The 54,480-nt window shown below is 70.2% G+C and carries 54 protein-coding genes and 1 tRNA gene (1 of these 55 only partly in view); 31 read left to right on the forward strand and 24 right to left on the reverse strand.

All coding sequences use genetic code 11. From position 1 onward, the window contains the following. Positions 1-2,899: response regulator (locus A9977_RS22430; RefSeq protein WP_183027065.1), on the forward strand; the 2,899-nt coding region annotated here is incomplete at its 5' end. Here A9977_RS22430 and A9977_RS22435 read toward each other — a convergent pair. Then, positions 2,900-4,396, reverse strand: coding sequence for a deoxyribodipyrimidine photo-lyase (locus A9977_RS22435; RefSeq protein WP_183027066.1), 1,497 nt, complete (start codon positions 4,394-4,396; stop codon positions 2,900-2,902). Between A9977_RS22435 and A9977_RS22440 the strand changes: the two genes are divergently transcribed. The 7 genes from A9977_RS22440 to A9977_RS22470 are packed head-to-tail and all read left to right on the forward strand — an operon-like array spanning position 4,397 to position 9,928. Then, positions 4,397-4,996 (forward strand): YqgE/AlgH family protein, encoded by a 600-nt coding sequence (locus A9977_RS22440; RefSeq protein ID WP_183027067.1) that lies wholly within the window; start codon positions 4,397-4,399, stop codon positions 4,994-4,996. Next, complete coding sequence (gene ruvX / locus A9977_RS22445; RefSeq protein WP_183027068.1) at positions 4,993-5,439, forward strand: Holliday junction resolvase RuvX; 447 nt, start codon at positions 4,993-4,995, stop codon at positions 5,437-5,439. The genes A9977_RS22440 and ruvX overlap by 4 nt, the downstream gene beginning before the upstream one ends. Continuing rightward, on the forward strand, positions 5,436-5,939 hold the full coding sequence (pyrR, locus tag A9977_RS22450; RefSeq protein ID WP_183027069.1) for a bifunctional pyr operon transcriptional regulator/uracil phosphoribosyltransferase PyrR: 504 nt from the start codon (positions 5,436-5,438) through the stop codon (positions 5,937-5,939). Before ruvX ends, pyrR begins: the two co-directional genes overlap by 4 nt. Position 5,940: 1 nt before the next feature. Then, a complete protein-coding gene (locus tag A9977_RS22455) occupies positions 5,941-6,903 on the forward strand; it encodes an aspartate carbamoyltransferase catalytic subunit (protein WP_183027070.1) in 963 nt (320 codons plus the stop codon). Beyond that, positions 6,900-8,174 carry a dihydroorotase gene (locus A9977_RS22460; protein WP_183027071.1) on the forward strand — a complete coding sequence of 425 codons (1,275 nt, stop codon included), beginning with the start codon at positions 6,900-6,902 and terminating at the stop codon, positions 8,172-8,174. Before A9977_RS22455 ends, A9977_RS22460 begins: the two co-directional genes overlap by 4 nt. A 7-nt stretch (positions 8,175-8,181) precedes the next feature. Further along, the gene (locus tag A9977_RS22465; protein ID WP_183027072.1) at positions 8,182-8,934 is read left to right on the forward strand and encodes a 1-acyl-sn-glycerol-3-phosphate acyltransferase; all 753 of its coding nucleotides are present in this window, start codon (positions 8,182-8,184) and stop codon (positions 8,932-8,934) included. Positions 8,935-8,974: 40 nt separating this feature from the next. After that, the gene (locus A9977_RS22470) at positions 8,975-9,928 is read left to right on the forward strand and encodes an ornithine cyclodeaminase family protein (protein ID WP_183027073.1); all 954 of its coding nucleotides are present in this window, start codon (positions 8,975-8,977) and stop codon (positions 9,926-9,928) included. A gap of 489 nt (positions 9,929-10,417) precedes the next feature. On the opposite strand, the gene A9977_RS22475 is transcribed toward A9977_RS22470, so the two are convergent. Together A9977_RS22475 and A9977_RS22480 are read right to left on the reverse strand one after the other, a co-directional pair. Next, positions 10,418-10,753 (reverse strand): hypothetical protein, encoded by a 336-nt coding sequence (locus A9977_RS22475; protein ID WP_183027074.1) that lies wholly within the window; start codon positions 10,751-10,753, stop codon positions 10,418-10,420. A gap of 49 nt (positions 10,754-10,802) precedes the next feature. Then, the gene (locus A9977_RS22480; protein ID WP_183027075.1) at positions 10,803-11,024 is read right to left on the reverse strand and encodes a hypothetical protein; all 222 of its coding nucleotides are present in this window, start codon (positions 11,022-11,024) and stop codon (positions 10,803-10,805) included. A gap of 412 nt (positions 11,025-11,436) precedes the next feature. On the opposite strand from A9977_RS22480, the gene A9977_RS22485 reads away from it, so the two are divergent. Further along, a complete protein-coding gene (locus A9977_RS22485) occupies positions 11,437-11,610 on the forward strand; it encodes a DUF1508 domain-containing protein (protein WP_183027076.1) in 174 nt (57 codons plus the stop codon). Positions 11,611-11,656: 46 nt separating this feature from the next. Here the strand turns inward: A9977_RS22485 and A9977_RS34415 are convergent, their stop codons facing one another. Then, the gene (locus A9977_RS34415) at positions 11,657-11,782 is read right to left on the reverse strand and encodes a hypothetical protein (RefSeq protein WP_259652100.1); all 126 of its coding nucleotides are present in this window, start codon (positions 11,780-11,782) and stop codon (positions 11,657-11,659) included. A 220-nt stretch (positions 11,783-12,002) separates the two neighbouring features. Between A9977_RS34415 and queE the strand changes: the two genes are divergently transcribed. From queE to A9977_RS22515, 6 genes are all read left to right on the forward strand, one after another. Beyond that, entirely contained in the window at positions 12,003-12,644 is a 642-nt protein-coding gene (gene queE, locus A9977_RS22490; protein ID WP_183027077.1) for a 7-carboxy-7-deazaguanine synthase, read from the forward strand. Further along, the gene (locus A9977_RS22495) at positions 12,641-13,045 is read left to right on the forward strand and encodes a 6-carboxytetrahydropterin synthase (protein ID WP_183027078.1); all 405 of its coding nucleotides are present in this window, start codon (positions 12,641-12,643) and stop codon (positions 13,043-13,045) included. The genes queE and A9977_RS22495 overlap by 4 nt, the downstream gene beginning before the upstream one ends. A 174-nt stretch (positions 13,046-13,219) precedes the next feature. Next, positions 13,220-13,489: a hemin uptake protein HemP gene (hemP, locus tag A9977_RS22500; protein WP_183027079.1), complete on the forward strand. Its 270-nt coding sequence runs from the start codon at positions 13,220-13,222 to the stop codon at positions 13,487-13,489. A 375-nt stretch (positions 13,490-13,864) separates the two neighbouring features. Next, positions 13,865-15,868, forward strand: coding sequence for an adhesin (locus A9977_RS22505; RefSeq protein WP_183027080.1), 2,004 nt, complete (start codon positions 13,865-13,867; stop codon positions 15,866-15,868). A gap of 302 nt (positions 15,869-16,170) precedes the next feature. After that, the gene (locus A9977_RS22510) at positions 16,171-17,916 is read left to right on the forward strand and encodes an EAL domain-containing protein (protein ID WP_183027081.1); all 1,746 of its coding nucleotides are present in this window, start codon (positions 16,171-16,173) and stop codon (positions 17,914-17,916) included. 6 nt (positions 17,917-17,922) lie between these two features. Next, positions 17,923-18,141 carry a hypothetical protein gene (locus tag A9977_RS22515; RefSeq protein WP_183027082.1) on the forward strand — a complete coding sequence of 73 codons (219 nt, stop codon included), beginning with the start codon at positions 17,923-17,925 and terminating at the stop codon, positions 18,139-18,141. 30 nt (positions 18,142-18,171) lie between these two features. Here A9977_RS22515 and A9977_RS22520 read toward each other — a convergent pair whose 3' ends face one another. The 11 genes from A9977_RS22520 to A9977_RS22570 form a co-directional block, all read right to left on the reverse strand. Next, positions 18,172-18,417: a hypothetical protein gene (locus tag A9977_RS22520; protein ID WP_183027083.1), complete on the reverse strand. Its 246-nt coding sequence runs from the start codon at positions 18,415-18,417 to the stop codon at positions 18,172-18,174. A gap of 40 nt (positions 18,418-18,457) precedes the next feature. Further along, positions 18,458-18,682 carry a hypothetical protein gene (locus A9977_RS22525; RefSeq protein WP_183027084.1) on the reverse strand — a complete coding sequence of 75 codons (225 nt, stop codon included), beginning with the start codon at positions 18,680-18,682 and terminating at the stop codon, positions 18,458-18,460. Positions 18,683-18,783: 101 nt separating this feature from the next. Further along, the gene (locus A9977_RS22530) at positions 18,784-19,536 is read right to left on the reverse strand and encodes a Crp/Fnr family transcriptional regulator (RefSeq protein ID WP_183027085.1); all 753 of its coding nucleotides are present in this window, start codon (positions 19,534-19,536) and stop codon (positions 18,784-18,786) included. 82 nt (positions 19,537-19,618) lie between these two features. After that, on the reverse strand, positions 19,619-21,046 hold the full coding sequence (locus tag A9977_RS22535; RefSeq protein WP_183027086.1) for an EAL domain-containing protein: 1,428 nt from the start codon (positions 21,044-21,046) through the stop codon (positions 19,619-19,621). Positions 21,047-21,523: 477 nt separating this feature from the next. Next, positions 21,524-21,598, reverse strand: a tRNA-Arg gene (locus A9977_RS22540). A gap of 31 nt (positions 21,599-21,629) precedes the next feature. After that, positions 21,630-25,709, reverse strand: a complete 4,080-nt coding sequence (locus A9977_RS22545; RefSeq protein WP_183027087.1) for a translocation/assembly module TamB domain-containing protein — start codon at positions 25,707-25,709, stop codon at positions 21,630-21,632. Positions 25,710-25,711: 2 nt separating this feature from the next. Continuing rightward, the gene (locus tag A9977_RS22550; RefSeq protein ID WP_183027088.1) at positions 25,712-27,622 is read right to left on the reverse strand and encodes an autotransporter assembly complex family protein; all 1,911 of its coding nucleotides are present in this window, start codon (positions 27,620-27,622) and stop codon (positions 25,712-25,714) included. Between the two features lie 74 nt (positions 27,623-27,696). Next, positions 27,697-28,884 (reverse strand): VWA domain-containing protein, encoded by a 1,188-nt coding sequence (locus tag A9977_RS22555; RefSeq protein ID WP_183027089.1) that lies wholly within the window; start codon positions 28,882-28,884, stop codon positions 27,697-27,699. A 6-nt stretch (positions 28,885-28,890) separates the two neighbouring features. Beyond that, complete coding sequence (locus tag A9977_RS22560) at positions 28,891-29,508, reverse strand: GNAT family N-acetyltransferase (protein ID WP_183027090.1); 618 nt, start codon at positions 29,506-29,508, stop codon at positions 28,891-28,893. A gap of 15 nt (positions 29,509-29,523) precedes the next feature. Beyond that, the gene (locus A9977_RS22565; protein WP_183027091.1) at positions 29,524-29,772 is read right to left on the reverse strand and encodes a hypothetical protein; all 249 of its coding nucleotides are present in this window, start codon (positions 29,770-29,772) and stop codon (positions 29,524-29,526) included. A gap of 10 nt (positions 29,773-29,782) precedes the next feature. Then, on the reverse strand, positions 29,783-30,637 hold the full coding sequence (locus A9977_RS22570; RefSeq protein WP_183027260.1) for a MoxR family ATPase: 855 nt from the start codon (positions 30,635-30,637) through the stop codon (positions 29,783-29,785). A 152-nt stretch (positions 30,638-30,789) separates the two neighbouring features. On the opposite strand from A9977_RS22570, the gene A9977_RS22575 reads away from it, so the two are divergent. The 3 genes from A9977_RS22575 to A9977_RS22585 all read left to right on the forward strand — a co-directional run bounded on the left by A9977_RS22575 (position 30,790) and on the right by A9977_RS22585 (position 33,498). Further along, entirely contained in the window at positions 30,790-31,476 is a 687-nt protein-coding gene (locus A9977_RS22575; protein WP_183027092.1) for a cytochrome c, read from the forward strand. Between the two features lie 229 nt (positions 31,477-31,705). After that, positions 31,706-32,629 (forward strand): shikimate dehydrogenase, encoded by a 924-nt coding sequence (locus A9977_RS22580; RefSeq protein WP_183027093.1) that lies wholly within the window; start codon positions 31,706-31,708, stop codon positions 32,627-32,629. A 35-nt stretch (positions 32,630-32,664) separates the two neighbouring features. After that, positions 32,665-33,498 (forward strand): shikimate dehydrogenase, encoded by an 834-nt coding sequence (locus A9977_RS22585; protein WP_183027094.1) that lies wholly within the window; start codon positions 32,665-32,667, stop codon positions 33,496-33,498. A 13-nt stretch (positions 33,499-33,511) separates the two neighbouring features. On the opposite strand, the gene A9977_RS22590 is transcribed toward A9977_RS22585, so the two are convergent. Next, positions 33,512-34,294, reverse strand: a complete 783-nt coding sequence (locus tag A9977_RS22590; RefSeq protein ID WP_183027095.1) for an IclR family transcriptional regulator C-terminal domain-containing protein — start codon at positions 34,292-34,294, stop codon at positions 33,512-33,514. Between the two features lie 184 nt (positions 34,295-34,478). On the opposite strand from A9977_RS22590, the gene A9977_RS22595 reads away from it, so the two are divergent. After that, positions 34,479-36,392, forward strand: a complete 1,914-nt coding sequence (locus A9977_RS22595) for a bifunctional sugar phosphate isomerase/epimerase/4-hydroxyphenylpyruvate dioxygenase family protein (RefSeq protein ID WP_183027096.1) — start codon at positions 34,479-34,481, stop codon at positions 36,390-36,392. Beyond that, positions 36,389-37,801 (forward strand): MFS transporter, encoded by a 1,413-nt coding sequence (locus A9977_RS22600; protein ID WP_183027097.1) that lies wholly within the window; start codon positions 36,389-36,391, stop codon positions 37,799-37,801. The genes A9977_RS22595 and A9977_RS22600 overlap by 4 nt, the downstream gene beginning before the upstream one ends. A gap of 73 nt (positions 37,802-37,874) precedes the next feature. On the opposite strand, the gene pcaG is transcribed toward A9977_RS22600, so the two are convergent. After that, positions 37,875-38,480, reverse strand: a complete 606-nt coding sequence (gene pcaG, locus A9977_RS22605) for a protocatechuate 3,4-dioxygenase subunit alpha (protein ID WP_259652101.1) — start codon at positions 38,478-38,480, stop codon at positions 37,875-37,877. Between the two features lie 17 nt (positions 38,481-38,497). Next, positions 38,498-39,217: a protocatechuate 3,4-dioxygenase subunit beta gene (gene pcaH, locus A9977_RS22610; RefSeq protein ID WP_183027098.1), complete on the reverse strand. Its 720-nt coding sequence runs from the start codon at positions 39,215-39,217 to the stop codon at positions 38,498-38,500. A 99-nt stretch (positions 39,218-39,316) separates the two neighbouring features. Here pcaH and A9977_RS22615 point away from each other — a divergent pair, with 99 nt between their 5' ends. Continuing rightward, a complete protein-coding gene (locus A9977_RS22615) occupies positions 39,317-40,291 on the forward strand; it encodes a LysR substrate-binding domain-containing protein (RefSeq protein ID WP_183027099.1) in 975 nt (324 codons plus the stop codon). Here A9977_RS22615 and A9977_RS22620 read toward each other — a convergent pair. Together A9977_RS22620 and A9977_RS22625 are read right to left on the reverse strand one after the other, a co-directional pair. After that, positions 40,278-40,712, reverse strand: a complete 435-nt coding sequence (locus tag A9977_RS22620) for a DUF1841 family protein (protein WP_183027100.1) — start codon at positions 40,710-40,712, stop codon at positions 40,278-40,280. The two genes, A9977_RS22615 and A9977_RS22620, sit on opposite strands and share 14 nt — an antisense overlap. Before the next feature lie 35 nt (positions 40,713-40,747). Continuing rightward, on the reverse strand, positions 40,748-41,533 hold the full coding sequence (locus A9977_RS22625; RefSeq protein ID WP_183027101.1) for an IclR family transcriptional regulator C-terminal domain-containing protein: 786 nt from the start codon (positions 41,531-41,533) through the stop codon (positions 40,748-40,750). A gap of 117 nt (positions 41,534-41,650) precedes the next feature. On the opposite strand from A9977_RS22625, the gene A9977_RS22630 reads away from it, so the two are divergent. From A9977_RS22630 to A9977_RS22650, 5 genes are all read left to right on the forward strand, one after another. Next, complete coding sequence (locus tag A9977_RS22630) at positions 41,651-42,352, forward strand: 3-oxoacid CoA-transferase subunit A (protein WP_183027102.1); 702 nt, start codon at positions 41,651-41,653, stop codon at positions 42,350-42,352. Then, the gene (locus A9977_RS22635; RefSeq protein ID WP_183027103.1) at positions 42,349-43,005 is read left to right on the forward strand and encodes a 3-oxoacid CoA-transferase subunit B; all 657 of its coding nucleotides are present in this window, start codon (positions 42,349-42,351) and stop codon (positions 43,003-43,005) included. The genes A9977_RS22630 and A9977_RS22635 overlap by 4 nt, the downstream gene beginning before the upstream one ends. Positions 43,006-43,039: 34 nt before the next feature. Beyond that, a complete protein-coding gene (gene pcaF / locus A9977_RS22640; RefSeq protein WP_183027104.1) occupies positions 43,040-44,248 on the forward strand; it encodes a 3-oxoadipyl-CoA thiolase in 1,209 nt (402 codons plus the stop codon). A gap of 61 nt (positions 44,249-44,309) precedes the next feature. Further along, positions 44,310-45,038 (forward strand): SDR family NAD(P)-dependent oxidoreductase, encoded by a 729-nt coding sequence (locus tag A9977_RS22645; protein ID WP_183027105.1) that lies wholly within the window; start codon positions 44,310-44,312, stop codon positions 45,036-45,038. Positions 45,039-45,162: 124 nt separating this feature from the next. Then, positions 45,163-46,173: a tripartite tricarboxylate transporter substrate binding protein gene (locus A9977_RS22650; protein ID WP_183027106.1), complete on the forward strand. Its 1,011-nt coding sequence runs from the start codon at positions 45,163-45,165 to the stop codon at positions 46,171-46,173. A 141-nt stretch (positions 46,174-46,314) separates the two neighbouring features. Here the strand turns inward: A9977_RS22650 and kefC are convergent, their stop codons facing one another. Together kefC and A9977_RS22660 are read right to left on the reverse strand one after the other, a co-directional pair. Next, complete coding sequence (kefC, locus tag A9977_RS22655; protein WP_183027107.1) at positions 46,315-48,156, reverse strand: glutathione-regulated potassium-efflux system protein KefC; 1,842 nt, start codon at positions 48,154-48,156, stop codon at positions 46,315-46,317. A gap of 2 nt (positions 48,157-48,158) precedes the next feature. Further along, on the reverse strand, positions 48,159-48,884 hold the full coding sequence (locus tag A9977_RS22660; RefSeq protein ID WP_183027108.1) for an NAD(P)H-dependent oxidoreductase: 726 nt from the start codon (positions 48,882-48,884) through the stop codon (positions 48,159-48,161). A gap of 101 nt (positions 48,885-48,985) precedes the next feature. Between A9977_RS22660 and A9977_RS22665 the strand changes: the two genes are divergently transcribed. Beyond that, entirely contained in the window at positions 48,986-49,444 is a 459-nt protein-coding gene (locus A9977_RS22665) for a MaoC family dehydratase (protein WP_183027109.1), read from the forward strand. On the opposite strand, the gene trmL is transcribed toward A9977_RS22665, so the two are convergent. Together trmL and A9977_RS22675 are read right to left on the reverse strand one after the other, a co-directional pair. Beyond that, positions 49,445-49,906 carry a tRNA (uridine(34)/cytosine(34)/5-carboxymethylaminomethyluridine(34)-2'-O)-methyltransferase TrmL gene (trmL, locus tag A9977_RS22670; RefSeq protein ID WP_183027110.1) on the reverse strand — a complete coding sequence of 154 codons (462 nt, stop codon included), beginning with the start codon at positions 49,904-49,906 and terminating at the stop codon, positions 49,445-49,447. It lies immediately after the preceding gene. 31 nt (positions 49,907-49,937) lie between these two features. Continuing rightward, a complete protein-coding gene (locus A9977_RS22675) occupies positions 49,938-50,654 on the reverse strand; it encodes a ComF family protein (RefSeq protein ID WP_183027111.1) in 717 nt (238 codons plus the stop codon). Positions 50,655-50,676: 22 nt separating this feature from the next. Between A9977_RS22675 and A9977_RS22680 the strand changes: the two genes are divergently transcribed. The 4 genes from A9977_RS22680 to ctaD form a co-directional block, all read left to right on the forward strand. Further along, positions 50,677-51,582 carry a methyltransferase domain-containing protein gene (locus A9977_RS22680; RefSeq protein WP_183027112.1) on the forward strand — a complete coding sequence of 302 codons (906 nt, stop codon included), beginning with the start codon at positions 50,677-50,679 and terminating at the stop codon, positions 51,580-51,582. A gap of 139 nt (positions 51,583-51,721) precedes the next feature. Further along, a complete protein-coding gene (locus A9977_RS22685; RefSeq protein WP_183027113.1) occupies positions 51,722-52,198 on the forward strand; it encodes a DUF2244 domain-containing protein in 477 nt (158 codons plus the stop codon). 62 nt (positions 52,199-52,260) lie between these two features. Next, complete coding sequence (gene coxB, locus A9977_RS22690; RefSeq protein WP_183027114.1) at positions 52,261-53,442, forward strand: cytochrome c oxidase subunit II; 1,182 nt, start codon at positions 52,261-52,263, stop codon at positions 53,440-53,442. A 48-nt stretch (positions 53,443-53,490) separates the two neighbouring features. Then, positions 53,491-54,480: the 5' portion of a cytochrome c oxidase subunit I gene (ctaD, locus tag A9977_RS22695; RefSeq protein ID WP_183027115.1), read on the forward strand. The gene runs 642 nt beyond the window's last position; the window shows 990 of its 1,632 coding nt (coding positions 1-990); the start codon lies at positions 53,491-53,493; its stop codon lies off the right edge, out of view.

A 54,480-nucleotide genomic window follows, 5' to 3' on the forward strand; every position in this document is an offset into this window, starting at 1 on the left:
GGACGCTCCGTCGGAACCGGCCCCCGCGCCCGCGCAGCAGCTGCCGCAGGGCGAGGACATCGATTTCTTCGCGCCGCCGCCGAGCGCGGACGACCCGATCAAGGCGATCGGTCCGCTGCGCATCGGCATCGCGCTCTACAACGTCTACCTCAACGAAGCCGACGAGTGGTCGCGCCAGCTGGCCATCGACGTCGGCGAATGGGCGCTCGAGTCGCACCTGCGCATCGGGGATTCGACCATCGCGCTGGCGCATTCGCTGGCCGGCAGCTCGGCCACGGTCGGCTTCCAGGGCCTGTCGGGCATGGCGCGCCTGTTCGAGGCCGCGCTGCAGCATCTGCAGCGCCAGGGCCGCGGCACGCCCGAGCAGGGCCGGGTGCTGGTCGCCGCCGCCGAAGAAGTGCGGCGCCTGCTGCACCAGTTTGCCGCCGGCTTCCTGCGCGAACCGGTCGACGCCACGCTGCAGGCGCTGCGCGAGGTCGCGGCCTCGCAGCTGTCCTTCGAGGCGCAGGACAGCGGCAACGCGCCGCTCGAGCGGGCGCCGGCGCAGGTCGACGTGTCGCTCGACGATTCGGACGATGGCGTCGACCTGGCCGATGCCATCGACCGCGAACTGTTCCCCATCTTCGAGGACGAGGCGGTCGACCTGCTGCCCACGCTGGGCGCCGCCCTGCGCGACTGGCTGCACCAGCCCGACAGCGACGCGCCGCGCGCCGCCGTGCTGCGCGCGCTGCACACGCTCAAGGGCAGTGCCCGGCTGGCCGGCGCGATGCGCCTGGGCGAACGCGCCCACCGCATGGAGTCCGAGATCGAGTACCTCGGCACGCAGGGCGCGGACCGGGCCTCGGTCGAGGCGCTGCTGGTGCGCTTCGACGCGCTGCAGTCCACCTTCGACCAGCTGCGCAGCGGCCAGGCCGTCGAGCCGGCGCCGGAAGTGCCGGCGGCCGAGCCGGTTGCGGTACCGGCGGCGCCGATCGTGCCGGAACGCCCGGCCGTGCCGGCCGGCCGCGTGGCCAAGCCGCTGCCGTCGCGGCTGACGCCCCTGCGCGGCAGCAGTTCGCAGCAGGCCGTGCGCATCCGCACCCAGCTGCTCGACCGCCTGGTGGCCCAGGCCGGCGAGGTGATCATCACGCGCTCGCGGCTCGAGGTCGAACTGCAGCAGCTGCGCGGGTCGCTCGGCGACCTGACCGGCAACCTCGACCGCCTGCGCCAGCAGTTGCGCGACATCGAGGTGCAGGCCGAGAGCCAGATGCAATCGCGCCTGGCCCAGGCCAAGGATTCGCAGCAGGGCTTCGACCCGCTGGAGTTCGACCGCTTCACGCGGGTGCAGGAACTCACCCGCATGATGGCCGAGTCGGTCAACGACGTGGCCACCGTGCAGCGCACGCTGCAGAAGACGGTGCAGGCCACCGAGGACGACCTGTCGGCCCAGGCGCGCCAGACGCGCGAACTCCAGCGCGGCCTGCTGCGCACGCGCATGGTGGAGTTCGAGGGCATCTCCGACCGCCTCTACCGCGTGGTGCGCCAGGCCTCCAAGGACACCGGCAAGCCGGTGCGCCTGGACATCGTCGGCGGCTCGATCGAGATGGACCGCGGCGTGCTGGAGCGCATGACGCCGGCCTTCGAGCACCTGCTGCGCAACAGCGTGGCCCACGGCATCGAGGACGCCGCCTGGCGCGAGCGCGCCGGCAAGGACGCGACCGGCCTGATCACCATCGCGCTGCAGCACGAAGGCAACGACGTGTCGGTGAGCTTCGGCGACGACGGCGCGGGCCTGGACCTGGCGCGCATCGAGCAGCGCGCGCGGGCGCTGGGCCTGGTCGACGGCCCCGCGGCGCTCACGCCCGAGGCCGCGGCCGAACTGATCTTCCGGCCCGGTTTCTCGACCGCGGCCCAGGTGTCCGAACTGGCCGGCCGCGGCATCGGCATGGACGTGGTGCGGGCCGAGGTGGCGGCGCTGGGCGGGCGCATCGAGACGCTCAGCACGCCGGGCCAGGGCACGCGCTTCAAGCTGGTGCTGCCGCTGACCACCGCGGTGACGCACGTGGTGATGCTGCGCACCGGCAGCACCTCGATCGGCGTGCCCTCCAACCTGGTCGAGCTGGTGCAGCGCGTGGGCCTGGCCGAGCTCGACACGGCCTACGCCGCGCAGCACTACCCCTTCGCCGACGAGGCCGTGCCTTTCTACTGGGGCGGTGCGCTGCTCCAGTCCTCGGCGCGCAGCGAGGCCTCGAGCAGCAAGACCCATTCGGTGATCGTGGTGCGCAGCGCGGCCCAGCGGGTGGCGCTGCACGTGGACGAGGTGCTGGGCAACCAGGAAGTGGTGGTCAAGAACCTCGGTCCGCAGCTGTCGAACCTGCCCGGCATGGCCGGCATCTCGGTGCTGGCCTCGGGCGCGGTGGTGCTGATCTACAACCCGGTGGCGCTCGCGGCGGTGCACGGCGAACGGGCGCGGGCGCTGCAGCACACCGGTGCGCGCGGTGGTGCCACGCCCGTGGTCGAGCCTGCGCTGCCCGAGGCGCCGCTGGTGCTGGTGGTCGACGACTCGATCACCGTGCGGCGCGTCACGCAGCGCATGCTGCAGCGCGAGGGCTACCGCGTCGCGCTGGCGGCCGACGGGCTGCAGGCGCTCGAGCGGCTGCAGGTGGAGCGGCCGGCGGTGGTGCTGTCGGACATCGAGATGCCGCGCATGGACGGCTTCGACCTGGCGCGCAACATCCGCGTCGACCCCGCGCTGGCCGACCTGCCGATCATCATGATCACCTCGCGCATCGCCGAGAAGCACCGCGAGCATGCGGTGCAGCTGGGCGTGAACCACTACCTGGGCAAGCCTTACTCGGAAGAGGAACTGATCCGGCTGGTGCGCAGCTACGCGCAGGTCGAGCCGCCGCCGGCGGCCTGATCAGGCCGCGGCCTTGGCCTTGGGGCCGCGCACCACGCCGTAGCGCTGCAGCGTGCGCTCGCGCGCCTCGGCGTGGTCGACCACCGGCTTCGGGTAGTGCTCGCCCAGCGTCAGGCCGGCGGCCGCGAGCTCGACCGGCGAGGCGGTCCAGGGGGCGTGGATCACCTTGTTCGACAGGCCGGCGAGCTGCGGCAGGTAGCGCCGGATGAACTTGCCTTCGGGATCGAAGCGCTCGCTCTGCGTGACCGGGTTGAAGATGCGGAAGTAGGGTTGCGCGTCGCAGCCGCTCGAGCTGGCCCACTGCCAGCCGCCGTTGTTCGACGACAGCTCGAAGTCGTTGAGGTGCTGGGCGAAATAGGCCTCGCCGCGGCGCCAGTCCAGGCCCAGGTCCTTGCACAGGAAGCTCGCCACCACCATGCGCAGCCGGTTGTGCATGTAGCCGCTCTGGTTGATCTGCGCCATGGCCGCGTCGACCAGCGGGTAGCCGGTGCGGCCCTCGCACCAGGCGGCGAACAGGCCGTCGGCATGCTTGCCGTGGTGCCAGATGATCTTGTCGTACTCGGGCCGGAAGCTCTTGCCCTCGGCCACCTGCGGGTTGTGCACCAGCACCTGGAAGTAGAAATCGCGCCAGATCAGCTCGCTGAGCCAGGTGGCGGCGCCCGCGTTGCCCTGCAGCGCGAGTTGGTGCGCCACGCCCGCCAGGCCGCGGATCGACACCGTGCCGAAGCGCAGGTGCACGCCCAGGTAGCTGGGGCCGCGCACCGCCGGGTAGTTGCGGGCCTCGTCGTAGCGGTCGATGCGGTCGAAGAAATCCTCGAACAGCGCGGCGCCGCCCTGGGCGCCGGTGGGGATCTCGAGCGAGGACAGGTTGGTCGCCTCGAAGCCGATCTCGGCCAGTGTGGGCACCGGCGCGTCGTGGCGCGCGGGCGGCGGGATCAGCGCATCGGCATAGCCGCGCGAGGGGTAGGCCTTGAGGTAGAAGGCATCCACCTTGGCCAGCCAGGCCCGCTTGTAGGGCGTGAACACGGTATAGGGCTGGCCGGTCTTGGTCAGCAGCTCGTCGCGCTCGAACACCGCCTGGTCCTTGGCCGTCACGAAGGTGATGCCGGCATTGGCCAGCGCGCCGAACACCCGCGCGTCGCGCGCCATGGCCTCCGGTTCGTAGTCGCGGTTGGCGAACACGGCCTGCACGTCGAGCGTGTGCGCCAGGTCGGGAATCTCCTCCTCGGCCACCGCATGGCGCACGATCAGGCCGCCGCCCAGGGTGCGCAGCTCGGTGTCGAGCGCGACCAGCGACTCGCGGATGAACTCGACCCGGCGGTCGGAGCGCGGCAGCGGCTCGAGCAGAGGCTTGTCGAGAACGAACACGCACAGCACCTCGCGGCAGGTGCGCAGCGCCTGCCAGAGGGCGGCGTTGTCGTCCACGCGCAGGTCCCGACGGAACCACACGAGACCCTTGGGATAGATTTTGTCGACGGCCAGTAAAATCGGAGGCATATGTCTTCCGATTCTGCCCCGATGAACCTCACGCATCATTTCCTGATCGCGATGCCGGGGCTGGAGGACCAGGTCTTCAACCGCAGCGTCGTCTACCTGTGCGAGCACAGCGCGCGCGGCGCGCTGGGCCTGGTGATCAACAAGCCCAGCGACATCAACCTCAAGGTGCTGTTCGAGAAGATCGAGCTGCACCTGTCGCGCCCCGAGCTGGGCGAGGCGCCGGTGTTCCAGGGCGGCCCGGTCCAGACCGAGCGCGGCTTCGTGCTGCACGAGCCGGTCTTCGCCGATGCCGACAAGCCCGAGGAATCGGTCTACGCCTCGACCATGAGCATCCCCGGCGGGCTGGAAATGACCACTTCGAAGGACGTGCTGGAGGCGCTGGCCACCGGTGCCGGCCCGCGCAAGGTGCTGGTGTCGCTCGGCTATTCGGCCTGGGGCGAGGGCCAGCTCGAGAGCGAACTGGCCGAGAACAGCTGGCTCACCGTGGGCGCCGACCCGGCCGTGATCTTCGACACGCCGATCGCCGAGCGCTACGACCGCGCCCTGATGCTGCTGGGACTCGAGGCCTGGACCCTGTCGCCCGATGCGGGGCACGCATGAACGCTGAGGCCGCACCGGCGCCCGCCGCCGGCCTGGCGGTTGCGGCCCCGGTGCCCGCGCATTTCCAGAGCTTCCTGGCCTTCGACTATGGCCAGAAGCGCACCGGCGTCGCCACCGGCAACCGGCTGCTGCGCAGCGCCTCGCCGCAGGCCACCATCAAGGCCGAGGGCGACGCGCGCTTCGTGCAGGTGGCGGCCCGGATCAAGGAGTGGCAGCCCGACGCGCTGGTGATCGGCGTGCCCTTCCATCCCGATGGCGCGGCCCACGACAACACGCGCGCGGCGCAGAAGTTCGCGCGCCAGCTGCGCGGGCGCTTCAACCTGCCGGTCTACGAGGTCGACGAGCGCTACAGCACGACCGAGGCGCTGTCCTCGGGGGCGCGCGACGCCGACGCGGCATCGGCCTGCATCATCCTCGAGCAGTTCCTCAGGAATCTCCCTTGACCGCCATCCCCGAAGCCGAGGCGCTGTACGGCGAGCTGCTGCGCGGCGTCCAGGCCTTGCTGCGGCCGCAGACCCGGCTGGTCGGCATCACCTCGGGCGGCGCCTGGCTGGTCGAGCGGCTGCAGCAGGACCTGGGCCTGGCCGGCCTGGCCGGCGCGCCCGGCGTGATCTCCTCGGCCCTGCACCGCGACGACTTCGCGCGCCGCGGCCTGTCGGCCAGCGCGCAGACCGCGCTGCCCTTCGACGTCGACGGCGCCGACGTGCTGCTGCTCGACGACGTGCTCTACACCGGCCGCACCCTGCGCGCGGTGCTCAACGAACTCTTCGACTTCGGCCGCCCGACCTGCGTGCGGCTGGCGGTGCTGGTCGACCGCGGCGGGCGCGAGCTGCCGGTGGCGGCGGACTTCGCGGCCGCGCGGCTCACGCTGGCCCCCACGCAGTCGCTGGCGCTCGCGCGCAGCGAGGCGGGCATCTTCAGCTTCGACCTCAAGGAATCCTGAAGTGCTCTACAAGCGCAACCCGCAGCTCAACAAGCACGGCGAGCTGATCCACCTGCTGTCGATCGAAGGCCTGCCCAGGAGCATCCTCACGCACATCCTCGACACCGCCGCCCATTTCACCAGCGTGAGCGACCGCGAGGTCAAGAAGGTGCCCCTGCTGCGCGGCAAGAGCGTGTTCAACCTGTTCTTCGAGAACAGCACGCGCACCCGCACCACCTTCGAGATCGCGGCCAAGCGGCTGTCGGCCGACGTGCTCAACCTCGACATCGCGCGCTCGTCGGCGAGCAAGGGCGAGTCGCTGCTCGACACCATCGCCAACCTGTCGGCGATGGCGGCCGACATCTTCGTCGTGCGCCACAGCGAGTCGGGCGCGCCCTACCTGATCGCGCAGCATGTCGCGCCGCATGTGCACGTGGTGAATGCCGGCGACGGCCGCCACGCGCACCCGACGCAGGGGCTGCTCGACATGTTCACGATCCGCCACTACAAGAAGGACTTCGCCAACCTCACGGTCGCGATCGTGGGCGACGTGCTGCACTCGCGCGTGGCGCGTTCGGACATCCATGCGCTCACCACGCTGGGCTGCGCCGAGGTGCGCGTGGTCGGCCCCAAGACGCTGGTGCCCGCCGACATGGCCGGCATGGGCGTGCGCGTGTGCCACACGCTCGAGGAAGGCATCAAGGACTGCGACGTGGTCATCATGCTGCGGCTGCAGAACGAGCGCATGAGCGGCGCGCTGCTGCCCTCCAGCCAGGAGTTCTTCAAGACCTACGGCCTCACGCCCGAGAAGCTGCAATTGGCCAAGCCCGACTGCATCGTGATGCACCCGGGCCCGATCAACCGCGGCGTCGAGATCGACTCGGCCGTGGTCGACGGCCGGCAGAGCGTGATCCTGCCGCAGGTCACTTTCGGGATCGCGGTGCGGATGGCGGTCATGAGCATCGTGGCGGGCAACGAATCATGAACGTCCTCATTTCGAATGGCCGCGTCGTCGATCCGGCCTCCGGCCTCGACCAGGTGGCCGATGTCGCCATCGCGGACGGCAGGATCCTCTCCCTCGGCGCCACGCCCGCCGGCTTCCAGGCCGAGCGCACGCTCGACGCCGCGGGCTGCATCGTCGCCCCCGGCCTGGTCGACCTGGCCGCGCGCTTGCGCGAGCCCGGCCACGAGCACGAGGGCATGCTCGACAGCGAGATGGCCGCGGCCGTGGCCGGCGGCGTGACCAGCCTGGTCTGCCCGCCCGACACCGACCCGGTGCTGGACGAACCCGGCCTGGTCGAGATGCTCACCTTCCGCGCCGAGAAGCTGCGGCGCGCGCGGCTGTTCCCGCTGGGCGCGGTCACGCGCGGCCTGGCCGGCGAGGTGCTGACCGAGATGGTGGCGCTGACCGAGGCCGGCTGTGTCGGCTTCAGCCAGGCCGACGTGCCGCTGGCCAGCACCCAGGTGCTGCAGCGCGCGCTGTCCTATGCCGCGACCTTCGGCTACACCGTGTGGCTTCGGCCGCAGGACCGCGACCTGGGCCAGGGCGTGGCGGCCAGCGGCGCGCTGGCCACGCGGCTGGGCCTGTCCGGCGTGCCGGTGGCGGCCGAGACCATCGCGCTGTTCACCATCTTCGAGCTCATGAAGAGCAGCGGTGCGCGCGTGCACCTGTGTCGGCTGTCGAGCGCGGCTGGCGTGGCGCTGGTGCGCGCGGCCAAGGCCGAGGGCCTGCCCCTGAGCTGCGACGTCAGCATCAACTCGCTGCACCTGACCGAGAACGACATCGGCTACTTCGACAGCCGCGCCCGCTTGAACCCGCCGCTGCGCCAGCAGCGCGACCGCGATGCGCTCTCGTCCGGACTGGCCGACGGCACCATCGACGCGCTGGTGTCCGACCACACGCCGGTCGAGGCCGATGCCAAGACCCTGCCCTTCGCCGAGAGCGAGCCCGGCGCGACCGGGCTCGAGCTGCTGCTGCCGCTGGCGCTGCAGTGGGGCGAGCAGAGCGGCGCGGGCCTGATGCGCGCGCTCGAGGTGGTGAGCGCCGCGCCGGCGCGGCGCATCGGCGCGCCCGGCATCGGCCGCCTCGCAGCGGGCGGCCCGGCCGACCTCTGCGTGATCGATCCGTCACTCGAATGGCAGGTGCAGCCCGACGCGCTGCGCAGCCAGGGCAAGCACACGCCCTTCGCCGGCTATGCGATGCGCGGGCAGGCCCGCTTCACGCTGGTCGGCGGCCGGATCGTGCATTCGACCTGAGGCCGCCATGCGATCGCTCACCGCCTGCTGGAAACTGCTGCGCGCCATCGGGCATGCGCTGGGCGGCTGGTGGACCATCCGTTTCGTGTTCCCTAAGCTCACGCCCGACCAGCGCAACCTGCGGGTGCAGCAATGGGCCGCGCGCATGCTCGAACTGATGGGCGTGCGGCTGGTGGTCGAGGGCACGGTGCCGTCCCATGGGCCGCTGCTGCTGGTCTGCAACCACCTGTCGTGGCTGGACATCGTGACCATCCATGCGGCGCGCCATGTGCGCTTCGTGTCGAAGGCCAGCGTGCACCGCTGGCCGCTGATCGGCCGGCTGGCCACCGGCGCGGGCACGCTCTACATCGAGCGCGAGAACCGCCGCGACGCGCTGCGGGTGGTGCACCACATGACCGAGGCGCTGCGCGACGGCGACCTGATCGCGGTCTTCCCCGAGGGCACCACCAGTGACGGCCGCGGCGTGCTGCCCTTCCATGCCAACCTGTTGCAGGCGGCCATCGTCTCGGGCGCGCCGGTGCAGCCGGCGGCGCTGCGCTTCGTCGACGACGCCACCGGCGCCCTCAGCCAGGCCCCGCGCTACATCGACGACGACAGCCTGGCGGCCTCGCTGTGGAACACGCTCAGGGCGCCGCCGCTGCGCGCCATCGTGCATTTCGGCGAGCCGCAGCCGTCGACCGGGCGCGACCGGCGCCGCTGGGCCGAGTCGCTGCATGCCGACGTGATCGCGCTGCGCGACGCGATGCCGCCGGAGCGCTGACGCGCGGCCGTCCCTCCGCAACCAAGCCGGGAGATCCCCCATGCGTTTCATCGATGCCGCCGCCACGCGCGAGGCCCTGCCCTTCGAGCGGCTGGTGCCGGCGCTGGCCACCCTGTTCGCCGCCGGCTGCGAGGTGCCGCCGCGCCATGTGCACGCGCTGCCAGCGGCCGAAGGCGGCAGCGGCGGCACGGTGCTGATCATGCCGGCCTGGCAGGCCGGCGCCTACCTCGGCATCAAGACCGTCGCCATCTTCCCCGGCAACGCGGCGCGCGGGCTGCCGGGCCTGCACTCGACCTACGTGCTCTACGACGCGCAGACCGGCGCGCCGCTGGCGCAGATCGACGGCGACGAGATCACCTCGCGCCGCACCGCGGCCGCCTCGGCGCTGGCCGCCTCCTACCTGGCGCCGACCGACGCCCGCTCGCTGCTGGTGGTCGGCGCGGGGCGCGTGGCCGAGCTGCTGCCCGCGGCCTACCGCGCCGTGCGGCCGCTGGAGACGGTGAAGGTCTGGGCCCGCAACGGCGTCCAATCGGCGGCCTTGGTCGAGCGCCTGCGCGCGCAAGGCATCGATGCCGAGGCCGCGGTCGACCTGCCCACGGCCGTGGCGCAGGCCGACATCGTGAGCTGTGCCACGCTGGCCACGGCACCGGTGGTGCAGGGCGCCTGGCTGGCGCCTCATGCCCATCTCGACCTGATCGGCAGCTTCACGCCGGCCATGCGCGAGGCCGACGACGCCTGCTTCGGCGGCGGCGCGCGGCTCTATGTCGACACGCCCGAGGCGCTGCAGAAGAGCGGCGAACTGCTGGGCCCGATGGCGCGCGGCGTCTTTGCCGCCACGGACGTCGCGGGCACGCTGGCCGATCTGGCACGCGGCACGGTCTCCGGGCGTGGCGACGGGGAAGGTCGCACCGTCTTCAAGTCGGTGGGCACGGCCCTCGAGGACCTCGCCGCGGCGGTGCTGGTCTACGAGCAGACCGGTGGCCGCACGCCCTAGCCAGGCGCAAAAAAAGCGCCCCGAAGGGCGCTGTGGAACGGCGCCTTTCGGGCGCCGCGAGGAGGATCCAGCCGTTGGATGCAAATGGGCTCAGAGAATTCCAAAAATCTTCAGGGCAATGATCGCCACCACGGGCACGCCGCACAGCCAAAGGATGATGCTCTTCATGACTTTCTCCGAACTTGTTTGAGTAAGGCTTCAGCCTAGAGGCTGGCCATGCGCCGGCCCTGCGGGAGAAGGCAAGCCGATCGCGTGGTCCGCTGCCTACATCCGGGCGCCCTCAGCGCGCGGTGGCGAAGGGAAGTTCCCAGTCCGCGGTCGCCGCGTCGGCCGGGATCGCCAGCGTGAAGATGGCCGCCGCGGCAAGCGAGGCGAGGACGGTGGCGAGGAAGGTGGTCATGGGCGCAAGCTTCGCGTCCCGGGGCCGCGCGCACTGTCAGCGCAAAGCCATCGCGCATGAGCGACGCGAGCGCATCCCGCGCCCCGCGCTCAGCGCCGGGCCGGTGGCCGCAGCGCGGGGTCGGGCAGGGCCGGGCGGCTCGCGTCCTGGATGCCAGGCGCCTCGATCTCGACCGGCACCGCGATGTCCATGACGGCGGGCTCGACCGTGGTGGTCTCCACCCATTCGGTGGGGGCGCGGTCCGGCTCGAAACCGCTGGCCAGTGCGCCGATGGCGCAGACCAGTGCCAGGGCGAACCAGGCGCCGCCGATCTTCCAGCGCGAGGGCACGACGCCGTGGATGCGAAACCACTGCGGACGCGCCGCGCTCACGACCATCCCGAGGATGCAGAACTGCCCCGCCAGCGCGAACAGCAGGCCCTTCATCGGCAGGGACGTGTCGGATGCATCGCGCAGCCTGTTCGCCGGGTGCGGCTCAGTCGCAACGGAAGCGAACGGTCCCCGGCGCTGCGCCAGGGAGCTCGAGCAGGCGGATCGGGTCGCCCGTGGTGCGGCAGAAACGCTCGGCCTCTTCCGGGCTGTGCGCCTGCAGCACGCCGTCGCCTAGGCGGGTCACGCCCGTGGGCGCCGGCATGGCGCAGCCGGACAGGGTCGACAGCGACAGCAGGGACGACAGGAGCAGGGCGAGGATTTTCATCGGGCGGGGAGCGGGGCGGGGAAGGGCGGCAACAGGGGCCGGCCGATCGGACCCATTCTGCCGCAGCCGCCGCCTCGATCCTTGCTGCAGATGGTTACGTTTTTTTGCGTCTGTGGCACCGACAAGTCCCTGCACACTGCATCCAAATCAGGCGCTCATGCGTAAAGAACGACACGGACGGAACCGGTTTCAGCGGGCAGCGGCATCAGCCGAATGCTGACGGCCCTGGCCGATGCCCCGCGGTCGAATCTGTCTGTTCGGCACAGCCTTGCGTTTCCAGCTTCTTCCGGAGCAGGGCACGCAGGGCGCCGACGCATTGAACCAAAGGGAGGGCGCGCCTGGAAGCACCGGGCCGCCTGTTGTCGAGAAGCGGTGCCCGCAGCGCGGGCATATGGATCTACGGAGTGATCAATTGGAGTTTTTTGTTGCAGAAGAGGCCCCCGGACAGTTCAGCTGGGGGCTGAGGGATGCCGAGGGCGTGGTGGTGGCGAAGAGCGCGGCCACCTTCCCCGACCGGGAGGCCGCGACGGCCGCCATGGTCAGCGTCGCGGGCGCCCTGCCCGGCGCGGCGGTCGAGGACGAGTGAGTGGGCTGACGCCCGTGCGTGGAGGGTCGGGGCCGGTCGGCCGCGGCTACCAGAACTTCCACCAGGGGCGCGTCTGCTGCCTGACCGTGGCGGGCCGTGTGTCCAGCGTCTCGGCGCTGGCGAGCGTGACGCCGCTGCGCTGCCGCAGCTCGGTCTCCAGGGTGTGGGCCACCCCGCGGGCTGTCTTTTCACCTCTCAGGGCTCTCTGGCGCCATTCCTGCGCGTGAAGCGCCAAGTCATCGTCACTCAATTCACTTATCACTGTCATCAGGCCATTGTGCCGTGTGCGTCGACGGCGGTCGCGCGCACGGGATTTCCGGGCCGGCGGACCCTGCCGTAGGATCCGCGCATCAGGGACTCGAACAGGGCGGGTGCGATCCGCACTCGGCGCCATGACATACAGCGTGAAAGAAATCTTCTACACCTTGCAAGGCGAGGGATTGCGGGCCGGACGGCCCGCGGTCTTCTGCCGCTTTGCAGGGTGCAATCTGTGGACCGGCCGTGAGGAAGACCGCGCCAGCGCGACCTGCCGGTTCTGCGACACCGATTTCGTGGGCACGGACGGAACCCTGGGCGGGCAGTTCGCCCGGGCCGCGGCCCTGGCCGACCGGATCATGGCCCAGTGGCCGGCCGGGCAGGAGCACCGGTATGTGGTCCTGACCGGCGGCGAGCCGCTGCTGCAGGTGGACGCCGCCTTGATCGATGCGCTGCACGCCCATCGCTTCGAGATTGCGGTCGAGACCAACGGGACCGTCTCCGCGCCGCCGGGCCTGGACTGGATCTGCGTGAGTCCGAAGGCCGGCGCCGGCTGGGTTCAGCGCCAGGGCCACGAACTCAAGCTGGTCTATCCGCAGCCCGGCCTGCTGCCCGGCGATGTCGCGGCGGTGGCGGATCTCGATTTCGACCACCGGCTGCTCCAGCCCATGGATGGGCCCCTCCAGCGCCAGAACACGCGGGCGGCGATCGCGTATTGCCAGGCCCATCCCGAATGGCGGCTGTCGGTGCAGACGCACAAGGTGCTGGACATCCGATGAACACCGCTTCTCCCTTCGACGGCACCCGCTGCGAGCTGTCGCAGCGCTTCTTCTTCGATGCCGCCCACACGCTGCACCGCGCCTTGGAAACCGAGGGCAGCCGGCGCATCCACGGCCACACCTACGAAGCCGAGATCACGATCACCGGGGTGCCCGACGCAGCCACGGGCATGCTGGCGGATCTGGGCCTGGTGCGCCAGGAAGTGGCGCGCGTGCGCGAGCTGCTCGACCATCGCTTCCTCGACGAGATTCCCGACCTGGGGCCGGCGACGCTGGAGAACCTCTGCAACTTCATCCGGCGCCATCTCCAGCCCACGCTCCCCCTGTTGAGCGCGGTCACGATCGAGCGCCGCGCGAGCGGCGACAAGTGCGTGCTGCGCTGGCGCCCCGGGCGAGACTGAGGGATCGGGATGTGCGGCTGGCAAGGCCGGGGCATCCCTTGGATAAATTCAAATGAGAATCAATCGTATTTGAGGTTATACTGGGGCCATGCTGCTGGATCCGGTGCCTCGCTTTCCTCGAAGGGCGGCCGAAGGACCAGCCTCCGATTGATGATCAACGAAGGATCGATCCCCATGCAGACCGCCCTGTCCCACAGCAGCACCCCGACCCTGCGCGTGCGCCGCCGCATCACCGCCGCTTCCATCGCCGCGCCGGCCTCGAGCGTGCAGGCGCATGCACCGGCGGCGCCCGAAGCGCCGCGCTTCGACGATGCGGCGCTGGTCGTGTCCAGCCTGGACAGCCACGCGCTGCTGCGGGGCCACAAGACCGTCCAGATCGCGCACAACGGCTTCGTGTACACGCTGCAGGCCACCAAGCTCGGCAAGCTGATCCTCACCAAATAGGTCAGGCTTCATCGCGGGGCGCCGGGCGCCCCACGGTCTCCAGGCCGCGCTGACCGGGGCCGGATGGAACGTCTCCCCCCCGGTCCGCGTCGGGGCTGAGGCATCGGGTCGCATGCATCCCCCTGCTGGCAGCCCCAAAAAGTTTCCTGAATGTGAACGGGTTCACTGGATCGCCAAAATGGTGCGTCCGTCATAGATGTATCGAGATGTACATTCATTTCGAGCACCCCCGGTGCCCTGGGGGCGTACCCACGATGGCACAGCGCTCCCCGTACAACAACCTCGGAGCCAATCTTGCCCTCTCACCTTCGCCTTCCGCGGTCGCACCGCCCGCTTCTCGTCCGCACCCTCGTCGCCACCCTCGTCGCCACCGCCATGGGCGGTGCCCTGGCCCAGCCGGTCGTCGTCAATGTGGGCGCCGGCGCCATTGCGCAGGGCAGCACGGAGGCCATCAATGGCGGACAGGTCTTCGACATCCGGGCCGCTGCCGAGACGGCGATCCAGACGGCGCAAGGGACCGCCGACTACGCCTCGGCCATCGCGCAAGCGGCCAACGTGGCTTCCAACGGCGCACAGCAGAGCGCCAACGCCGCCGCCAACGTGGCCAGTACCGCGCTGGGGGTCGGAAACAACGCGATGAATGCGGCGGGCAACGCGCAGGGGACCGCGGATGCCGCGGTGGCTGCCGCGGGCGCCGCGCAGAACACGGCCAATGCGGCTTCGACGGCTGCCAGCGCGGCTCAGAACACCGCGAGCGCGGCGCAGGGCACGGCCAACAGTGCCTTGAGCCAGGCGGGCGCGGCCAGCACTGCCGCAGGCCTCGCCCAGAACGCCGCCAGCAATGCGAGCAACCTGGCCGGCCTCGCGCTGGGTGTGGCCAATTCGGCGAACAACACCGCCAACAATGCCCAGAATGCCGCGGACCTGGCTTCCACCGCCGCCGGCGCCGCGCACGACGCTGCCAACAACGCCGCGAGCGCCGCCCAGACGGCCCAGAATACTGCCTACGTTGCACAGGACACGGCCAATGGCGCGCTCGGCCTGGCCGGCGCCGCCAACAGCGCGGCCAACAGTGCCCAGCAAAGCGCCAACGCCGCCAACGCCGTCGCCAGCACGGCCCTGGGCGTGGGCAACGCGGCGCAGAACGCCGCCAACAACGCGCAAGGCACGGCCAATGCCGGCGTGAGCGCGGCCGCCGCGGCGCAAGGCACGGCCAACACCGCACTGGGCGCAGCCGGTGCCGCGCAGACCACGGCCAACAACGCCGTGGGCGCAGCCGCCACGGCGCAGGGCACGGCCAACACCGCGCTCGGGGCCGCCAATGCAGCACAGACCACGGCCAACGCCGGCGTGAGCGCGGCTGCAGCGGCGCAAGGCACGGCCAATACCGCGCTCGGCGCCGCCCAGACCGCCCAGGTCTCGGCCGACGCGGCCCAGACCACGGCCAACGACGCGCAGCGCCTGGGCCAGAACTCGGCCCAGTACGCCGCCGGTGGCACCCAGCTCCAGCTCAACGCCAACGGCGGTGCGGGCTCGACCATCACCAACGTGCGCGCCGGCGTCGGCGCGACCGACGCGGCCAACTTCGGCCAGGTGCAGCAGGCGCAGCAGGCGGCCGTGGTGACGGCCAACGGCTTCACGAGCCAGCAGGTCAGCGCCTTGCAGGAGGTCATGAACCGGGCCTTCGACAACGGCCTGTGCAGCTTCAGCAACGGCAACGTGACCTGCGGCACCGGCAGCAAGGCCACCGGCACGGGCGCGACCGTGCTCGGCCCCAATGCGGTCGCCAACGGCGACGACACGACGGCGATCGGCAATGGCGCGCAGGCCAGCTTCGCCGGCTCGGTGGCGATCGGCGCCGGTGCGCGGGCGCTGGCGGACCCGACCACGGCCGTGGGCAACAACGCCATCGCCGCGGGCAACGACTCGGTGGCGCTGGGTGCCAACACGCTGGCCAGCGGCGCCAATTCGGTCGCCCTGGGCCAGGGCTCGGTGGCGACGCGAGACAACTCGGTGTCGGTGGGCAACGCCGCCACGGGCTTCACGCGCAATATCACCAACGTGGCGCCGGGCGTGTTGCCGACGGATGCGGTGAACCTGGAGCAGGCGCAGCAGCTCAACGCCGCAACGCTCGGCGAGGCGCGCAAGTTCGCCGCCCGCGGCGTGGCCGCGGCCATGGCCAGCGCCGATGCGCCGATGCCCTCGGCACCGGGCAAGACCAGCTGGGCCACCCAGGCGGCCAGCTACAAGGGCGAGGCCGCGATCGGCGCCAGCCTCATGCACCGCCTGACCACCGACATCCCCTTGGCCATCTCCGCCGGTGTGGCCGGCGGCAACGGTTCGGTCGGTGTGCGCATCGGCCTGAAAGGCGAGTTCTAAGCAACGACGACGCCATGTCCGGAAAGGACGGGTGGCCTGGCGGCCGTCCCGTCCTGCCCGACAGGCCACGCCAGCGCGCCCAGCCATCGCCCTGGCCGGGCGCTCCGCGCGTGGCAGGTCTTCTTTCTTGAACCGTGCGCCAGGATGAACCCGCCGTGCCTGCGAGCGAACAACCCTTCCGGCCGCCGAACCGTTCGCCGATGCCGCCCCTGTCGGACGACAACGCTGCAGGCGTGAAGGCGGCCTCTCCATGATCCCGTACCCCCTCGTCCATCCGCGCCAGGCCGCCGGCCTCGATCCCGATGCCTGACGGGAGGCGGCCCGTCCGGCCCAGCGCCTCGCGCAGGCTCGCGGCGGCGTGGTCGCGCCTGCGGCAGGCCGCGCCGGTGCCGCTCTTCATGGCCTGCCTGCTGCTCTTTCTGGCCTGCATGGGAGGCGCCGCCTGGCTGGCCTCGCAGCAGGGCCTGCAGCGCGCGGAGCGGCGCGCGGCCGAACTCGCCGCCAGCGTGCTCGGCGGCGCCGAGAGCATCGGCGCGCAGATCGACGAGGCCATGGCGCGCGGCAGCCGAGGCATCGGGAGCGCCGCGCATTGCGACGGCGCCGACATCCCGCGCCTGCAGGCCATCCATGCGCGCTACAGCTACGTCGGTGCCATGGCGCGCCTGGACCCGGACGGCGACCGCATCCTGTGCTCGACCTTCGGCCCCGAGGCGGACGGGATGCGGCTGGGGCCGGCCGACGACGTGATCCGCCGCGGAACCCGGCGGGTGCACCGGCGCGTGACGATGCCGGCGGTCGACGGCGCCGAGTACTTCGTGGTGTCCGACGGCACCCTGGCCGTGTTCGTGCACCGCAGCGTGGCCACGACGATCCTGGCCACCCTGCAGGACGCGTCCCTGGGCGCCTATGTCCGGGATGGCGGCCCGGTGCTGTTCAGCCGCGGCAGCTTCGACCTGGCGGCGCTCAAGGTCCTGGCGCACGACGGCGCGTCGGCCGCCTTCGACGGCCATCGCCTGCTGGGACTCGGCGCTTCGCCGAATTCGGAGTACGTCGCGTTCATCGAGCTGCCCGCGGCCCGGGTGCAGGCCAGCATCGACGACGCCCGGGCCTCGCTGCTGCCGCTGGGTGCGGTGCTGGGCCTGTCGCTCTCGCTGCTGCTGTTCGTGTCGTACCGCAGCCTCAGTTCGGTCGCCGCCTCGCTGGCCCGCGCGCTCCACACCGACCGCGTCTACATGGAGTACCAGCCGATCGTCGACCTGCGCACCGGGCGCTGCATCGGTGCCGAAGCGCTGGTGCGCTGGCGGCATGGCGGCGGGCTGGTGCCGCCCCAGCGCTTCATCGTCGCGGCCGAGCGCGCCGGCATCATGCCGCTGGTGACGCGCCGCATCGTCCAGCTGGTCGCGCTGGACATGGCCGAACTGCTGCGCGCGCATCCGGCGCTGCACGTGAGCATCAACTTCTCGGCCACGGACCTGCGCTCGACCGAGGCGGTGGAGCTGCTCACCGGCCTGTTGCGGGTGACGGGCCTGCCCGCCGCCAGCTTCTGGATCGAGATCACCGAGACCAGCTTCGAGGAGAACGTGAGCCAGATCATCGATCGGATCCGCGCGCTGGGCTTCCGGGTGGCCATCGACGACTTCGGCACCGGTTACGCCAACCTCGGCACCCTGGCCAGCATCGAGGTGGACCTGCTGAAGATCGATCGCCGTTTCGTGCAGTCCGCAACCCAGGCCGGCCAGGGCTCGGAAGTGGCGACCGCCATCATCGGACTGGCCCGGTCGCTGGACCTGGACATGGTGGCGGAAGGCGTGGAGACGCAGGCCCAGGCCGACTTCCTGGTCGCCAGCGGCGTCCAGTTCGCGCAGGGCTGGCTGTTCGGGCGGCCGGCGTCGGTGGATGCGCTGCGCGCCTTCATCGCACGCGAGCATGGCGGCCGGTCCCTGTCGACGGGGCGCGGCTTCGGGGAAGCCCGCGGTGCCATGGCCGGACGACGACGCGACGTGCGGCCGGTACGGGCGCGACCCGCGTTCGAACACGAGGCCGGTTGAGACGGCATGCACTGGCTCGGCGTTCGCACGGCGCAAGGCGACTGGACCTGGGTCTTGCGCGGCGCCGACGGCGCGGCGGTGGCGCACAGCACGCGCCGCTTCGGCTCCGAAGCGCAGGCCCTGAGCGACGCCGCCGTCGTACGCGAACAGCTGCAGAGCGCGCGGATCGAGAGCGCCGACTTCCTCCCCATCGCGCCGCTGCGCACCGCGCAGGGAGATCGCTGAGCCCGCGGCCTGGGCGCCGGGCCTGTCGCGCTAGCGCGAGGGCAAGGGCGGGGCGGCCTCCCGCGGATGGCCGCTCTCGCACGGCCGTTGCCCCTGGTGCCACACGGTGGCGCCGATGCGCAGCAGGGCCTCGGTCTCCTGCGCGTAGCTTTCGCACGAACTGTCGAGCCGCTCGATGAGGTCCGCGATCACCCTGACCGCCTCGCTCGGCTTCATCAGGCCCTCACCGTGATCGGCGATGGTCACGATGTTCAGGATGCGGTCGCGGTGGTCCATCTCAGGCGCGGGCCGTGGCGTCATGCGGGGGCGATGCCGTCTATTCGGCGCGCGCGGCATCGGGGGTCTCGAGCCGGTGGGTGAACGCCCGCTGGCGGTGGGCGACCATGATCTCCGTGACCTCGCGCTTGGAGGCCAGGAAGCTCTCGCCACAGTGCGTGCAGTGGTAGGCCCTCAGGCCCGGCAGCAGCCGCATCCAGGGGCTGCGTTCCAGGCGTTCGAGCGACGGTGGGCGGCAGGCGCACCCTGCCTTCAGGATCTTCATGCTTCAACAAACCTCATACGAATCAGAAACGGGGCGTGCGCGCGGCTGCGGCACGGGAAAAGGAGGAGGGCGGCGTCGGCGGGGCAGGGCGATGGTCATCGTCAGTCCTTGCGCGGCTTCTTCAGGAAATCGATCTCGAAGCCCGGCTCGACCGGCGGCGGGTTTTTCCTCGCGGGGGCCGGCGCCTCCGGCAGCGCGCTGCCGAAGTCGGTCGATGCGAAGCTGGGCGGGACATGGACGCCCTGCTCGTCCTTGGTGACGAGGCCGCGGTTCTCCAGGTCCTTCATGGTCTTGTTCACCATCTCGCGCGAGATGCCGGCGTACGAGGCGATCAGGGCCTGCGTGATGCGCTTGTCGTAACCGCCGTTCTCGGACGGGGCCAGCTGCGTCAGTTCGTGCAGCACCCGGCTCACGAGCTTCTCGACCGACGAGGTGGTGACGCGGCGCAGCTGCGTGCGCAGGATGCCGATGCGCCGCGACTCGTGCTCCAGCAGGCCGACCAGCAGATCCGGGTACTTGGCGCACAGCATGCGGACATGCCGCAGCGGGATGGCATAGACCACGGTCGGCAGCGCCGCGATGACCGTGGCCGGACTTTCGAATTCGTCATGGCGCAGCGAGGGCGGCATGAAGAACTCGTCCGGCCGGATGAAATCCGTGGTGACTTCCTCGTGGTTCCCCTGGCCCTGCAGCGCCACCCGCAGCAGGCCGGTGGCGACGCAGAAGATGCTCTGCGACCGCTGCCCGCTGACCAGCAGGTACTGGTTGCGCTTGTAGGAGCGGACATCCACGACCTTCTTCAGATCGTCTCGCTCGAACTGGGGCAGGCCGGAAGTCAGTGGGTGCAGGTACATGCGTGTTGCAGCAGTGCGCGTTCCGGTGACAAAACTTCGTTCTTTTCGAGCGCGGCCCGCGGGGCCGGTCCCGAACGCCTGGTTAGAAGGAATGGGTCCTCGATCGGTCGGACGGGCCCGTCTCGCGCCGCATCGACGCGCTGGCGGTGGCGCGCACGGCGGGCGCTGTCGATGCGACGCCGCGCCGCACCGGCGCCGGGTGTCGCGCGGGCGCCTGGGCACCACCGAGGTAGCAGCCTTGCAGCCACTGCGCACCCGCGCGCATCGCCACGTGCAGATCGGCCTCCCGATCGATGCCGTCGACCACCGTTCGCCGGGCGAGGCGCGCGCAAAGCGCCAGCATGTCCTTCAGGCTCTCGAAGCCGAAGGGGTTCTCGCCGGCTCTGCGCACGAAGGCCGCCTCCAGCTTGACGATGTCCGGCTTGCACGCCTGCACGAAGGTCAGGCCGGCCACGCCGGAGCCGAAGGCGTCCATGGCGATCCGGCATCCGTAGGCCGCCAGGCAGCGGCAGAAGTCCCGCACCGCCTCGGCGTCCTGCAGCGGGGCCCGCGCGCAATCGACCTCGACCACCAGCCGCCTGGCCAGCAGCGGCTCGCGCGAGAGGCGCTCCAGGAACAGCGCCCACCAATGGTCGAGCCGCGCGCTGTGCGCCGACAGGTTCAAGCCCATGTTCGCGCCGGGACGCTGGCGCAGGGTGTCGAGCACCTGATGGGCGACGCAGCGATCGAAGGCGCGCGTCAGCCGCAGGCGCTCGAGGCACGGCAGGTAGGTGCCGGGCGCCAGGAAGCTGTGGTGCTCCGGCGTCGGAGGCACATGCACGCAGCTCTCGCGATAGAGCGTGGCGCCGCCGGCATGGGCATCCACGACGGCTTGCCACCGGGTCTGCAGCCGCCCGGTGCGCGCGGCCTCCCATACCCGAACGGCGATCGCCATGTCGGCGCGATAGCCGGCGCGCCAATCTTCGGCGCGCACGTCGTCGAGGGACGGCGACTGCTGCGCCGCCCACAGGATCAGGTCGATCTCGGTCGCATCGAGGGTCCGCGGGTCGGAGACTTCGATCCAGCCGGCATGCAGCTCGGGCAGGGCGACCAGGCCGTCGAAGCACACGGGCTCGGCGGAGATTTCCGACAGCAGGTGCTCGATGTCCTCGCTCACGCGCGGCGAGCCGACGCAGGGCCCGCCCGCTTCGGCGTCGTGCGACCAGAGCAGGAAGCAGTCGTCGCGAATCTGGACGACCCGAGGGCCGACCGTCGCCATGGCGAGCGCCCTCAGCCGGTGGCCGACTTCCTGGCTGACCGCCTCGGCCAGGCCTTCGCTGAACGCCTGCGCCAGATGCGGGGCATTGCCGATGAAGACGAAGACGCATCGGCAGGGGGTGGCCATCGAGTCGACCCATGCGTCGGCCGGGTGCGGGACCGCGACGGCGTCCTGGCCAGTCCCGGGCGCCCGCGCCGGCCCGTACCGGCGCAGGCCGTCATCCGGCGCTGCTCGCTCTTCGGTGGATTCCATGGGGTAGGCATTCATCGCATGGCTGTCTCGGTGGGGCATGGCGGCATGGGTGGGACCGTTCGCTGACCTTTTTTCCTGGCGGGCAGTGCACCTCCGCTCGCCATGGCAAGAGGCTGAGGGAAGAGGGTGGAGTGGGTCTTCCGCGCCGGGCAGGTGCCCGGAGCGCGGAACACCGCCCGCCGTTTCAAGGATGCAGCCCATTCCTCTGGCACCCGCCCCGGCGCGGGGCATGCATCTGAAAGGCGGTGGAATTCATCGGCGGCGCGCTCGAAACGGGAGCAGTGAACAAGCAATGGATAGTAGGAACTATTTCATTTTGTTGCACTCGGAAATGTTTCTAGTTTGTGTCCTAGATCACAAAAGAGTGTGCGGCCGGCGACCGGGATTGGCTGTCGGCGGGGTCTTGCAAGACGACAAAAAACCCGCCTTGTCTTTCGACAAGCGGGTTCTTTTTGGCGATCGGATGCGCCGATCGGCTGGTGCCCTCGACAGGAATCGAACCTGTATCTGAGTCTTAGGAGGACCCCGTTCTATCCATTGAACTACGAGGACGGTGGCAGCCCGGCGACTGTAGCAGAGGGACTCAGTCGTACTTGAGGGTGTAGATCAGGTCCACGCCGCTTTGCACGCCGGCCTGGCCGCGCAGCGTGAGGCGCTGGGTCAGGTCGTAGAAGATGAAGAGGGTGCCCAGCACGCCGGTCAGGCTGCTCTCGTAGGTGACGTAGAAATCCTTCGACAGCCGCTTGCCCACCGTGACCGCGGATTCGCGCAGCTCGCCACCGGCGCCCGGGCCCTTGAAGCCGATCTCGTCCAGGCCCAGCCGGCTGGCCAGGCTGCCGCCCGATCCGCCCTTGCCCAGGCCGCCCAGCAGCGCCAGCGCGGCCTGCTGCATCAGGATCGATTCGCCGCCGTTGCCGACCGAAGCACGCCCCAGGATCACCCAGGACAGGGTTTCCGCGTCCGACAGCGCGGGCTCCGAGTAGAGCTTGACGCGCGGCACCTGGGCCGTGCCCGAGACCTGCACGCCCGCGCGCTGCGAGATGTTGGGCCGGATCGCGAGGATGTCGAGCGCCGGGTTGTCCATCGGGCCGTTGAAGCGCGCCAGCCCGGTCTCGACGTCGAGCTGCTGGCCGTAGGCGCGGTACTGGCCCTTGACGGTGCGCACCTCGCCCGTCACGCGCGGCGGCGAACTCAGGGAACTGCTGCGGATGTCCAGCTGGCCTTCGAGCCGGGTCGTGATGCCGCGACCCTGCACCGCGAAGTCCTTGCCAAGGTCGAAGCTCACGGCCACGTCGAAGGGCTTGGCGGTCTGCGGCCTGGCCGCCTGCGCGCTGTTCTGGGCGGCCTCGCGCTGCGCGGCCGCGGCCGTCTCGCGGTCCTTGGCGGCCGAGCGCACCACCACGTCGGTGCCCAGGCTGGGCGCGCTCTCGTCGGGCAGGATGATAACGGCGCGCTCGGTCTCGAGCTTGCCGCGCAGCGTGAACTGGCCGTCGTCCAGCCGCGCCTGCAGGTCGCCCGAGAGCGTGACCTGGCGGTCGGTGCGCACCAGCACGCGCAGGCTGCGCAGCTGGGCCTGCATGGCCATCCGGATGCCCGAGCCGCCGGCGGCCGAGGCCTGGCCCCAGCGCATCTCGCCGCGTCCCGTGAGCGTGCCGCCGTCGCGCGCGGCCTCGCTCGAGGTGGTGCTGAGGTTGCCGCTCTGTCCGGCGATGCGCGCGCTGTTGCCGCGGCCGCCCTTGAGCGTGAAGTCGGTGATGTCGACGCGGTCGCCGCCCAGGGTGGCGCGCAGCCGGCCGTCGCGCAGGTCCAGCCCTTCGACCGGCGCGCGCAGCGCCAGCTGGTCGGCCGCCAGCGTGCCGTTCCAGCGCGGCGCGGCGCGGTTGCCCGAGAGCGCGGCGTCGGCCTCGAGCGTGCCGGCGATGCGCCAGCCCGGCGGCGCGAGCATCGACCACACGCCCAGGCTCGGCATGCGCGCCTTGACGCTGCCGTTGAGCGGGGCGTCCTCGGCCCATTGCCAGCCGCCGTCGCGCTGCGCCACGCGGGTGCGCGCATCGGCGCGGATGTTGCCGGCGCGTTCGCTGTCCCAGACCAGGTCGGCGCGCACCTCTTCACCCTGCGCTTCGATCCGGAGCTCGGCCTGCCGCAGCCCGGCCGGGGTGCTGGGGCTGTCGACGTTGGTGCTGCCCGACACCATCTTGATCTCGCTCTTGGTGCCGGTGCCGCGGCTCTCGATGCGCGTGACCAGCGCGGCTTCGCCGGCCTGCACGCGGATGTCGCCGCTCTGGCGCGCCAGCCGCACGCTGGCGCGCAGCGCGTCGCCGGCGTCGATGTCCCAGTCGCCGTTGAACAGCAGGTCGCCGCTCAGGCCCAGGCTGGCGAGCGAGCTGTTGTTGTCCAGCGCCTCGGCCCAGGCCATCGGCAGGCCCTGCATGCGGCCCTTGGTCTGCACGCGGATGCCTTGCTGCGCGCCGCTGCCGGTCTGGCGGAAGCGCACCGGCTCCCAGTCGAGGCGCACCGTGCCGGCCACCGGGCCCTGCAGCGTGGCGCCGCCGGCCGAGGTGTCGATCTCGAGGCCGCTGGCCAGGCTGCGCACGTTGGCGCTCAGCGGCGCGCTCAGCGCCACGGTCCAGGGGCCGGGGCGGGTGCTGTCCTGGGCCTGCAGGCGCAGGCTGGCCAGCGCGGCGCGCCAGCGGCCCGGGCCTTCCAGCGCGCCGCTGGCACGGGTGTCGAGCGTGAGTTTCTGGGTGCCGCGCAGCGCTTCGCCCTGCACCGAGAGCGTGGCCTGCGCCAGGCTGCCGCCCAGTTCGGCGCGCAGGCCGCGCAACTGGATCGGCGCGTCGGGCGGTGCCGGTACCGCGCCTGCGGGGACGGCCGCGGCCGGCAGGCGCAGGTCGAGCCGCGGCACGGCCAAGGTGGCTTGCACGGTCGGCTCGACGCTGCCGCGCGGGGCCGGCGCGGCAGCGTTCTGCAGGCGCCGCTGCACGGCTTCCCAGCCGCCGCTCCAGCGTGCATCGAGGCGGGCGTTGCCCTGGGCGCTCGCGCCTGCGAAAACCGTGGACAGGCCGGGCAGCTTCTCGACCCAGCGCTGCAGCGCGGCCGCATCGTCGACCTGGGCCGTGAGCTCGCCGCGGCCCTGTGCCGGACCCATGCGGCCGGCAACCTGGGCGTTGCCGCCGGGCAGCACCACCTTCAGGTCGCCGCTGCCCGCACGTTCGGCGATGCGGGCCTGCAGCTGGCCGGCCACGCTGGCCTGGGCGGCCTCGATGCGCAGCGTGCGCAGGTCCAGCACTTCGTCCTTCCACTGGCCCTGGGCCCGGATCAGGTCGAGCCGCAGGCCCTGCAAGGCGCGGCTGCCGGCCGTGCCCTGGGCCTGCAGCGCCACATCGAAGCGCAGGGCTTCGTCGCGTTGTTCGACCTCGATGCGGCCGCCCACGGGCGCGCCGGCCAGCTGCGTGTGCAGGCCGCCCGGCTGCACGCCGCGCACGGTGGCCGTCACCTGCCAGGGCGCGGGCGCGGCGCGCCATTCGCCTTCGGCCTCGATGCGGCCGCCGCCGGCGCGCACGGTGGCCGCGGGCACGGTCCAGGTGCTGCCGTCGAAACTGGTGCGGGCCTCGAGCTGCTCCAGCGGCAGCCGGCCTGCGTCCCAGGGACCGGGCAGGGCGTTGCGGATGTCGGCGCTGGCCTGCCATTGCACGTCGCTGCCGGCCGCGCCCGGGCCGGCCTGCACGGTGCCGCTCAGCAGCGTGGCGGGGGCGGTGGGCCAGAGCCGGGCCAGGTCCACGTTGCGCAGGTCGGCGTCGGCATCGACCACCGGCTGCGTCAGCCAGGGCGCGATGTTCGCGCGCAGCTGGGCCTGCATCGGGTTCTTCTCGTCCTGTTCGGTGGGTTGCAGCTCGGCCGCGATGGCCAGGCGCGCGGCGCTGCCGGCCAAGGTGCCCTTGATGCTGGCCTGGGCCTGGACTTCCATCGTGCGGTCTTCGGCCAGCGGCGCGCGCACCTTGCCTTCGAGCGTGGCGTCGATGGCCATCGGCGCGTCGCCCTGCAGGCCGACGCGGGCGCTGTAGTGGCCGTCGGCGACGTCGACGCCGTCGATGGTCAATGCATGCCGGCGCTGGGCGTAGCCGTAGCGGCCGGCCAGGTTCTTGACTTCCACCACGGGCGGGCCGGCCCAGCGCACGGTGCCGACGCGGAAGGGCAGGTCGACGTCGACCGGCAGCACCAGCTGTTCGAGCGGCTGCAGCGGTTCGTCGGTCTTCTCGGGCGGCGGGCCACGGCGTTCGATCAGCACCTGGGTCGCGTGCACCTCGCCCAGCTGCACCTTGCGCTGGAACAGCGGCTTGAGCGTCCAGCCGATGGTGGCCTCGTGCACCTCGACCGACAGCGTGGGGCTCTGCCACTGCAGGAAGCCGATGCGCCCGCCGGTGCGCAGCGAGCCGCTGACCTCGCGGCTCTGCAGCGTCTGGCCGGCCGGCATGTAGCGCGCGGCCTGGGTGATCGCATAGGCCAGCGATTGATCCGAACCCAGCCACCACCAGCCCGCAGCGACGACCAGCACCAGCAGCGCGACCAGCGCGCCGAAGCTCCAGGCCGCGGCGCGCAGCACGCGGCGCGTGCGCGAGCGGCGCGGCGGCGCGGGCGATGGGGTGGCCGGTGTCGTTGCCATGCCTAGAAGGTGAAGCCCAGCCGCAGGTGCAGCCTGAACTTCTTCACATCCACGCCGTAGGCCACGTCGGCCTGCACCGGGCCGACCGGGCTGCGCCAGCGCGCGCCCACGCCCACGCCGACCTTGGCCTTGAGCTCGCCGACCTGGTCGGCCACCGAGCCGGCGTCGACGAAGGCCGCGCTTTCCCAGTCGCTGAGCTTGCCGTTCCAGACGATCGGGCGCTGCCATTCGACGCTGGCCACGCCCATGTAGCGGCCGGCCACGATGGTGCCGTCGGCGCGCTCGGTGCCGATCTGGCGGTAGCTGTAGCCGCGCACCGTGGTGTCGCCGCCGGTCAGGAACATCAATGTGGACGGGATCTGCGCGCTGTCCTTGGCGACCACGGCGCCGGCCTCGGCGCGGAACTGCAGCCGGCTGTTGCGCGCCTGGGTGCCGTCGCTGCCCTGCACGCGGCCCAGCGGCAGGATGCCGAGCCAGCGCGCATAGCTGCGCACGAAGGGCGCGCGTTCGCCGATCAGCGTCTGGCCCAGGCCGAGCTCGAGCGCCAGGCCCTGGCCGCGCGAGGGCGCGTCGTTGCTGTCGAAGTAGCGGCCGGTCCAGGTCCAGTTGGCGCTGACGGCCGAGGCCGAAGGCGGGGCGCCGTCGCCGCGGTTGGTCGCGTAGTCGTACTGGAGGAACAGGCTGCGGTCGATGCGGTCGCCGGTGCGGCCGCGGCCGGCGCGCAGCCGTCCGCTGTCGACGTCGTAGGTGCCCGAGACCTCGCGCTTGAGCAGGCCGGAGCCGAACCAGCGCCAGCCGTCGTCGCCGGGGATGCCGTTCCAGTCGGTGCCCAGCGACTGGGTCTCGCGGTCGACCGACAGCTTGGACACCGCGCGCCACCCGAGCAGCGGCATCTGGTTGTGCACATGGTCGATCGACAGGCGCGGCCCGCCGTCGGTGGTGAAACCGGCCCCCAGCACCACCTTCTGCAGCGGCGCCTCGCGCACCTGCGCGATCACGGGCGCGGCCTGCGGGTCGGTGCCGTCGGTGTCGAGCGTGAGGAAGACCGAGTCGTAGTAGCCGCTGCTGGCCAGCCGCTGCTGGGCGTCGAGCAGCTTCTGCTGGTCGTAGTCGGCGCCGGTGGGCACGCGGGCGATGCGGCGCGCGCCGTCGGCGTCGTAGCGCTGGGCGCCGCGCACGTCGACCGGGCCGAAGCGGTAGGCCGGGCCGGAGGCATAGGTGATGCCCAGCTGCGCCTCGCCGCGGTCGGCGTCGATGTTCGCGCGGCTGTTGGCGATGCTGCCCGTGGCGTAGCGTTTCGACGTGAGGCTGCGCAGGCCGACGGCCTTGGCGTTGTCCCAGGCCTGCTGGGTGAACAGCTGGCCGCTCTGCAGCGTCCAGGCCGACTGGATCGCCTCGCGCTGCGCCGCGGCGCTCGGGTCGGCGGCGATGGCGTCGCTGAAGCGGATGTCGACCGCCTTCACCCGCGTGGCCTCGCCCGGCTCGACCGTCACCACGACCTTGCGCGGCGTCTTCTCGCCGGGGGTTTCCTTGAGCTCGAGCGTGAGCGTGGGCGTGAAGTAGCCCAGCGTGGCCAGCAGCTCGCGCGCGTTGGCCTCGGCCGCCACCATCAGGCGCGACAGCTCGGTGGCGCCGAGGTCGGGCAGCCGGGTGTAGCGCTGGATCTCGAGGTGCAGCGCCAGGTAGTCGCGCACCGCGTCGGGGCCGTGCACTTCGAGCGTGAAGGCCTCGCGCCGGGTGGCGCCGTCCTCGCTGGACGAGGAGGAGCTGTCGGCCGTGACGGCCTGCGTGCCGTCCTCGGTGGCGTCCTTTTTGGATGGCAGCAAGCTGCATCCTTGCAAAAGAAGAAGGACGCTTGCAAGAAGCAACGCCGGCATGCGCGCCGGCGTTTTGAAGAGGACCACCCTGACCATCGGCCCCATTCTGACATCAAGCCATGGCCGTCCCGGCGCTCGCCGGGGGTGGTGCGCGAAGAGACGGCGGTGTCCTACTTGGACAGCATGCGCATCGCTTCCTCGAGGCCCTTGAGCGTCAGCGGATACATGCGGTTGGACATCAGCTGCTGCACCACCGAGATGCTCTGGCGGTACTGCCAGACGCCCTGTGGCTCGGGATTGATCCAGGCGAACTTGGGGAAGGCGTGCGTGAGGCGCTGCAGCCACTCGGCGCCGGCTTCCTCGTTGTTGTATTCCACGCTGCCGCCGGGCTGCAGGATCTCGTAGGGGCTCATGGTCGCGTCGCCCACGAAGATCAGCTTGTAGTCCTTGTTGTACTTGCGCAGGATGTCCCAGGTGGCGAACTTCTCCGAGAAGCGGCGCTTGTTGTTCTTCCACATGAAGTCGTAGACGCAGTTGTGGAAGTAGTAGAACTCCAGGTGCTTGAACTCGGTCTTGACGGCCGAGAACAGCTCCTCGACGCGCTGGATGTGCTCGTCCATGGTGCCGCCCACGTCCATCAGCAGCAGCACCTTGACGTTGTTGTGGCGCTCGGGCCGCATCTTGATGTCGAGGTAGCCGGCGTTGGCCGCGGTCTTGGCGATAGTCTCGTCAAGGTCTAGCTCCTCGACGTTGCCCTCGCGCGCGAACTTGCGCAGCCGGCGCAGCGCGACCTTGATGTTGCGCGTGCCCAGTTCCTGCGTGTCGTCGTAGTCCTTGTAGGCGCGCTGGTCCCAGACCTTGACCGCGCTCTTGTTCTTGCCGGCGCCGCCGATGCGGATGCCCTGCGGGTTGTAGCCGCCGTGGCCGAAAGGCGAGGTGCCGCCGGTGCCGATCCACTTGTTGCCGCCCTGGTGGCGTTCCTTCTGCTCCTCGAAGCGCTTCTTCAGGGTCTCCATGAGCTCGTCCCAGCCCATCTTCTCGATCTTGGCCTTCTCCTCGGCGCTGAACTCGCGTTCCAGCGTCTTGCGCAGCCAGTCGAGCGGGACTTCCTTGGTGAAGTCCGTGAGCATCTCCACGCCCTTGAAGTAGCCGGCGAAGGCGCGGTCGAACTTGTCGTAGTGCTTCTCGTCCTTCACCAGCGCCGTGCGGCTCAGGTAGTAGAAGTCGTCCATGCCGTAGGCATCATCGGAATTGGGCCCGACCACGTCGGACTGCAGCGCCTCGAGCAGCGTCAGGTATTCCTTGACCGATACCGGCAGCTTGGCCGCGCGCAGGGTGTAGAAGAAGTCGATCAGCATCGCGGCTCACTCCTTGGGGTTCGTCGTTGCAGTGCGCGGCCTGTCGAGCAGGTACAGCAGCTGCGCCTTGGTTTCGGGCCATTCGCCCGCGCCGAGGCTGTACATCACGGTGTCGCGCACCGTGCCGTCGCGCCGCAGCGCGTTGCCGCGGATCACGCCGTCCTTCTTCGCGCCCAGCCGCTCGATGGCGCGCTGCGAGGCGAAGTTGAAGTTGTCGGTACGCCAGCCCACGGTGCGGCAGCCCAGCGTGTCGAAGGCGTGGGTGAGCATCAGCAGCTTGCAGGTGGTGTTGACGTGCGTGCGCTGGCAGCGCGCGGCGTACCAGGTGTAGCCGATCTCCACCCGTTTCACGGCCGGCAGCATGTCGTGGAAGCTGGTGCTGCCGAGCACGGTGCCGGTGGCCTCGTCGGTCACGGCGAAGGCGAAGCGGTTGCCGGCCTCGCGCATCTGCAGCGCGGCCTCGATGTAGGCGCGGGTGTGCTGCGGCTCGGGCACCGAGGTCACGCGCAGCGTCCACAGTTCGCCGTCGGCCGCGGCGGCGCGCAGGCCGTCTTCATGCGCCAGCGCCAGCGGCACCAGCGCGATGCTGCGCGACTTCAGGGTGACGGGTTCGACGAAGGCCATGACGCGTGCTCCGGCTCAGGCCCGCGGGTCGCCATACTTGCGGCGGTACAGCGTGCGGCCCAGCTGGACGCCGCCGCCGCCGCCCGCGCCGATCAGCGCGATGCCCAGCATGCCCGGGCCGTCGTAGCCCGCGCTGCCGAAAGCGTCGAGCCCGAACAGCAGGCCCAGCCCGCGGCCCAGCAGCGCGCCGAGCACGAAGCCCACGGCCTGGGCCACGCCGAGGATCAGCAGCTGGCGCGGCGGATGCGGGGTCGTGCCGTTCATGGTCGCGGCCTCAGCGGTTGTTGCGTTGCATGAAGACGAGCTTCTCGAAGAGCGTCACGTCCTGTTCGTTCTTCAGCAGCGCGCCCACCAGCGGCGGCACCGCGACCTTGTCGTCCTTGCTCTGCAGCGCCTCGAGCGGGATGTCCTCGGCCACCAGCAGCTTGAGCCAGTCCAGCAGCTCGGAGGTCGAGGGCTTCTTCTTCAGGCCAGGCAGGTTGCGCACGTCGTAGAAGGTCTTCATCGCGGCCGCGAGCAGTTCCTGCTTGAGGCCGGGGAAGTGCACGTCGACGATGCTGCGCATGGTGTCGGCGTCGGGGAACTTGATGTAGTGGAAGAAGCAGCGGCGCAGGAAGGCGTCGGGCAGTTCCTTCTCGTTGTTCGAGGTGATGAACACCACCGGCCGGTGCTTGGCGCGGATCAGTTCGCGTGTCTCGTAGCAGTAGAACTCCATGCGGTCGATTTCGCGCAGCAGGTCGTTCGGGAATTCGATGTCGGCCTTGTCGATCTCGTCGATCAGCAGCGCCACCGGCTTGTCGGCCGTGAAGGCCTGCCACAGCACGCCCTTGACGATGTAGTTCTCGATGTTCTTGACCCGCTCGCCGCCGTCCACGTCGGACAGCTGCGAGTCGCGCAGGCGGCTCACGGCGTCGTATTCGTAGAGGCCCTGCTGCGCCTTGGTGGTCGACTTGATGTGCCACTGCAGCAGCGGCAGGTCGAGCGCGGCGGCCACTTCCTCGGCCAGCATCGTCTTGCCGGTGCCCGGTTCGCCCTTGACGAGCAGCGGGCGCTTGAGCGTGATGGCGGCATTGACCGCGAGCATCAGGTCCTGGGTGGCAACGTAATTGTCTGAGCCCTTGAATTTCATGGATGACATCGAGCTGGGGGTGGATGAAGCGACCATTCAAGCATGCGTTGCCGGCCAGCACTGTCGCCTTGGCTCGGGGCCGTGAAAAGCCCCCGCATATAATCAAATGTTGATCTGAAAAAACCGAATTTCCACGAGATTGTGCGCGCAAAATGAACAAGTTGTTGACCACGATGTTTGCCCTGGCTGTCGCTTGCGTGACGTTCTCGGCCCAGGCTCAGGCTGTCACCGGCAGCGTCGAAAACGGTGCCAAGAAGACCGCCATGTGCGTGGGTTGCCACGGCATCGTCGGCTACCAGGCCAGCTTCCCCGAGATCCACAAGGTGCCGATGATCGCGGGCCAGAGCGCCACGTACATCAGCTCGGCACTGGCCGCCTACAAGGCCGGTGACCGCAAGCACCCGACGATGCGCGCCATCGCCGACTCGCTGACCGAACAGGACATGGCCGACCTCGCGGCCTACTACGCACAACTGGGCGTGAAGGCGGGCGATGCACCGCCGGCCACCGCCGCCAAGCAGCCCAGCGAACGCGTCCAGGCGCTGATCTCGCGCGACAAGGACAACGCCTGCACCAAGTGCCACGGCGCCAACTTCAACACCCCCAACGATGGCACCGTGCCCAAGCTGGCCGGCCAGCACGCCGACTACCTGTTCGTCGCGCTGAAGTCGTACAAGGCCGAGAACCACGTCCAGGTCGGCCGTTCGAACGGCGTGATGAGCGGCCAGGCCAAGAAGTTCACCAACGCCGAACTCAAGGAACTGGCCGGCTACATCAGCTCGCTGCCGGGCGAAGTCAAGGTGGTGCCGGAGTCGCGCTTCCACACCGCCAACAACTGACGCCCCGCTTCCCCCGCAAAAAACCCGCCTCGTGCGGGTTTTTTCGTTGTGGGCGACGGAAGCCGAGGCGGGACAAACCCTCGGACTGTTCGATCAGCGATCGGATGTGCGCGATGATCGATCGCCTTGGCCCTCTGGCGCCTCGACACCCCTCGCTTCGTCGGCCACCATGGCGGCTCCTACCCGCAGCGACCGACGATCCAGATCCACTGACCCGACGGACCGATCCATGACCCCTGGCATCACTGGCAACACGCAGGCCTACCTCATCCCCGGCGACCCGGTGCGCAACGTGCGGCTGCCGCGGATGTTCAACGCCGTGTTCGAGCGCTTCGAGATCGATGCGGTGCTGGTGCCGATGCAGGTGCCGCGGCGCGACTTCGCGGTCTTCTTCGCCGCGGCCTTCCTGGCGCGCAACGTGCGCGGCATGCTGATCGCGCCGCCGCACAAGCCGCTGGCCATCGACCTGCTCGACGGCTGCGGCCTGATCGGCCGCGTGGCCGGCTCGATCAACATCGTGCGCCGCACCGAGGAAGACCGGCTCGAGGGCGACCTGTTCGACGGCGAGGGCCTGATCGGCGCGCTCGACCACTACGCGATCCCCTTCCGCGGCAAGCGCGTGCTGATCCTGGGCGCGGGCGTCAGCGCCTCGGCCGTGGGCGTGGCGCTGGTCGAGGGCGGCGGCATGGGCGGGGCGGCGCACATCGCCTTCTACGACAGTTCGGCCGGCAAGGCCGCGGGCGTGGCGGCCAAGCTCGACGCCTTCTTCGATGCCGACGTGGTGGCGGTCGACAGCAACGCGCCCGAGGGCTACGACCTGGTCGTCAACGCGACCCCGCTGGGCCTGGACCCGAACGACCCGCTGCCGGTGGACGTGTCCCGCATGGAGCGCCACGCCGCGCTGTTCGACATCCTGCTGCGCGGCCAGCCCACGCCCGTGGTGCGCGCCGCGCGGGCCCGCGGCCTGCACGCGCAGGCCGGCTTCGAGATGCTGATCCAGCAGATGCCGCACTACCTGCGTTACTTCGGCCACGAAGCGGTCGCGCAGTCGCTGGCGGCCGATTCGGATTTCCTGCGCGAGCGCATCTACCCCGAGGCCATGCACGCCGAGATCCGCCAGCCGCTGCGCTACCTGCGCCCCAGCGGGACCTGAACCTCCTCCTTCCACTTCCTCGTTCCGACCTCCCCATGATCTCCGGCAAGACCACGCTCATCGCCCACCTGGGCTACCCGACCGAAGCCTTCAAGGCGCCGATGATCTACAACCCCTGGTTCGCGCAGCAGGGCATCGACGCGGTGGTGGTGCCGATGGGGGTCAAGCCCGAGGACTATGCGCCCATGCTGGCCTCGCTGGCGCGGCTGACCAACCTGCGCGGCGCGCTCGTGACCATGCCACACAAGATCGCGACCATGGCGCTGGTCGACGAGGTCACGCCCACCGCGCGCATCGCCGGCGCCTGCAACGCCATCCTGCTGCGGCCCGACGGCACGCTGCTGGGCGACCAGTTTGACGGCGCGGGCTTCGTGCGCGGCGTCGAGCGCAAGGGCCGGCTGTTCCAGGGCACGCGGGTGCTGGTGTCCGGCACCGGCGGCGTGGGCTCGGCCATCGCGGCCTCCATTGCGGCGGCAGGCGCCGCCGAGATCGCGCTGTTCGACGTCAGCGAGGCTTCGGCCCAGGCGCTGGCCGAGCGGCTGCGCGCGCACTACCCGCAGCTGGGCGTGCGCACCGGTTCGAAAGACCCGGCCGGCTTCGACGTGGTGGTCAACGCCACGCCGCTGGGCATGAAGGAGGGCGACCCGTTGCCCTTCGACGTCGAGCGCATCGACCCGCGCACCTTCGTCGGCGAGGTAGTGATGAAGTCCGAGTACACGCCGCTGCTGCAGGCCGCCAAGGCCAAGGGCTGCGCGGTGCAGGTCGGCACCGACATGCTGTTCGAGATGATCCCGGCGTACCTCGAGTTCTTCGGCTTCGGCAGTGCCACGCCCGAGGCGCTGCGCGCCGTGGCGCAGCTGCGCTACTGAGCCGGCCGGCGCCTCAGATGATCGGGCGCATCGCCTCGGCCACCTCGCGCAGCACCGGCAGCAGCTTCTTCGTCAGCTGCTCGCCCGGGTAGAGCTGCTGCTGCACCGTCACGCTCAGCGCGTACTTGCAGCGGCCCTTGCGGTCCTTGAGCGCCACCGCGAGGCCGGCCAGTCCCACGTCCAGATGCTGCTCGGCCTGCCAGAAGTCGAGCTGGCGCGCCGCGAGCACGCTGTCGCGGAAGCGCGCCGCATCGACCGGCGCCGAGCCGGTGAAGCTGCTGAAGGCGTGCTCGGCGATCCAGGCGTCGAGCGCGGCATCGTCGAAGGTCGACAGCAGCACGAAGCCCTGCGACACCACATGGGCCGGCACCCGGGCGCCGGGATGGAAGCCGATCGACACCATGCGCGGCGGGTTGCTGCGCGCCAGGTAGACCACCTCGTGGCCGTCCAGCGTGCCCACGTTGAGCGTCTCACCGCACTGCATCGACGCGCGCTGGATGTAGGGCTGCACCAGGCGCGGCACGCGCGCCCCTTCCAGGTAGGCCTGGCCCAGGCGCAGCACCCGCGGCAGCAGCCAGTAGTGCTTGCCGTCGGTTTCGGCGTAGCCGTAGTGCACCAGGCTCATCAGGTAGCGCCGGGCCGCGGTGCGTGTCAGCCCCGCGTGCGTGCCGGCCTCGGTCGCGGTCATGCGGGTGCGTTCGTCGGTGAAGGCCTCGATCACGCGCAGCCCCTTGCCCAACCCCTCGATGAGCAGCTTGCGGTCGATCGGCGGGGTGGCGGTGTCGGTCTTGGTCATGGCCTAGGTGTAACCCGAGTTTCGTACGTATTCTGACCGCATGCGATCGATCATCGATCGCGTCGGCGACTTCGGCCGTTGTGGCGGGGCGATCGGCTTCTTACAGTCCTCCCACAGATGAACACCTTCACGTCCTTCCACCCCCGGGCCGCCGCCACCGGCCCGGACCTCGTCCAAGGCTGACATGCATCGCTCGATCGCCACCGTGTCGCTCAGCGGAACGCTGCGCCAGAAGCTGGAGGCCATCGCCGCGGCCGGCTTCGACGGCTTCGAGCTGTTCGAGAACGACTTCATCCAGTTCAACGGCGACGCCGCCGAGCTGGGGCGCATCGCGGCCGACCTGGGCTTGAGCGTCGACCTCTACCAACCCTTTCGCGATTTCGAGGGCATGCCCGAGCCGCTGTTCCGCCGCAGCCTGGAACGCGCCGAGCGCAAGTTCGACCTGATGCAGGCCATGGGCGCGTCGCTGATGCTGTGCTGCTCGAACACCTCGCCGCTGACGGTGGACGACCCGGCGCTGGCCGCGGCGCAGCTCCATGCGCTGGCCGAGCGCGCCGCGCGGCGCGGCCTGCGCGTGGGCTTCGAGGCGCTGGCCTGGGGCCGCGCGACCTCGCGCTACGGCCAGGCCTGGGACATCGTGCGCCGCGCCGACCATCCGCAACTGGGCCTGATCCTCGACAGCTTCCACACGCTGTCGCTGAAGGACGATCCGGCCGGCATCGCCGACATCCCGGGCCAGAAGATCTTCTTCCTGCAGATGGCCGACGCGCCGCTGATGGCGATGGACGTGCTGCAGTGGGCGCGCCACCACCGCTCCTTCCCGGGCCAGGGCGACTTCGACATGGTGAATTTCCTCGCGCAGACGCTGCGCGCGGGCTACACCGGCCCGCTCTCGCTGGAGATCTTCAACGACCTGTTCCGCGAGACGCCCAACCGGCGCACCGTGGTCGATGCGATGCGCTCGCTGCTGTACCTCGAGAGCCAGGTGCGCGAGCGCATGGCGGACGCGCCACCGCCGGGCGTGACGCTGTTCGGCCCGCCGCCGCGGCCGGTGCTGGACGGCATCGCCTTCATCGAGTTCGCGGTCGACGAAGCGGCGGCCCAAAGCCTCGGCGCGCTGCTGGGGCAGATGGGCTTCGGCCGCATCGGCCGCCACCGCTCCAAGGCCGTCACGCTCTACCGGCAGGGCGGCATCCACTTCATCGTCAACGCCGAGCCGGCCTCCTTCGCGCGCGAACGCTTCGACGCCCACGGCGTGTCGGTCTGTGCGCTGGGCCTGCGCACGCCCGCGCCCGAAGCGGCCGCGGCGCGGGCCGCCGCCATGCATTCGAAGCGCCACCACAGCCCCACCGGGCCGGGAGAGGCGACCGTGCCGGCCATCGTGGTGCCGGGCGGGAACCTGGTGCATTTCGTGGACAGCGCGCTGGGCGAACACGGCCTCTACGCGGCGGACTTCGACCTGGAAGACGCCGATCAGGACGGCGCCGGCCTGCAGGCCATCGACCATGTCGCGCTGGGCCTGGCCGTCGACCAGCTCGACACCTGGGTGCTGTTCTCGCGCGCGGTGCTGGGCCTGGAGCCCGGCGAGAGCCTGGAGCTGGCCGACCCCTTCGGCCTGATCCGCAGCCGCGGCGTGGCGAATGCCGAACGCACGGTGCGCCTGGTGCTCAACGTGTCGCTGAGCCAGCGCACCCGCACCGCGCAGGCCGTGCGCGCCAGCGGCGGCGGCGCGGTGCACCACATCGCGCTGCGCTGCGAGGACATCTTCGAGACCGTGGCGCGGCTGCGCGCCAACGGCGTGCGCTTCGTGCCGATCTCCGGCAACTACCACGACGACCTGGCCACCCGCATCGAGCTCGACGCCGGCCTGGTGGCGCGCATGCGCGCCGCCGGCGTGCTGTTCGACCGCTCGCCGGCCGGCGACTACCTCCACATCTACACCGAGAGCTTCGAGAAGAACGGCCTGTTCTTCGAGGTGGTGCAACGCGTCGCTTCCTACGACGCATATGGCGCGGTCAACGCGCCCGCACGCATGGCATCACAGGCCCAGCAGCCCCCATCCCCGCAGACCGATCCAGCCACAGGAGACACCCCATGAGCAGCACTGCATTACCCGGCGAGCCGCAAGGCAAGCACCAGTCCAGGAAGGCCACAGCCAGCGGCTGGATCGGCTCCGCCCTGGAGTACTACGACTTCTTCATCTACGCCACCGCGGCGGCGCTGATCTTTCCGCAGATCTTCTTCCCCAAGGGCGACCCGCAGATCGCGATCATCGCCTCGCTCGCCACCTACGGCGTGGGCTACGTGGCGCGCCCGATCGGCGCCATCATGCTGGGCCACTGGGGCGACACCCACGGCCGCAAGCACGTGCTGATCGTCTGCATGTTCCTGATGGGCTTCTCGACCGTGGCCGTGGGCCTGCTGCCGACCTACGACCAGGTCGGCCTGTGGGCGCCCGCGCTGCTGGTGCTGATGCGCCTGATCCAGGGCTTCGCGGTGGCCGGCGAGATCTCGGGCGCGAGCTCGATGATCCTCGAGCATGCGCCCTTCGGCCGGCGCGGCTTCTTCGCCAGCTTCACGCTGCAGGGCGTGCAGGCCGGCCAGATCATGGCGGCCGCTGTGTTCCTGCCGCTCGCGCACTACATGCCCAAGGACGACTTCAACAGCTGGGGCTGGCGCATCCCCTTCCTGCTGAGCTTCCTGGTGATCGTCGCGGGCTATGTCATTCGCCGCGAGGTCAGCGAGACGCCGGCCTTCGCCGAGGTCGACCAGAGCGGCAAGCTGCCCAAGGCGCCGGTGATCCAGGCCGTGACCGAAAGCTGGCGCGACATGCTGCGCGTGCTGTGCTGCTCGCTGATGAACGTGATCCCGGTGGTCGCCACCATCTTCGGCGCCGCCTACGCGGTGCAGCCGGGCTACGGCATCAACTTCGAGAAGGACCTCTACCTGTGGATCCCGGTGATGGGCAACATCGTGGCCGTGATCGTGATCCCCTTCGTCGGCAACCTGTCGGACAAGGTGGGGCGCCGGCTGCCGATCATCGTCGGCGCGCTCGGCTCGGGCCTCCTGTCCTTCGGCTACCTGTATGCGATCAGCATCCACAACGTGCCGCTGGCCATCGTGATGTCGCTGCTGATGTGGGGCGTGGTCTACCAGGGCTACAACGCGGTGTTCCCGAGCTTCTACCCGGAGATGTTCCCCACCCGTACGCGCGTCTCGGGCATGGCGATCTCGCAGAACATCGGCACCGCCATCACGGCCCTGCTGCCGGCGCTGTTCGTGGCGGTGGCCCCGCCCGGCGCCACCAACATCCCGCTGCTGATCGGCTCGATCACGCTGGCCATCTGCGCCATCGCGGCCGTATCGGCCTACACCGCCCGCGAGACCTTCCGCGTGCAGATGAAGGACCTGGGCAAGGCCGATGCGGTGCCGGTGCCGCAGCCGGAATACGACCGCCTGCGCGAGGAGGCCATGGACGCGGGGCGCGTGCGGCACGCCACGGCCTGAGCGCCGCGCGCGCATGAAACGAAAAAGGGGCGCACCGCGAGGTGCGCCCCTTTTTTGCCTTGGCGGCAGCCGATCAGATGTCGAAGAACACCGTCTCGTCCGCGCCCTGCATGCGGATGTCGAAGCGGTAGGTCACGGCGCCGTCCTGCGCGATGCGCTCGGCGACCAGCGTCGGGCGGCGCGCGGCCGGCACGCTCTGCAGCACCGCGTCGCCGGCGTTGGCGGCGGCCTCGTCGCTGAAGTAGATGCGGGTGAAGGCATGCAGCAGCAGGCCGCGCATCGTGACGATCACGTTGATGTGCGGCGCCTCGCCCGGTGCCTCGGCGCCCGGCTTGACGGTGTGGAACACGAAGCGCTTCTGCGCGTCGGTGCCGGTGCCGCAGCGGCCGAAGGCGCGGAAGCCGCGGGCCTGGGCCTGTTCCACCGACCGCGGGTAGCGGCCTTCGCCGTCGGGCTGGCTGATCTCGATCATGGCGTCGAAGATCGGCTGGCCGTCGCCGTCGATCACCCGGCCTTCGAGGCGGATGCGTTCACCGGCGGCGCCGTCGAGCGCCAGCGTGGCATCGAAGGGCTGGTCGAAGTCGTAGCCGTACTGCGTGGCCGTGAGGCCGTAGGCGAAGTAGGGGCCGACCGTCTGCGAGGGGGTCTGGCCGAAGTTGCTTTCCAGTGCGCTCATCATGGTGTGTGTCTCCTGGCTCAACGGTTTTCGAAGGGCGTCTCGTCGGCGCCGCGCAGCACGATGTCGAACTGGTAGCCCAGCGCGTAGTCGGGCTCGGTGAGGTCGAGGCTGAAGTCGGCGATCAGGCGGTTGCGGTACTTCTCCGGCGTGCCGGTCACCATCGGGTCGTACTGCAGCAGCGGGTCGCCGGGGAAGTACATCTGCGTCACCAGCCGGCTCGCGAAGTGCTGGCCGAACAGCGACAGGTGGATGTGCTGCGGCCGCCAGGCGTTGGGGTGGTTGCCCCAGGGGTAGGCGCCGGGCTTGATGGTGAGGAAGCGGTAGCGGCCCTCGTCGTCGGTCAGGCAGCGGCCGGCGCCCAGGAAGTTGGGGTCCAGCGGCGCGTCGTGCTGGTCGACCTTGTGCACGTAGCGGCCCGAGGCGTTGGCCTGCCAGAGCTCGACCAGCGTGTTGCGCACCGGGCGGCGGTGCTCGTCGAGCACCTGGCCGGCCAGCACCATGCGCTCGCCGATCGGCTCGCCGTTGCGGCGCGCGTTGCGGGTGAGGTCGTGGTCGAGCGCGCCGATGCTGCCGTGGCCGTAGACCGGCTGCTGCAGTTCGCCCAGCGAGGCCTTGAGCGGGATCAGCGGCTGCAGCGGGCCGCGCTTCACGGTCGACTTGTAGCCGGGGTAGATGTAGGAAGGGTGGCTGTCCCAGTCGCGGGGCGTGAGCAAGGGCAGGGGGGTGGGGTCGTTCATGGGCGTGTCTCCGGCATCGAGGGGGACCTGCACTTTATTCATGCGCACTGCTGATGTAAATTGACTGTTTGGCGACTTCTCATAACCATCGGTAATTCAATGCAGCCGCTCCTTGCTTCCGAACGCTTCGCGCGCGGCGTCCAGCTGCGGCACCTGCGCTGCCTGGTGGCGGTGGCGCAGGAGCGCCACCTGGCGCGCGCCGCCGAGCGGCTGGCGCTGAGCCAGCCCGCGATGTCCAAGACCCTGGCCGAGCTCGAGGCGCTGGCCGGCACCCGGCTGGTCGAGCGCGGCGAGGCCGGGCGGCGCGGCATCCAGCGCTTCACCGTGGCCGGCGAACAGCTGCTGGCGCATGCGCTGCGCGTGCTGGAGGCGGTCGATGCGGGCGCGCAGGCGCTGCGGCCCGGCGCGGGCGAGCGCATCGAGCGGGTGCGCATTGGCGCCTTGCCCAGCGTGGCGCCGACGCTGCTGGTCGATGCGCTGCTGGCCCTGCGCCAGCGCATGCCCGCGCTGCAGGCCGAGGTGCGCACCGGCGCCAACGCCGCGCTGTGCGACGCGCTGCGCGCCGGCGAGCTCGACCTGGTCTGCGGCCGCATGAGCGACCCGCAGCGCATGGCCGGCCTGAGCTTCGAGTTCCTCTGCGCCGAGCCGCTGGCCATGGTGGTGCGGCCCGGCCATCCGCTGGCCGGCACGGCCGCGCTGTCGATGCAGGAGGTGATGGCCTGTCCGCTGGTGGTCTACAGCGAAGGCACGGTGCCGCGCCACCACACCGAGAGCCTGCTCTCGGGCCTGGGCCTGCGGCTGCCGGCCGACCACACGCAGACGCTGGACCTGTCGGTGGCGCGCGCGCTGCTGCTGCGCTCGGATGCGGTGTGGTTCACGGCCGCGGGCGCGGCGCGCGACGAGCTGCGCGCGGGCACGCTGGTGCGCCTGAATGTCGCGACGCCCGGCACCGAGGAACCGGTGGGCCTGCTGCTGCGCAGCGGCGTGGAGCTGTCGGCGGCGCAGCGCACGCTGGCGGCGCTGCTGCGCGAAGGGGCCTCAGCCCACGCGGCCGCGCTGTTCAGTCGCGGGTAGCGCGGCGCTGCACGCAGTCCACATACGCTTCGCCGTCGGGCGGGCGGCCCGCGCGCTGGGCCTCCCACATCATCCGGCCCAGGCACTCCATGGCTTCGTGGTGCGCTTCGAGCAGCGAGCGGCGGCGCGCCGACAGCAGCTCGACCGCCTGGCGGATGCCGCGCGGCTGGTCGATCGAGCACTGCTCGCTGATCGACAGGTGCATCGACAGGTGCAGGAAGGGGTTCTCGCGCCCGTCCTTCCCGTCGTAGATGCGCGCCACCGCGGCATCGGCATCGGCCAGTTCGGCGTGGTATTCGGGGTGCGCGTCGATCCAGCCCGCAGCGATGGTTTCCAGCGCTTCCATGGGCAGGCCGTCGCGGTTCTTGGCGTAGACGTTGCAGAAGAAGCGGCGCACTTCTTCCTGAGTGGGATTGAACATGATGCGCGGGAGGGTAGCACCGGCCCAAAGACGTGTCAGAGCAGCCGTGAAATCTCGGCCGCCGCGGCGCGCAGGCCCGGCAGCAGCGTCTCCTGCATGACCTTGGCGGGGGTGCGGTTGGCCTGGCCGCTGATGTTGAGCGCGGCCACGGTGCGGCCGCTGCGGTCGGTGACCGGCGCGGCGATCGAGATCAGGCCTTCTTCCAGTTCCTGGTTCATCAGGCACCAGCCCTGGCGGCGCGCCTGCTGCACCTTGGCCAGCAGCGCGTCGATGTCGGTGATGGTGTGGCGCGTCAGCGCGACCGGCTGCGAGGCCTCGAGCCGCGCGCGCACCGCCTCGTCGTCGAGGTCGGCCAGCAGCATGCGGCCCAGCGAGGTGCAGTAGGCCGGCAGCCGGGTGCCGACCGCGAGGTTGATGCGCATGATCTTGTGCGTCTGCACCCGCAGCACATAGACGATGTCGGTGCCGTCGAGCACCGCGGCCGAACACGACTCCTTGACCTGCGCCACCAGCGCCTCCATCACCGGCTCGGCCCGGTTCCAGATCGGCATCGACGACAGGTAGGCGAAGCCCAGCTCGAGGATGCGCGCCGTCAGGCCGAAGCGCTTGCCGTCGGTCTCGACATAGCCCAGCGATTGCAGCGTGAGCAGGATGCGGCGTGCGCCGGCGCGCGTGAGGCCGGTCGCGGCCGCCACCTCGCTCAGGGTCTGGCGCGGCGCGGCGGCGCTGAAGGAGCGGATCACCTGCAGGCCGCGGGCGAAGGATTGCACGTAGCTGTCGCCGGGGGCCGGCGCGGGGTCGTTGTCTCGAGGGTTTGCCATGACGGGTCTTGTTGTTTAGAATTCATTATAAGAACAAATGTTCGCCATACGAACAAATTGGCGGGCGGTCCCGGCGCTTTGCGCGCAGTCCCTTTCCCCTCACCGGAGACAGATTCCATGATCGACAAGATCGCGCCTTCGATTGCCGAGGCCATGTCCGGCATCCAGGACGGTGCCACCGTCCTCATCGGCGGCTTCGGCACCGCCGGCATCCCGCTCGAACTGATCGACGGCCTGATCGCGCAGGGCGCGAAGGACCTGACCGTGGTCAACAACAACGCCGGCAATGGCGAGACCGGCCTGGCCGCGCTGCTCAAGGCCGGCCGCGTGCGCAAGATCATCTGCAGCTTCCCGCGCCAGGTCGACAGCCAGGTCTTCGACGGCCTCTACCGCAGCGGCAAGCTGGAGCTCGAGCTGGTGCCCCAGGGCAACCTGGCCGAGCGCATCCGCGCCGCCGGTGCCGGCATCGGCGCCTTCTTCTGCCCCACCGGTTACGGCACGCAGCTGGCCGAAGGCCGCGAGACGCGCGAGATCGACGGCAAGCAGTACGTGCTCGAGTACCCGATCCATGGCGACGTGGCGCTGATCAAGGCCGAGGCCGGCGACCGCTGGGGCAACCTGCTCTACCGCAAGGCGGCGCGCAACTTCGGCCCGGTGATGGCCATGGCCTCGAAGAAGACCATCGCGACCGTGCACGAGGTGGTCGAGCTCGGTTCCTTCGACCCCGAGGCGATCGTGACGCCCGGCGTGTTCGTCCACCATGTCGTCAAGGTCGAGCGTGTCGCGACCCAGGCCGGCGGTTTCAAGAAGGCAGCATGACCATGAGCACCCCCACCTACCAACGCCGCACCAAGGACCAGCTCGCCGCCCGCGTGGCGCAGGACATCTTCGACGGCGCGGTCGTCAACCTCGGCATCGGCCAGCCCACGCTGGTGGCCAACCACCTGCCGGCCGGCCGCGAGATCGTGCTGCAGAGCGAGAACGGCATCCTGGGCATGGGCCCGGCACCGGCCGCGGGCGACGAGGACTACGACCTGATCAACGCCGGCAAGCAGCCGGTCACGCTGCTGGCCGGCGGCTCCTACTTCCACCATGCCGACAGCTTCGCGATGATGCGCGGCGGCCACCTCGACATCTGCGTGCTCGGGGCCTTCCAGGTCTCGGCCACCGGCGACCTGGCCAACTGGAGCACCGGCGAGGAGGGCGCGATCCCCGCGGTCGGCGGCGCGATGGACCTGGCCATCGGCGCGAAACAGACCTGGGTCATGATGGACCTGCTGACCAAGGCCGGCCTGAGCAAGATCGTGGCCCAGTGCAGCTACCCGTTGACCGGCATCGGCTGCGTCAAGCGCGTTTACTCGGACCTCGCGACGCTCGAATGCACGCCCGCCGGCCTGAAGCTGGTCGACACGGTCGACGGCCTCTCGCACGCCGAACTGGAAAAGCTGATCGGCCTGCCGATCGCCGCCTGATTCATCGAACGACACCACCCAAGGAAGAGACACCATGAGCAGCAAGCAAGCCTTCATCTGTGACGCCATCCGCACGCCCTTCGGCCGCTACGGTGGTGCGCTCTCCAGCGTGCGCGCCGACGACCTGGGCGCGATCCCGCTCAAGGCGTTGATGGAACGCAACGCCAACGTCGACTGGCAGGCCGTGGGCGACGTGCTCTACGGCTGCGCCAACCAGGCGGGCGAGGACAACCGCAACGTCGCGCGCATGTCGGCGCTGCTGGCCGGCCTGCCGCTGGAACTGGGTGGCGCCACCATCAACCGCCTCTGCGGTTCGGGCCTGGACGCGGTCGGTTCGGCCGCGCGCGCCATCAAGGCAGGCGAAGCCGGCCTGATGATCGCGGGCGGTGTCGAGAGCATGAGCCGCGCCCCCTTCGTGATGCCCAAGGCCGAGTCGGCCTTCAGCCGCGCCAACGCGGTCTACGACACCACCATCGGCTGGCGCTTCGTCAACAAGCTGATGAAGGCGCAGTACGGCGTCGACTCGATGCCCGAAACGGCCGAGAACGTGGCGACCGACTACAAGATCGAGCGCGAAGCGCAGGACCGCATGGCCCTGGCCTCGCAGCAGCGCGCCGTGGCCTCGCAGAAGTCGGGCTTCTTCGACGCGGAGATCGTGCCGGTGCACGTGCCGCAGAAAAAGGGCGACGCGATCGTGGTGAGCAAGGACGAACACCCGCGCGACACCAGCCTCGAGGCGCTGGCCAAGCTCAAGGGCGTGGTGCGTCCCGATGGCACGGTCACCGCCGGCAACGCCAGCGGCGTGAACGATGGCGCCTGCGCGCTGCTGCTGGCCGACGAGGCCAGCGCCGCGAAGCACGGCCTCACGCCGCGGGCCCGCATCGTCGGCATGGCCACGGCCGGCGTCGCGCCGCGCGTGATGGGCATCGGCCCCGCGCCCGCCACGCAGAAGGTGCTGGCGCTGACCGGCCTCACGATCGACCAGATCGACGTGATCGAACTCAACGAGGCCTTCGCGGCCCAGGGCCTCGCGGTGCTGCGCCTGCTGGGGCTGAAGGACGACGACGCGCGCGTCAACATCAACGGCGGCGCGATCGCGCTGGGCCACCCGCTGGGTGCCAGCGGCGCGCGCCTCGCGACCACCGCGGTCAACCAGCTGCACAAGAGCGGCGGCCGCTATGCGCTGTGCACCATGTGCATCGGCGTCGGCCAGGGCATCGCCCTGATCCTCGAACGCGTCTGAGCGCGTTCTGTTTCCGGGGCCGTGTCCGCATGGCCCCTTCCGAAGAGTTCTGGAAGCCAAGATGAGTCAACAAGAAGTCGCCCTGGTCACGGGCGGCAGCGCCGGCATCGGCCGCGCCACCTGCGAAGCGCTGCTGGCGCAGGGCCGTACGGTCGTCAACCTCGACTACAACCAGCCCGACTGGACGCACGAGAAGCTCGTGTCCTTCCAGGCCGACCTCACGCGCGAGCAGGACACGAAGGAGATCGCGGCCCACATCGCGTCACAGTACGCCATCACCGCGCTGGTCAACAACGCCGGCGCCACGCGGCCCGGCACCATCGACACGGCCACCATGGCCGATCTCGACTACGTGGTCGGCCTGCACTTCAAGGCCAGCATGATCCTGATCCAGGCTGCACTGCCCGCGCTGCGCGCCTCGGGCCGCGGCCGCATCGTGAACGTGTCCTCGCGCGCCGCGCTGGGCAAGCCCGAGCGCATCGTCTACTCGGCCACCAAGGCCGGCATGGTCGGCCTGACCCGCACGCTGGCGATGGAACTCGGCGGCGACGGCATCACCGTCAACGCCGTGGCGCCGGGCCCGATCGCGACCGAGCTGTTCCGCAACAGCAACCCCGAAGGCGCGCCGCAGACCCAACGCATCATCGACAGCATCGTGGTGAAGCGCCTGGGCACGGCCGACGACGTGGCCCGCGCCACGCTGTTCTTCCTCTCGCCCGACAACGGTTTCGTCACCGGTCAGGTGCTGTACGTCTGCGGCGGCACGACCTTGGGCGTCGCGCCCATCTGACCTCGCCGCGGGCCCGGGCCATCGCCCGCGCGCCCGCGCACTCCCTCGAACGGGCCGTGCCCGTTCGCTTCGCGTGCGGGCGCCGTGCCGCCTGCGCTGGTTCCACCCTTTCCAAGGCTTTCCCATGACCCGTTCCTTCCCTGCCGCCGCGCCGAAGCGCCGCACCTTCGTCCTGGCCACCGTGGCCGCTGCCGGCGCGCTGTCGCTGGCCCCGCTGGCGGCGCAAGCCCAGGCCGCGTTCCCGAGCAAGCCCATCACCATCATCGTGCCCTTCTCGGCCGGTGGCACCACCGACATCCTGGCGCGCGTGGTCGGCCTGCACATGGGCACCGACCTCGGCCAGCCGGTGGTGGTCGACAACCGCGCGGGCGCGGGCGGCAACATCGGCGGCCAGGCGGCTGCGCGCGCGAACCCCGACGGCTACACGCTGTTCATGGGCACGGTCGGCACGCACGCCATCAACCAGAGCCTCTACAAGAAGATGCCCTTCGACCCGATCAAGGACTTCGCGCCGCTGTCGCGCGTGGCCATGGTGCCGAACCTGCTGGTGGTCAACCCGGGCCAGCCTTACAAGAGCGTGAAGGAACTGATCGCCTACGGCAAGGCCAACCCGGGCAAGATCAACTTCGGTTCCTCGGGCAACGGCAGCTCGATCCACCTGTCGGGCGAGCTGTTCAAGCAGATGACCGGCGTCGACATGCAGCACGTGCCCTACCGCGGCAGCGCGCCGGCCGTGTCCGACCTGCTGGGCGGCCAGATCTCGGTGATGTTCGACAACATGCCCTCGGCGATCCAGCATGTGAAGGGCGGCAAGCTGCGCGCCCTGGCCGTGACCACCGCCAAGCGCTCGCCCGCGCTGCCCGACGTGCCGACCATCGCCGAAGCCGGCGTGCCCGGCTACGAAGCCACCTCGTGGTTCGGCCTGCTGGCCCCGGCCGGCACGCCCGCGCCCATCGTCGCCAAGCTCAACGCCGCGATCCTCAAGGCGCTGGCCGATCCCGAAGTGAAGAAGAAGCTGGCCGAGCAGGGCGCCGAATCGCACGGCGAGAAGCCGGAAGAGTTCGCCGCCTTCATCAAGAGCGAGACCGCCAAGTGGGGCAAGGTCGTGAAGGAATCGGGCGCCAGCCTGGATTGATCCATCGTTCTGGGAACGTGTGAAGGAACCGTCGCGAGCGCCCCGAGCCTGCCAAGGCTGAGTTCGGGAGCGGAGCCGCACTCGCGTGCGGTGAGCACCGCAGATGCGGGATCGGGGCGCGCAGCAGGTTCATTCGCACGTTCAATCGTCGCGCCGGTCCCAGTCTGCGCCGGAGCGCTGCTGGCGCTCCTCGCGTTCGCGCGTCATCTGCTCCTGGAATTGCTGGCGGCCTTCCTTGGCCACCGCGATCAGCTTGGCCCGGTCCTTGTAGTGCGGGTAGGTCTGCTGGGTGAGCTTGATGTTGCGCCGTCGGAAGGCCATCGCCGATTCGCGCGCCTCGTGCGCGGGCCAGCCCAGCACCTCGAGCACCGAGCGCGCGCTGCGCAATGAGGACTCGAACAGCTCGCGTTCGATGAACTCCACCTTGCGGTCCAGCAGCTGGTAGAGGTGGCTCACGTTGCGCGCCCGCGCGACCAGCCGCGCCTGCGGGAAATGCTCGCGCACCAGGTCGACGATCTCCAGCGACTGCTTGATATCGTCCACTGCGACCACGATGGCCAGGGCGCTACCGGCCCCCGCGGTGCGCAGCAGGTCGAGCCGCGTCGCATCGCCGTAGAACACCCGGAAGCCGAACTCGCGCATGCCCTGCACGGTGTCGGGGTTGTGATCGAGCACGGTCACGTCGATGCGCTGCGAGCCCAGCATGCGGCCCACGATCTGGCCGTAGCGGCCGAAGCCGCAGATCAGCACCTTGGGCTCCTGCTGCTCGGAAATCTCCTCCAGGTCCGGGCCGGCCGAGTGGTGGTAGCGCGGCAGCACGAACCTGTCGATCGCGACCAGCAGCAGCGGCGAGATCAGCATCGACAGCGCGACCGCGCCGATCAGGAAGGACGCGACGCCCGGCGGCAACACGTCGGGGCCGGCCGCCTGGAACACCACGAAGGCGAACTCGCCGCCCTGCGCGAGCAGCAGCGTGAACACCGGCCGCTGCTGGTAGGGCACGTCCATGGCCTTGGCCAGCGAGTAGATCACCACGAACTTGAGCGCCAGGAAGCCCACCACCACCAGCGCCATCAGTCCGGGCTGCGCCATCAGCACGCCGAAGTCGATGCTCATGCCGACGGCGATGAAGAACAGCCCCAGCAGCAGGCCCTTGAAGGGTTCGATGTCGGTCTCCAGTTCGCGCCGGTACTCGCTCTCGGCCAGCAGCACGCCGGCGAGGAAGGCGCCCAGCGCCATCGACAGGCCGACGAACTGCATCAGCGCCGCGATGGCCACCACCAGCAGCAGCGCGGCGGCGGTGAAGATCTCGGGCGTGTTGCTGCGCGCGATCCAGCGCAGCACGGGTCGCAGCAGCAGCCGGCCGCCCAGCACGATGCCGGCGATCACGCCGACGATCTTGGCCGCCTCGAGCGCGCGCGCCGCGCCGCTCATGGCCTCGTGGGCGTCGGCGTCGGCGCCGGCACCGGCCAGCAGCGGCAGCAGCGCGAGGATCGGGATCGCGGCCACGTCCTGGAACAGCAGGATCGAGAAGCCGGCCTGCCCGCTGGCGGTGGGCAGCAGGTTGCGCTCGCCGAAGACCTGCAGCGCGATGGCGGTGGACGACAGCGCCAGGCCCAGTGCCGCGACCAGCGCCACGCGCCAGCTCGCGCCGGCCAGGTAGCCGACCAGGAACAGCACGCCCGCGCAGACCAGCACCTGCGCGCTGCCCCAGCCGAAGATCGGCCGTCGCAGGTTCCACAGGCGCGCGGGTTCGAGTTCGAGGCCGACCAGGAACAGCATCAGCACCACGCCGAACTCGGCGAAGTGCAGCACGTCCTCGACGCTGGAGACCAGCCCCAGGCCCCAGGGCCCGATGGCGATGCCCGCGGCCAGGTAGCCGATGATGGAGCCCAGGCCCAGCGCCTTGGACAGCGGCACCACCAGCACGGCGGCGCTCAAATAGATCAGGCTGCTGGTGAGCCAGGCGGGTGCGTGTTCCATGCTCAGGCCGCCTTTTTCTCGTCGGTTGCCGCGGGCGGTGTCGCCATGGCGGCCAGCGCCCGCTGCATCCCGTCGCTGAAGGCGGCGCTGCGGTCCGGCTCGACGGCCGGCCGGTCCGCCGCCGGCACCTCGCAGGCCGGGCAGTCGCCCAGCGCGTCGAGTTCGGGCCAGGCCGGGTAGCTGGCCAGGCGCTGGGCGAAGGTCTGGACGTGGGCCGTGACTTCGGCCGCGTCGGCGCTGCGCGCGCCGTGCAGGATCATCGGCGGCAGGAAGCGCATGCCGCACAGCGCGGCGGTCTGCTCGTAGGGCGGCAGGAAGGCGTCGAAGAAGTAGCGGTTGTAGCTCTGCGGGTGGTAGCTCTCCTGCGGGCCGCCGGTGGTTGCGACCAGCCAGAGGGCCTTGCCGCGCAGTGCGGTGCCGCCGGTTCCGTAGGCCCAGCCGTAGTGCAGCACCTCGTCGAGCCAGAGCTTCTGCAGCGGCGGCATCGCATACCACTGGATCGGGTGCAGCAGCACCAGCAGGTCGGCCCGCGCCAGGCGTTCACGCTCGGCATGGGCGTCGATGGCGTAGTCGGGGTAGCTGCCGTAGAGGTCGTTGACGTCGATGCCCGGCACCTGCCGCGCGGCCGCCAGCATGCGCCGGTTGACGCGTGAATCGCGCCAGTGCGGGTGGGCGGCGATCACGTAGATGCGCGCCGCGTCGGTTCCCGTTTCTGTTGTTGTAGTCATATCCCGCGAACATAGCGCAGCGGACGCATCCTGTGCCGGTTCGCGGTTGTTGTCGCCGCGCGGACAGCGCGTTGCGAAGACGCCGGCGTACAGTGCGTCGCATGAAAAAGACATTCCAGACCCTGGCGGACCTTGCCGCCTGCGTCGGCCAGGAAGTCGCCGTGAGCGACTGGCTGACCATCACCCAGGAACAGGTCAACCAGTTCGCCGAGGCGACCGGCGACCACCAGTGGATCCACGTCGACGTCGAGCGGGCCAAGGCGGGCCCCTTTGGCGCGCCGATCGCGCACGGCTTCCTCACGCTGTCGCTGCTGCCCAAGCTCTATGAAAGCGCCTTCGACGTCGTCGAGTCGCGCATGGGCGTGAACTACGGCCTGAACCGGGTGCGCTTCATGTCGCCGGTGCCGGTCGGCAGCCGGCTGCGCGGGCGCATGAAGCTGCTGTCGGCCGAACCGATCGCCAACGAGGGCCTGCAGATGGTGTGGGAAGCCACGATCGAGCTCGAAGGCGCGGCCAAGCCGGCCTGCGTGGCCGAGTCGGTGGTGCGGCGCTTCAAATAACTAGCCGAAGCCGTTCTGCCGCCAGGCCTCGAACACGGTCACGGCCACGGCATTCGACAGGTTGAGGCTGCGCTGCCCCTCGCGCATCGGCAGGCGCAGCTTCTGCGGTGCCGCGAAGCTGTCGCGCAGTTCCGGCGCCAGTCCGCGGGTTTCCGAACCGAAGACCAGCCAGTCGCCGGGCTGGAAGGCCACGTCGTGCACCGCGCGGGTGCCGCGGGTGGTCAGCGCGAACATGCGCGCGGGCGCCGGTGACTCGCTGGCCAGCAGCGCCGCCCAGTCGGCATGGCGCCGTACCTCGGCGTACTCGTGGTAATCCAGGCCGGCGCGGCGCAGCAGCTTGTCGTCCATCGAGAAGCCCAGCGGCTCGACCAGGTGCAGCGTGCAGCCGGTGTTGGCCGCCAGGCGGATCACGTTGCCGGTGTTCGGCGGGATTTCGGGTTCGACCAGGACGATATGGAACATGGGGCCGATTGTCGCGGCCCCGAGGCCGTCGTCAGTGCGGCGGATCGGTGCGGGCCAGCACCAGGCCGGTGATGTGCGCCGCGCCGGCCGCGCGCAGCACCGCCGCCGCCGCGAACAGCGAGGCCCCGCTGGTCATCACGTCGTCGAGCAGCACGACGCGCCGGCCCCCGAGCTCGGCCGCGCGCAGGGGCTCGAGCGCGAAGGCGCCGCGCAGGTTGCGCAGCCGCTCGGCGCGGGTCAGGCCGCTCTGCGCCGTGGTGTCGCGGATGCGCAGCAGCAGGCGCGCCTCGGTCTTGCGGGGCGCCAGGCGGCGTGCGAGTTCGAGCGCCTGGTTGAAGCCGCGTTCACGCAGGCGGGCCGGTGCCAGCGGCATGGGCAGCAGCAGGTCGCAGGCGTCCAGCGCCGGTTCGACCCAGGGCGCGCTGCGCATCAGCGTGGCGAAGGGTCCCGCCCAGCCGGCCTGGCCCTGGAACTTGAATTCACCGATGTGGCCCGGCCAAGGCCAGGCGTAGCTGCAGGCGGCCAGGCAGGCGTCGAGCGGCGGTGGATGCCGCACGCATTCGCCGCAGCGGGCCACCCCGGCCGGCAGCGGCAGGGCGCAGGTGCGGCAGCGCGGTGCCGGCGGCGCGAAGCGCGCCACGCAGGCGTCGCAGACCGGCCGCGACGGCCAGGCGCGGCACACCGCGCACTGGCTGGGCAGCCGCCCTAGCAGAGACGAGAAAGGCCGTGCGGCCAGGCTGGAACGCATCGCTCAATATACTGGGCTCCCCATGCCCACCGATCCCGTCCAGCGCCCGCCGACCATCGATGCACCGGCCGCCGCAAGGTGGGCTCGGCTGCCCGCCGACCCCGCATCCCCGTGGCTGCACGAGGAGATCGGCCGGCGCATGGAGGACCGGCTGCAATGGATCACGGCCAAGCCCCAGCGCTGGGCCGACTGGTCGCCCTTGCGCGGTGGGCTGGAAGCGCATGCGCTGGTGGCGCGGCGCTACCGCGACGCCGTGCCCTACGTGATCGAGCCCGATGCGGCGCTGGCCGCCCGCACCGCCGACGCGCTGAACACGCCCTGGTGGAGCGCGCGCCGCTGGCAGGGCGTGCGCGCCCGGGTCGAGGCGCCGCCGGAGGCGGGCGTCGACCTGCTGTGGGCCAACATGGCGCTGCACATGGCGGCCGACCCGCAGGCGCTGATCGCCGAGTGGCACCGGCACCTGGCGACCGACGGTTTCCTGATGTTCTCCTGTCTCGGACCGGACACCCTGCGCGAGCTGCGCGCGCTGTACGAAACGCAGGGCTGGCCGCCCGCCTGCCACCAGTTCACCGACATGCACGACTGGGGCGACATGCTGGTCGGCGCGGGTTTTGCCGAGCCGATCATGGACATGGAGCGCATCGTGCTGACCTGGGCCACGCCCGAGGCCGCCTTCGCCGAATTGCGCGGCCTGGGGCGCAATCTGCACCCGGCGCGCTTCGCCGGGCTGCGCGGGCGGGGCTGGCACGCTGCACTCGCCGGCGCGCTGGCCGGATCGGCCGCGCAAGCCCCCGATGGCCGCATCTCGATGACCTTCGAAATCATCTACGGCCACGCCTTCAAGCCGCCGCCGCGCGTCGCGCTGTCCGGCGAAAGCGCCGTTTCCCTGCGCCAGATGCGCGAGATGCTGCAGCGCGGGCGGCCTTGATCGAGGTCAAATTGTGCAACCGACCCGCTACAATCCGCGGTTGCGTGAACTCCCGGGGCTTTTCCCTCGTTCGATGATTGCCCAGCCCGGCTGAAACGGGTGCGGTGGCCGTCGAAGAACCGATCTGCCGAGCTCGTCCGTGTCGAATTCCGTGTTTCGTTTTGCCACCGTCTCAGGCCAGAGCATCCACTGGTTCCTGAAGCGCAACTGCTCGGTCACCCCGAGTCAGCTGGGGTGGCTCTACGTGTCGCTCTGCGTGATTTCGCTGGGCGTGGGCACGGGTTTCTGGCTGAACGGCGCACCGTTGGTGCTGCCGTTCGCATGGATCGAACTCATCGCGGTCGGCGTCGCTTTCATGCTGTATGCCAGGCACGCGACCGACGGAGAGCGGATCGAGTTGCAAGGCGGGCGGCTGGTGGTCGAGCTGGAAAACGGAGGGCGCTGCGAGCGCACGGAGTTCTTGCCGCACCAGGTGAGGGTCGAGCCGCAGATCAGCGATCGTTCGCTGATCGAGGTGTCGGGGCAGGGTCGGTCGGTCAAGGTGGGGCGCTATGTGCGCCCCGAATTGCGCGCGGCGCTGGCGCGCGAGATTCGCATGGCATTGCGTGGCGTTTGAGCGGCGCGGGGCTCGCACCGTGCAGGCCGGTGGGTTAAACGGAAATTGAAGAAGTGAACACGATGAAGAGCATTTGGCGCAACAAGTACAGGCCGGCGAATTTGCTGCTGGCGGCCAGCGCGGTCCTCGGCGGCGCGGCGCATGCAGTCGAAGACCTGCCGGGCGGTCCACTGGTGCGCCAGCTGAACATGCCGGTCGGCGTGACCAAGATCGCGCAGGAACAGCATTTCCTGCACACGGTCATGATGATCCTGTGCACCGTGATCTTCATCGCAGTGTTCGCGGTCATGTTCTATTCGATCTGGAAGCACCGCAAGTCGGTGGGCCACAAGGCCGCCAACTTCCATGAATCGGTGGTGGTCGAAGTGGTCTGGACCATCGTGCCCTTCATCATCGTGATCCTGATGGCCCTGCCGGCCACCAAGGTGCTGGTGGCCCAGAAGGACACCACCAACGCCGACCTCACCGTCAAGGCCACCGGTTACCAGTGGAAGTGGGGCTACGACTACATCACCGGCGAAGGCGAGGGCCTGGGCTTCATCTCGACGCTCGACAGCTCGCACCGCGCGATGTCGAACGCCGGCGCCAAGGGCGAGATCCCGGCCGACTACCTGTTCAAGGTCGACAACCCGCTGGTGGTGCCGGTCGACAAGAAGATCCGCGTGATCACCACCGCCAACGACGTGATCCACGCTTTTGCCGTGCCCCAGTTCGGGATCAAGCAGGACGCGATCCCCGGCTTCGTGCGCGACACCTGGTTCCGGGCCGAGAAGGTCGGCGACTACTACGGCCAGTGCCAGGAACTCTGCGGCAAGGAGCACGCCTACATGCCGATCCACGTGAAGGTGGTCTCGGCTGCCGACTACACGGCCTGGGTCGACGTCAAGCGCAAGGAAGCCGCCGCCAAGCTCGACGACCCGAACAAGGTCTGGGCGCTGCCCGAGATGCTGGTGCGTGGCGAGAAGGTCTATGCGGCCAACTGCGCTGCCTGCCACCAGGCCAACGGCAAGGGCGCCGGCCCGATCAAGCCGCTCGACGGCTCGGCCAAGGTGCTCGACGCCGACCACACCGATCAGATCAATGTGCTGCTCAAGGGCCAGAACAACGGCGCGATGCCGTCCTGGAAGCAGCTGAGCGACACCGACATCGCCGCCGTCGCGACGTACACCAAGAACAGCTGGTCGAACAAGACGGGCCAGTTGGTGCAGCCGGCCGAAGTGAAGACCGAGCGCGCCAAGCTCTAAACAAGAGGCCCAGCGCCCCGCGACGAAGAAATTGCAAGGAACATTGAAATGAGTGCAGTCCTCGACCCACACGGTCACGCCCACGGCGACCACGCGCACGACGACCACCACCACGCGCCCACCGGCTGGCGCCGCTGGCTGTTCGCGACCAACCACAAGGACATCGGTACGCTGTACCTGCTGTTCTCGTTCACCATGCTGATGGTGGGCGGCGTGCTGGCGCTGCTGATCCGTGCCGAGCTGTTCCAGCCCGGCCTGCAACTCGTGAACCCCGAGCTGTTCAACCAGTTCACGACCATGCACGGTCTGATCATGGTGTTCGGCGCGATCATGCCGGCCTTCGTGGGCTTCGCGAACTGGATGATCCCGCTGCAGATCGGCGCGTCCGACATGGCCTTCGCGCGGATGAACAACTTCAGCTTCTGGCTGATGATCCCCGCCGCGCTGATGCTGGTGGGCTCGTTCTTCATGCCCGGCGGCGCCCCCGCGGCCGGCTGGACGCTCTACGCACCGCTGACGCTGCAGATGGGCCCGTCGATGGACGCGGGCATCTTCGCGATGCACATCCTCGGCGCCTCGTCGATCATGGGCTCGATCAACATCATCGTGACCATCCTCAACATGCGCGCCCCCGGCATGACGCTGATGAAGATGCCGATGTTCTGCTGGACCTGGCTCATCACCGCCTACCTGCTGATCGCCGTGATGCCCGTGCTCGCCGGCGCCATCACCATGACGCTGACCGACCGCCACTTCGGCACCAGCTTCTTCAACCCCGCCGGCGGCGGCGACCCGGTGATGTACCAGCACATCTTCTGGTTCTTCGGCCACCCCGAGGTCTACATCATGATCTTGCCGGCCTTCGGCATCGTGAGCCAGATCGTGCCGGCCTTCGCCCGCAAGAAGCTGTTCGGCTACGCCTCGATGGTGTACGCCACCTCGTCGATCGCGATCCTGTCCTTTATCGTGTGGGCCCACCACATGTTCACCACCGGCATGCCGGTGACCGGCCAGCTGTTCTTCATGTACGCGACCATG

It is taken from the genome of Variovorax sp. UMC13, from assembly GCF_014170375.1.
GTDB lineage: Bacteria > Pseudomonadota > Gammaproteobacteria > Burkholderiales > Burkholderiaceae_C > Variovorax.

Coding starts and splice junctions, on each gene's coding strand:
- A9977_RS22435 (WP_183027066.1), bottom strand. CDS start 4,396: ATGCCTCCGATTTTACTGGCCGTCGACAAAATCTATCCCAAGGGTCTC.
- A9977_RS22440 (WP_183027067.1), top strand. CDS start 4,397: ATGTCTTCCGATTCTGCCCCGATGAACCTCACGCATCATTTCCTGATC.
- ruvX (WP_183027068.1), top strand. CDS start 4,993: ATGAACGCTGAGGCCGCACCGGCGCCCGCCGCCGGCCTGGCGGTTGCG.
- A9977_RS22460 (WP_183027071.1), top strand. CDS start 6,900: ATGAACGTCCTCATTTCGAATGGCCGCGTCGTCGATCCGGCCTCCGGC.
- A9977_RS22465 (WP_183027072.1), top strand. CDS start 8,182: ATGCGATCGCTCACCGCCTGCTGGAAACTGCTGCGCGCCATCGGGCAT.
- A9977_RS22470 (WP_183027073.1), top strand. CDS start 8,975: ATGCGTTTCATCGATGCCGCCGCCACGCGCGAGGCCCTGCCCTTCGAG.
- A9977_RS22475 (WP_183027074.1), bottom strand. CDS start 10,753: ATGAAGGGCCTGCTGTTCGCGCTGGCGGGGCAGTTCTGCATCCTCGGG.
- A9977_RS22480 (WP_183027075.1), bottom strand. CDS start 11,024: ATGAAAATCCTCGCCCTGCTCCTGTCGTCCCTGCTGTCGCTGTCGACC.
- queE (WP_183027077.1), top strand. CDS start 12,003: ATGACATACAGCGTGAAAGAAATCTTCTACACCTTGCAAGGCGAGGGA.
- A9977_RS22495 (WP_183027078.1), top strand. CDS start 12,641: ATGAACACCGCTTCTCCCTTCGACGGCACCCGCTGCGAGCTGTCGCAG.
- hemP (WP_183027079.1), top strand. CDS start 13,220: ATGCAGACCGCCCTGTCCCACAGCAGCACCCCGACCCTGCGCGTGCGC.
- A9977_RS22505 (WP_183027080.1), top strand. CDS start 13,865: ATGGGCGGTGCCCTGGCCCAGCCGGTCGTCGTCAATGTGGGCGCCGGC.
- A9977_RS22510 (WP_183027081.1), top strand. CDS start 16,171: ATGCCTGACGGGAGGCGGCCCGTCCGGCCCAGCGCCTCGCGCAGGCTC.
- A9977_RS22515 (WP_183027082.1), top strand. CDS start 17,923: ATGCACTGGCTCGGCGTTCGCACGGCGCAAGGCGACTGGACCTGGGTC.
- A9977_RS22520 (WP_183027083.1), bottom strand. CDS start 18,417: ATGGACCACCGCGACCGCATCCTGAACATCGTGACCATCGCCGATCAC.
- A9977_RS22525 (WP_183027084.1), bottom strand. CDS start 18,682: ATGAAGATCCTGAAGGCAGGGTGCGCCTGCCGCCCACCGTCGCTCGAA.
- A9977_RS22530 (WP_183027085.1), bottom strand. CDS start 19,536: ATGTACCTGCACCCACTGACTTCCGGCCTGCCCCAGTTCGAGCGAGAC.
- A9977_RS22535 (WP_183027086.1), bottom strand. CDS start 21,046: ATGGAATCCACCGAAGAGCGAGCAGCGCCGGATGACGGCCTGCGCCGG.
- A9977_RS22545 (WP_183027087.1), bottom strand. CDS start 25,709: ATGGCAACGACACCGGCCACCCCATCGCCCGCGCCGCCGCGCCGCTCG.
- A9977_RS22550 (WP_183027088.1), bottom strand. CDS start 27,622: ATGGTCAGGGTGGTCCTCTTCAAAACGCCGGCGCGCATGCCGGCGTTG.
- A9977_RS22555 (WP_183027089.1), bottom strand. CDS start 28,884: ATGCTGATCGACTTCTTCTACACCCTGCGCGCGGCCAAGCTGCCGGTA.
- A9977_RS22560 (WP_183027090.1), bottom strand. CDS start 29,508: ATGGCCTTCGTCGAACCCGTCACCCTGAAGTCGCGCAGCATCGCGCTG.
- A9977_RS22565 (WP_183027091.1), bottom strand. CDS start 29,772: ATGAACGGCACGACCCCGCATCCGCCGCGCCAGCTGCTGATCCTCGGC.
- A9977_RS22570 (WP_183027260.1), bottom strand. CDS start 30,637: ATGAAATTCAAGGGCTCAGACAATTACGTTGCCACCCAGGACCTGATG.
- A9977_RS22575 (WP_183027092.1), top strand. CDS start 30,790: ATGAACAAGTTGTTGACCACGATGTTTGCCCTGGCTGTCGCTTGCGTG.
- A9977_RS22580 (WP_183027093.1), top strand. CDS start 31,706: ATGACCCCTGGCATCACTGGCAACACGCAGGCCTACCTCATCCCCGGC.
- A9977_RS22585 (WP_183027094.1), top strand. CDS start 32,665: ATGATCTCCGGCAAGACCACGCTCATCGCCCACCTGGGCTACCCGACC.
- A9977_RS22590 (WP_183027095.1), bottom strand. CDS start 34,294: ATGACCAAGACCGACACCGCCACCCCGCCGATCGACCGCAAGCTGCTC.
- A9977_RS22595 (WP_183027096.1), top strand. CDS start 34,479: ATGCATCGCTCGATCGCCACCGTGTCGCTCAGCGGAACGCTGCGCCAG.
- A9977_RS22600 (WP_183027097.1), top strand. CDS start 36,389: ATGAGCAGCACTGCATTACCCGGCGAGCCGCAAGGCAAGCACCAGTCC.
- pcaG (WP_259652101.1), bottom strand. CDS start 38,480: ATGATGAGCGCACTGGAAAGCAACTTCGGCCAGACCCCCTCGCAGACG.
- pcaH (WP_183027098.1), bottom strand. CDS start 39,217: ATGAACGACCCCACCCCCCTGCCCTTGCTCACGCCCCGCGACTGGGAC.
- A9977_RS22615 (WP_183027099.1), top strand. CDS start 39,317: ATGCAGCCGCTCCTTGCTTCCGAACGCTTCGCGCGCGGCGTCCAGCTG.
- A9977_RS22620 (WP_183027100.1), bottom strand. CDS start 40,712: ATGTTCAATCCCACTCAGGAAGAAGTGCGCCGCTTCTTCTGCAACGTC.
- A9977_RS22625 (WP_183027101.1), bottom strand. CDS start 41,533: ATGGCAAACCCTCGAGACAACGACCCCGCGCCGGCCCCCGGCGACAGC.
- A9977_RS22630 (WP_183027102.1), top strand. CDS start 41,651: ATGATCGACAAGATCGCGCCTTCGATTGCCGAGGCCATGTCCGGCATC.
- A9977_RS22635 (WP_183027103.1), top strand. CDS start 42,349: ATGACCATGAGCACCCCCACCTACCAACGCCGCACCAAGGACCAGCTC.
- pcaF (WP_183027104.1), top strand. CDS start 43,040: ATGAGCAGCAAGCAAGCCTTCATCTGTGACGCCATCCGCACGCCCTTC.
- A9977_RS22645 (WP_183027105.1), top strand. CDS start 44,310: ATGAGTCAACAAGAAGTCGCCCTGGTCACGGGCGGCAGCGCCGGCATC.
- A9977_RS22650 (WP_183027106.1), top strand. CDS start 45,163: ATGACCCGTTCCTTCCCTGCCGCCGCGCCGAAGCGCCGCACCTTCGTC.
- kefC (WP_183027107.1), bottom strand. CDS start 48,156: ATGGAACACGCACCCGCCTGGCTCACCAGCAGCCTGATCTATTTGAGC.
- A9977_RS22660 (WP_183027108.1), bottom strand. CDS start 48,884: ATGACTACAACAACAGAAACGGGAACCGACGCGGCGCGCATCTACGTG.
- A9977_RS22665 (WP_183027109.1), top strand. CDS start 48,986: ATGAAAAAGACATTCCAGACCCTGGCGGACCTTGCCGCCTGCGTCGGC.
- trmL (WP_183027110.1), bottom strand. CDS start 49,906: ATGTTCCATATCGTCCTGGTCGAACCCGAAATCCCGCCGAACACCGGC.
- A9977_RS22675 (WP_183027111.1), bottom strand. CDS start 50,654: ATGCGTTCCAGCCTGGCCGCACGGCCTTTCTCGTCTCTGCTAGGGCGG.
- A9977_RS22680 (WP_183027112.1), top strand. CDS start 50,677: ATGCCCACCGATCCCGTCCAGCGCCCGCCGACCATCGATGCACCGGCC.
- coxB (WP_183027114.1), top strand. CDS start 52,261: ATGAAGAGCATTTGGCGCAACAAGTACAGGCCGGCGAATTTGCTGCTG.